At 68.7% G+C, this 56778-nt stretch carries 55 protein-coding genes, 1 pseudogene and 1 riboswitch (1 of these 57 only partly in view); of the genes and pseudogenes, 11 read left to right on the top strand and 45 right to left on the bottom strand.

The features are described 5' to 3' along the window. Positions 1-1194: the 3' portion of a carboxylesterase/lipase family protein gene (locus tag ACYVHG_RS00280; protein WP_461165431.1), read on the top strand. 423 nt of this gene lie to the left of the window's left edge; only the last 1194 of its 1617 coding nucleotides appear in the window; its start codon lies off the left edge, out of view; the stop codon is at positions 1192-1194. Here the strand turns inward: ACYVHG_RS00280 and ACYVHG_RS00275 are convergent. After that, positions 1184-2545, bottom strand: coding sequence for a dicarboxylate/amino acid:cation symporter (locus ACYVHG_RS00275; protein WP_461165430.1), 1362 nt, complete (start codon positions 2543-2545; stop codon positions 1184-1186). The genes ACYVHG_RS00280 and ACYVHG_RS00275 overlap by 11 nt on opposite strands. Positions 2546-2734: 189 nt before the next feature. Between ACYVHG_RS00275 and ACYVHG_RS00270 the strand changes: the two genes are divergently transcribed. From ACYVHG_RS00270 to zwf, 3 genes and pseudogenes are all read left to right on the top strand, one after another. Then, positions 2735-3796 carry a M48 family metallopeptidase gene (locus ACYVHG_RS00270; RefSeq protein ID WP_461165429.1) on the top strand — a complete coding sequence of 354 codons (1062 nt, stop codon included), beginning with the start codon at positions 2735-2737 and terminating at the stop codon, positions 3794-3796. A 92-nt stretch (positions 3797-3888) separates the two neighbouring features. Continuing rightward, positions 3889-4266 (top strand): annotated as a pseudogene (locus ACYVHG_RS00265) (M23 family metallopeptidase); the annotation flags it as partial. A 211-nt stretch (positions 4267-4477) separates the two neighbouring features. Beyond that, positions 4478-6025 (top strand): glucose-6-phosphate dehydrogenase, encoded by a 1548-nt coding sequence (gene zwf, locus ACYVHG_RS00260; protein WP_461165428.1) that lies wholly within the window; start codon positions 4478-4480, stop codon positions 6023-6025. Between the two features lie 42 nt (positions 6026-6067). On the opposite strand, the gene ACYVHG_RS00255 is transcribed toward zwf, so the two are convergent. From ACYVHG_RS00255 to ACYVHG_RS00240, 4 genes are read right to left on the bottom strand one after another with little or no spacing between them, the layout of a single operon-like run. Continuing rightward, entirely contained in the window at positions 6068-6961 is an 894-nt protein-coding gene (locus tag ACYVHG_RS00255; protein WP_461165427.1) for a tyrosine recombinase XerC, read from the bottom strand. Between the two features lie 49 nt (positions 6962-7010). Further along, positions 7011-7685, bottom strand: coding sequence for a methionine ABC transporter permease (locus ACYVHG_RS00250; RefSeq protein ID WP_461165426.1), 675 nt, complete (start codon positions 7683-7685; stop codon positions 7011-7013). Then, on the bottom strand, positions 7682-8728 hold the full coding sequence (locus tag ACYVHG_RS00245) for a methionine ABC transporter ATP-binding protein (RefSeq protein WP_461165425.1): 1047 nt from the start codon (positions 8726-8728) through the stop codon (positions 7682-7684). The genes ACYVHG_RS00250 and ACYVHG_RS00245 overlap by 4 nt, the downstream gene beginning before the upstream one ends. Continuing rightward, entirely contained in the window at positions 8725-9594 is an 870-nt protein-coding gene (locus ACYVHG_RS00240) for a MetQ/NlpA family ABC transporter substrate-binding protein (RefSeq protein ID WP_461165832.1), read from the bottom strand. Before ACYVHG_RS00240 ends, ACYVHG_RS00245 begins: the two co-directional genes overlap by 4 nt. A 240-nt stretch (positions 9595-9834) precedes the next feature. Between ACYVHG_RS00240 and ACYVHG_RS00235 the strand changes: the two genes are divergently transcribed. Further along, entirely contained in the window at positions 9835-10368 is a 534-nt protein-coding gene (locus ACYVHG_RS00235; RefSeq protein ID WP_461165424.1) for a YdeI/OmpD-associated family protein, read from the top strand. A gap of 5 nt (positions 10369-10373) precedes the next feature. On the opposite strand, the gene dprA is transcribed toward ACYVHG_RS00235, so the two are convergent. From dprA to lepB, 6 genes are all read right to left on the bottom strand, one after another. After that, positions 10374-11531 (bottom strand): DNA-processing protein DprA, encoded by a 1158-nt coding sequence (gene dprA, locus ACYVHG_RS00230; RefSeq protein WP_461165423.1) that lies wholly within the window; start codon positions 11529-11531, stop codon positions 10374-10376. Next, complete coding sequence (locus ACYVHG_RS00225) at positions 11528-13048, bottom strand: YifB family Mg chelatase-like AAA ATPase (RefSeq protein ID WP_461165422.1); 1521 nt, start codon at positions 13046-13048, stop codon at positions 11528-11530. The genes dprA and ACYVHG_RS00225 overlap by 4 nt, the downstream gene beginning before the upstream one ends. Beyond that, on the bottom strand, positions 13048-13416 hold the full coding sequence (locus ACYVHG_RS00220; protein WP_461165421.1) for a YraN family protein: 369 nt from the start codon (positions 13414-13416) through the stop codon (positions 13048-13050). Before ACYVHG_RS00220 ends, ACYVHG_RS00225 begins: the two co-directional genes overlap by 1 nt. Positions 13417-13529: 113 nt before the next feature. Continuing rightward, entirely contained in the window at positions 13530-13835 is a 306-nt protein-coding gene (locus ACYVHG_RS00215; RefSeq protein ID WP_461165420.1) for a DUF2469 domain-containing protein, read from the bottom strand. A 37-nt stretch (positions 13836-13872) separates the two neighbouring features. Further along, complete coding sequence (locus ACYVHG_RS00210; RefSeq protein ID WP_461165419.1) at positions 13873-14565, bottom strand: ribonuclease HII; 693 nt, start codon at positions 14563-14565, stop codon at positions 13873-13875. Between the two features lie 7 nt (positions 14566-14572). Then, positions 14573-15391, bottom strand: a complete 819-nt coding sequence (gene lepB / locus ACYVHG_RS00205) for a signal peptidase I (RefSeq protein WP_461165418.1) — start codon at positions 15389-15391, stop codon at positions 14573-14575. A gap of 188 nt (positions 15392-15579) precedes the next feature. Between lepB and ACYVHG_RS00200 the strand changes: the two genes are divergently transcribed. Then, complete coding sequence (locus ACYVHG_RS00200) at positions 15580-16377, top strand: polysaccharide deacetylase family protein (protein ID WP_461165831.1); 798 nt, start codon at positions 15580-15582, stop codon at positions 16375-16377. A gap of 83 nt (positions 16378-16460) precedes the next feature. Here the strand turns inward: ACYVHG_RS00200 and rplS are convergent, their stop codons facing one another. From rplS to rpsP, 11 genes are all read right to left on the bottom strand, one after another. Next, positions 16461-16802 carry a 50S ribosomal protein L19 gene (gene rplS / locus ACYVHG_RS00195; protein WP_013126282.1) on the bottom strand — a complete coding sequence of 114 codons (342 nt, stop codon included), beginning with the start codon at positions 16800-16802 and terminating at the stop codon, positions 16461-16463. Between the two features lie 61 nt (positions 16803-16863). Continuing rightward, complete coding sequence (locus tag ACYVHG_RS00190; protein ID WP_461165417.1) at positions 16864-17841, bottom strand: hypothetical protein; 978 nt, start codon at positions 17839-17841, stop codon at positions 16864-16866. Between the two features lie 96 nt (positions 17842-17937). Continuing rightward, positions 17938-20322, bottom strand: coding sequence for a Tex family protein (locus tag ACYVHG_RS00185; protein WP_461165416.1), 2385 nt, complete (start codon positions 20320-20322; stop codon positions 17938-17940). 9 nt (positions 20323-20331) lie between these two features. After that, the gene (locus tag ACYVHG_RS00180) at positions 20332-20724 is read right to left on the bottom strand and encodes a hypothetical protein (RefSeq protein ID WP_461165415.1); all 393 of its coding nucleotides are present in this window, start codon (positions 20722-20724) and stop codon (positions 20332-20334) included. A 10-nt stretch (positions 20725-20734) separates the two neighbouring features. After that, complete coding sequence (locus tag ACYVHG_RS00175; protein WP_461165414.1) at positions 20735-21607, bottom strand: hypothetical protein; 873 nt, start codon at positions 21605-21607, stop codon at positions 20735-20737. After that, positions 21604-21882 carry a hypothetical protein gene (locus ACYVHG_RS00170; protein ID WP_461165413.1) on the bottom strand — a complete coding sequence of 93 codons (279 nt, stop codon included), beginning with the start codon at positions 21880-21882 and terminating at the stop codon, positions 21604-21606. Before ACYVHG_RS00170 ends, ACYVHG_RS00175 begins: the two co-directional genes overlap by 4 nt. After that, entirely contained in the window at positions 21879-22187 is a 309-nt protein-coding gene (locus tag ACYVHG_RS00165) for a YbaB/EbfC family nucleoid-associated protein (protein ID WP_461165412.1), read from the bottom strand. Before ACYVHG_RS00165 ends, ACYVHG_RS00170 begins: the two co-directional genes overlap by 4 nt. A gap of 84 nt (positions 22188-22271) precedes the next feature. Then, positions 22272-22973 (bottom strand): tRNA (guanosine(37)-N1)-methyltransferase TrmD, encoded by a 702-nt coding sequence (trmD, locus tag ACYVHG_RS00160; RefSeq protein WP_461165411.1) that lies wholly within the window; start codon positions 22971-22973, stop codon positions 22272-22274. A 7-nt stretch (positions 22974-22980) separates the two neighbouring features. Continuing rightward, entirely contained in the window at positions 22981-23502 is a 522-nt protein-coding gene (gene rimM / locus ACYVHG_RS00155) for a ribosome maturation factor RimM (protein WP_461165410.1), read from the bottom strand. Between the two features lie 4 nt (positions 23503-23506). Beyond that, positions 23507-23755 carry an RNA-binding protein gene (locus tag ACYVHG_RS00150; protein WP_013126270.1) on the bottom strand — a complete coding sequence of 83 codons (249 nt, stop codon included), beginning with the start codon at positions 23753-23755 and terminating at the stop codon, positions 23507-23509. After that, on the bottom strand, positions 23756-24220 hold the full coding sequence (rpsP, locus tag ACYVHG_RS00145) for a 30S ribosomal protein S16 (RefSeq protein ID WP_461165409.1): 465 nt from the start codon (positions 24218-24220) through the stop codon (positions 23756-23758). A 587-nt stretch (positions 24221-24807) separates the two neighbouring features. Here rpsP and ACYVHG_RS00140 point away from each other — a divergent pair. After that, positions 24808-26097 carry an acyltransferase gene (locus tag ACYVHG_RS00140; protein WP_461165408.1) on the top strand — a complete coding sequence of 430 codons (1290 nt, stop codon included), beginning with the start codon at positions 24808-24810 and terminating at the stop codon, positions 26095-26097. Here ACYVHG_RS00140 and ACYVHG_RS00135 read toward each other — a convergent pair. The 6 genes from ACYVHG_RS00135 to ftsY all read right to left on the bottom strand — a co-directional run bounded on the left by ACYVHG_RS00135 (position 26007) and on the right by ftsY (position 34574). Next, on the bottom strand, positions 26007-27074 hold the full coding sequence (locus tag ACYVHG_RS00135) for an amidohydrolase family protein (protein WP_461165407.1): 1068 nt from the start codon (positions 27072-27074) through the stop codon (positions 26007-26009). The two genes, ACYVHG_RS00140 and ACYVHG_RS00135, sit on opposite strands and share 91 nt — an antisense overlap. A 94-nt stretch (positions 27075-27168) precedes the next feature. Further along, entirely contained in the window at positions 27169-28731 is a 1563-nt protein-coding gene (gene ffh / locus ACYVHG_RS00130) for a signal recognition particle protein (protein WP_461165406.1), read from the bottom strand. A 9-nt stretch (positions 28732-28740) separates the two neighbouring features. Next, on the bottom strand, positions 28741-31206 hold the full coding sequence (locus ACYVHG_RS00125) for a [protein-PII] uridylyltransferase (RefSeq protein WP_461165830.1): 2466 nt from the start codon (positions 31204-31206) through the stop codon (positions 28741-28743). 7 nt (positions 31207-31213) lie between these two features. After that, positions 31214-31552: a P-II family nitrogen regulator gene (locus ACYVHG_RS00120; protein ID WP_461165405.1), complete on the bottom strand. Its 339-nt coding sequence runs from the start codon at positions 31550-31552 to the stop codon at positions 31214-31216. Positions 31553-31599: 47 nt separating this feature from the next. Then, on the bottom strand, positions 31600-32901 hold the full coding sequence (locus tag ACYVHG_RS00115) for an ammonium transporter (RefSeq protein WP_461165829.1): 1302 nt from the start codon (positions 32899-32901) through the stop codon (positions 31600-31602). 185 nt (positions 32902-33086) lie between these two features. Further along, positions 33087-34574: a signal recognition particle-docking protein FtsY gene (gene ftsY, locus ACYVHG_RS00110; RefSeq protein WP_461165404.1), complete on the bottom strand. Its 1488-nt coding sequence runs from the start codon at positions 34572-34574 to the stop codon at positions 33087-33089. A 133-nt stretch (positions 34575-34707) separates the two neighbouring features. Further along, positions 34708-34816, top strand: a riboswitch (cobalamin riboswitch). Positions 34817-34860: 44 nt separating this feature from the next. On the opposite strand from ftsY, the gene ACYVHG_RS00105 reads away from it, so the two are divergent. Beyond that, the gene (locus tag ACYVHG_RS00105) at positions 34861-35838 is read left to right on the top strand and encodes an ABC transporter substrate-binding protein (RefSeq protein WP_461165403.1); all 978 of its coding nucleotides are present in this window, start codon (positions 34861-34863) and stop codon (positions 35836-35838) included. After that, positions 35835-36563, top strand: coding sequence for a (2Fe-2S) ferredoxin domain-containing protein (locus ACYVHG_RS00100; RefSeq protein ID WP_461165402.1), 729 nt, complete (start codon positions 35835-35837; stop codon positions 36561-36563). Before ACYVHG_RS00105 ends, ACYVHG_RS00100 begins: the two co-directional genes overlap by 4 nt. On the opposite strand, the gene nicT is transcribed toward ACYVHG_RS00100, so the two are convergent. The 13 genes from nicT to ACYVHG_RS00035 form a co-directional block, all read right to left on the bottom strand. Beyond that, complete coding sequence (gene nicT, locus ACYVHG_RS00095; protein ID WP_461165401.1) at positions 36527-37672, bottom strand: Nickel transporter NicT; 1146 nt, start codon at positions 37670-37672, stop codon at positions 36527-36529. The genes ACYVHG_RS00100 and nicT overlap by 37 nt on opposite strands. Before the next feature lie 16 nt (positions 37673-37688). Next, on the bottom strand, positions 37689-38510 hold the full coding sequence (locus tag ACYVHG_RS00090; protein ID WP_461165400.1) for an urease accessory protein UreD: 822 nt from the start codon (positions 38508-38510) through the stop codon (positions 37689-37691). Continuing rightward, positions 38507-39118 (bottom strand): urease accessory protein UreG, encoded by a 612-nt coding sequence (gene ureG / locus ACYVHG_RS00085; protein ID WP_461165399.1) that lies wholly within the window; start codon positions 39116-39118, stop codon positions 38507-38509. Before ureG ends, ACYVHG_RS00090 begins: the two co-directional genes overlap by 4 nt. Before the next feature lie 12 nt (positions 39119-39130). Continuing rightward, positions 39131-39805, bottom strand: coding sequence for an urease accessory protein UreF (locus tag ACYVHG_RS00080; RefSeq protein WP_461165398.1), 675 nt, complete (start codon positions 39803-39805; stop codon positions 39131-39133). Between the two features lie 71 nt (positions 39806-39876). Further along, entirely contained in the window at positions 39877-40362 is a 486-nt protein-coding gene (ureE, locus tag ACYVHG_RS00075; protein WP_461165397.1) for an urease accessory protein UreE, read from the bottom strand. A gap of 10 nt (positions 40363-40372) precedes the next feature. After that, positions 40373-42109, bottom strand: coding sequence for an urease subunit alpha (ureC, locus tag ACYVHG_RS00070; RefSeq protein ID WP_461165396.1), 1737 nt, complete (start codon positions 42107-42109; stop codon positions 40373-40375). Next, a complete protein-coding gene (locus ACYVHG_RS00065) occupies positions 42106-42438 on the bottom strand; it encodes an urease subunit beta (protein ID WP_461165395.1) in 333 nt (110 codons plus the stop codon). The genes ureC and ACYVHG_RS00065 overlap by 4 nt, the downstream gene beginning before the upstream one ends. Positions 42439-42444: 6 nt before the next feature. After that, positions 42445-42747, bottom strand: coding sequence for an urease subunit gamma (locus tag ACYVHG_RS00060; protein WP_461165394.1), 303 nt, complete (start codon positions 42745-42747; stop codon positions 42445-42447). A gap of 124 nt (positions 42748-42871) precedes the next feature. Then, complete coding sequence (gene atzF / locus ACYVHG_RS00055) at positions 42872-44518, bottom strand: allophanate hydrolase (protein WP_461165393.1); 1647 nt, start codon at positions 44516-44518, stop codon at positions 42872-42874. Beyond that, entirely contained in the window at positions 44515-46506 is a 1992-nt protein-coding gene (locus ACYVHG_RS00050) for a 5-oxoprolinase/urea amidolyase family protein (protein ID WP_461165392.1), read from the bottom strand. Before ACYVHG_RS00050 ends, atzF begins: the two co-directional genes overlap by 4 nt. Further along, positions 46503-47102 carry an urea amidolyase associated protein UAAP2 gene (locus ACYVHG_RS00045; protein WP_461165391.1) on the bottom strand — a complete coding sequence of 200 codons (600 nt, stop codon included), beginning with the start codon at positions 47100-47102 and terminating at the stop codon, positions 46503-46505. Before ACYVHG_RS00045 ends, ACYVHG_RS00050 begins: the two co-directional genes overlap by 4 nt. Positions 47103-47133: 31 nt before the next feature. Beyond that, complete coding sequence (locus ACYVHG_RS00040) at positions 47134-47979, bottom strand: urea amidolyase associated protein UAAP1 (protein ID WP_461165828.1); 846 nt, start codon at positions 47977-47979, stop codon at positions 47134-47136. Further along, positions 47979-49523, bottom strand: coding sequence for an amino acid permease (locus ACYVHG_RS00035; RefSeq protein WP_461165390.1), 1545 nt, complete (start codon positions 49521-49523; stop codon positions 47979-47981). The genes ACYVHG_RS00040 and ACYVHG_RS00035 overlap by 1 nt, the downstream gene beginning before the upstream one ends. A gap of 133 nt (positions 49524-49656) precedes the next feature. Between ACYVHG_RS00035 and ACYVHG_RS00030 the strand changes: the two genes are divergently transcribed. Next, positions 49657-50292, top strand: coding sequence for a TetR/AcrR family transcriptional regulator (locus ACYVHG_RS00030; RefSeq protein WP_461165389.1), 636 nt, complete (start codon positions 49657-49659; stop codon positions 50290-50292). 3 nt (positions 50293-50295) lie between these two features. On the opposite strand, the gene ACYVHG_RS00025 is transcribed toward ACYVHG_RS00030, so the two are convergent. The 4 genes from ACYVHG_RS00025 to ACYVHG_RS00010 form a co-directional block, all read right to left on the bottom strand. Then, positions 50296-50892: a DUF3558 domain-containing protein gene (locus tag ACYVHG_RS00025; protein ID WP_461165388.1), complete on the bottom strand. Its 597-nt coding sequence runs from the start codon at positions 50890-50892 to the stop codon at positions 50296-50298. Next, positions 50883-51263 carry a hypothetical protein gene (locus tag ACYVHG_RS00020; RefSeq protein WP_461165387.1) on the bottom strand — a complete coding sequence of 127 codons (381 nt, stop codon included), beginning with the start codon at positions 51261-51263 and terminating at the stop codon, positions 50883-50885. Before ACYVHG_RS00020 ends, ACYVHG_RS00025 begins: the two co-directional genes overlap by 10 nt. A 94-nt stretch (positions 51264-51357) precedes the next feature. Continuing rightward, on the bottom strand, positions 51358-52800 hold the full coding sequence (gene gndA / locus ACYVHG_RS00015; RefSeq protein ID WP_461165386.1) for an NADP-dependent phosphogluconate dehydrogenase: 1443 nt from the start codon (positions 52798-52800) through the stop codon (positions 51358-51360). Positions 52801-52956: 156 nt separating this feature from the next. Continuing rightward, positions 52957-56040: a DUF3427 domain-containing protein gene (locus ACYVHG_RS00010; protein ID WP_461165385.1), complete on the bottom strand. Its 3084-nt coding sequence runs from the start codon at positions 56038-56040 to the stop codon at positions 52957-52959. Positions 56041-56098: 58 nt separating this feature from the next. Here ACYVHG_RS00010 and ACYVHG_RS00005 point away from each other — a divergent pair, with 58 nt between their 5' ends. Beyond that, a complete protein-coding gene (locus tag ACYVHG_RS00005; RefSeq protein WP_461165384.1) occupies positions 56099-56530 on the top strand; it encodes a (deoxy)nucleoside triphosphate pyrophosphohydrolase in 432 nt (143 codons plus the stop codon). Positions 56531-56778: the final 248 nt, after the last annotated feature.

Raw genomic sequence — 56778 nt, 5'->3', positions numbered from 1 at the left:
GCCGACCCGATGTTCGATCCCACCGCGCTCGCGACCGAAGGCCTCGTGGTCGTCAGTGTCCAATGCCGTATGGGAGCCGAGGGTTTCGCTCAGCTCGACGGTGCTCCCCCGAACCGGGGCCTGCTCGACCAGATCGCCGCGCTCGAATGGATCCAGCGGAACATCGCCGCGTTCGGCGGCGACCCCGACTCGGTCACCATCTCGGGTACATCGGGGGGCGCGGGATCGGTCGCCGCACTGCTGACGATCCCGCGGGCGCGTCCACTGTTCCGCCGGGCCATCACCCATTCCGTTCCGGGGCTGCACATCACGCCGGCGCTGGCGGAGGAGGTCACCGCCGCCCTCGCCGACCGTCTCGGCGTCGCACCCACCGCGGCCGGGTTCGCGCAGGTCGCTCCCCAGCGCCTCGCCGACGAGGTCACCGCGCTGTGCGTCGACGCTCCCACGTACCTGCAGCGATGGGGACGGATGGCTCACCTGGGGATCGTGGTGTGTCCCGTGATCGACGGCGATCTCCTGCGTGAGACCCCGTGGGAAGCGCTGGTATCGGGCCGCGCCGCGGGCGTCGACCTGCTCGCCGGGTACATGCGAGACGAGTTCCGGCTGTTCAGCGTGATGATGGGCGTGCGCGGCACGTTCACCGACGAGGACGCGGCGACGGCGGTGGAGGTCTTCGCGCCGGGGGACCCCGCCGAGTTCCGCGCGGCGTATCCGGATGCGACAGCGGAGGAGACGGTGGAGATCGCCTACTCCGATGCCACCTTCCGCATGCCGTCGGTGCTTCTAGCAGAGGCGAACGCCGACTCCGGTGGCACGTCGTACCTGTTCGAGATGCAGTGGTCCACCGAGGTGTATGGCGCCTGCCACAGCATCGACGTCCCGCTCGTCTTCGGAACTCTGAGCAGCCCGACCGGTGTGATGTTCTTCGGGACGAACCCGCCGGAGGAACTCCGCGACCTGTCCCGCGAACTACTGCGCGCGTGGGCGCGGTTCTGCCGCACCGGCGACCCTGGCTGGCGCCGCTTCGAACCGAACGACCTGAGCACCCGGATCCTGGACGCTCCGTCGACGACGGCGCCGTATCCGCGGGAGAACTCGCGCCGGCTGTGGCACGGCCGTCCGCCCGCACCGTTCGCGCCGGCCCGACCGACGCCTCACCCGAGCGGGGCCGTCGGCGCGAGGTTCAAGCGGTGACCGGTGCGGGCTCGGCCGATTCGTCGGCGTAGACATCGGTGCGCGGCGCGTTGTAGGCGTCCTCGTCGAGAATGCCCTCCTGCTTGGCCACGATCGTCGGGACCAGCGCCTGGCCGGTGACGTTGAGCGCGGTGCGACCCATGTCGACGATCGGCTCGACGGCGAGCAGGAGCCCCACTCCCGCCAGCGGCAGGCCCAGCGTCGACAGGGTCAGCGTCAGCATCACCGTCGCGCCGGTGGTACCGGCGGTGGCGGCCGAACCGACGACCGAGACGACCACGATCAGCAGGTAATCGGTGATCCCGAGCGGGAGGTGGAAGAACTGGGCCACGAAGATGGCCGCGATCGCGGGGTAGATCGCGGCGCAGCCGTCCATCTTGGTGGTCGCACCCAGCGGCACGGCGAACGAGGCGTACTCCCGCGGGACTCCCAGGTTCCGCTCGGTGACCCGCTCGGTGACCGGCAGGGTGCCGATCGAGCTACGGGAGACGAATCCCAGTTGCGCGGCCGGCCAGACACCGCTGTAGAACTGCTTGATCGACAGGCCGTGCAGCTTGATGATCAGCGGGTACACCACGAACCCGACGACGGCCAGGCCGATGTAGATCGCCCCGGTGAAGACCCCGAGTGAGCCGATCGCGTCCCAGCCGTAGGTCGCGACCGCCGTGCCGATCAGCGCGGCGGTACCGATCGGCGCGAGCCGGATGATCCACCACAGGACCTTCTGGATCACCGCCAGCAGTGAGGCGTTGAAGGCGATGAACGGCGCCGCCTTCTCCCCCACCTTCAGGGCCGCGATGCCGATCGCCGCGGCGATCACCAGCACCTGCAACACGTTGAAACTCAGCGAGACCGAACCGTCGGAGGACTTCGCCTGCAGGCCCAGGAAGTTCGCCGGGACCAGACCGGTCAGGAAGGCCCACCAGGATCCGGTGCTCGACGGCGCCTTGCCGTCCCCGGTGACGGTGGTGTGCGCGCCGGGCTGGAGCACCAGGCCGAGGATGATGCCGACGATCACCGCGATGAACGCGGTGATCGCGAACCACAGCAGAGTCTTACCGGCGAGCCGGGCGGCGTGGGTGACGTTGCGCAGGTTCGCTATCGACGCGATCACCGCGGTCACGATGAGCGGCACGACGGCCACGGTGAGCAGTTTGACGTAGCTGGAACCGATCGTCTTGAGCGTCCCGACCAGCCAGTTGACGTTGCCGTCGGCGGCGGGGGCCATGTTCCGCGCCAGGAGGCCCAGGACCACGCCGGCGATCAGGCCGAGCACGATCTGAAAGCCGAAGCCGGTCAGCAGCGGAGGGATTCGGGTGGACTTCTGCGCAGGGGTGGCGGCAGAGGACATAGTCGTGTCCTTAGGGTTTCGAGGCCCGGATGCGGGCGGATACGGGTGCGGTGAGGGACGGTCAGCGGCGACAGAGCGCGCTGGCCGTCTGGACCTGGTCGACGAACCGCCGACTCGTGAGGAGGCACTGCACGCAGGTGATGTTACGCCGGGCGGCACAGCCGCCCGTCCGCCGGTAGCGTGGGCCGTATGACCGGATCGGTGACTGCCAGCCCGCGTGCCTTTCCCGGTATCAGTAGCCGCGCCTGGGAACATCCCGCCGATCGGGCCGCGCTGGTGGCGCTGCGCAACCTCCGGGGTTTCGACACCGTCCTGAAGGCGATCTCGGCGTTACTGCGCGAGCGTCAACACCGCCTGCTGTTCCTGGCGTCCGGGGTGCGGGTGGACGACCGGCAGTTTCCGCAGCTCCACGCGATGCTCACCGACTGCGTGCGGGTGCTGGACGCACCGTCGACCCCGGAACTGTTCGTGATGCAGGATGCGTCCGTCAACGCCATGACCATCGGGATGGACCGTCCGTTCATCGTGGTCAGCACCGGACTGCTGGATCTGCTCGATGAATCGGAGCAGCGCTTCGTGCTCGGTCACGAGTTGGGGCACGCGCTGTCCGGGCACGCGGTGTACCGGACGATGCTCATGCACCTGTTGCGGTTGGCGGGCAGTTTCGGCTGGGTGCCGATCGGCGGCTGGGCGCTGCGCGCGATCGTCGCAGCGCTGATGGAGTGGCAGCGAAAGTCCGAGCTGTCCGGCGATCGCGCAGGTCTGCTGTGCGTGCAGGATCCCGATGTGGCCCTGCGGGTGCACATGAAGACGGCCGGCGGAACCCGTCTGGCCGAGATGGACTCCCAGCGATTCCTGGCTCAGGCTGCCGAGTACGAGCGCACCGGTGACCTGCGTGACGGCGTGCTCAAGCTGCTGAATCTGGAACTGCAATCGCACCCGTTCTCGGTGCTGCGCGCCGCCGACCTCGATCGTTGGGTCGAACGCGGTGAGTACGGCCGGATCGTCGGCGGTGAGTACCCGCAGCGTGCCGACGACGCCGAGACGAATCCCGCGGACGAGTTCAAGAACGCGGCCCGCGACTACAAGGAGGGGTTCGACGCCTCCGCCGATCCGCTGATCGCTTCGCTGCGTGACTTCGGTTCCACGGCGGTCAACACCGTCGGTCAAGGTGTCACCGACGTGGCGACCGGGGTGAGCCGCAAGATCGACCAGTGGCGGCGCAATTCGTCCCGCCGTCACGACGACTGACCCCGCAGGGCCCCTGTGGATGACGCGTTTCTCTCCACAGGCGCGCCACTGGGGCCCTGTTTCCGACGGTGCGGTGCGGCATCGTCGTCGGTATGCGTACCGCCACTCTCGCGCTCGTGGCCGCTCTGGCCCTGATCTGCGCTGCACTGCCGGCCTATGCCCTACCCGCCGCGCGGGCGGCGGCCGATTACGGCTGGCCGTTGCACCCCCGCCCGGACGTGGGAAGGGCGTTCGCGAACCCGGAGAAGCGGTGGCAACCCGGTCACCGCGGTGCCGATCTGATCGCGGCACCCGGTCAGGCGGTGTTCGCGGCCGGAGCCGGGCGGGTCAATCACGTCGGCCGGGTCGACGACCGCGTGGTGGTGTCGGTCCTGCACCCCAACGGACTGCTCACCACCTACGAGCCGATCGACGATCCCGCGGTCCGCGAGGGCGACGAGGTCGCGCTCGGGACCGCGCTCGGCCGGGTGGCCGCGGGACACGAGGGGTGCCCGGCGGCGGCTTGTCTGCACTGGGGTCTGCGCCGCGGCGCCGGTCGCGCGGCGCAGTACTTCGATCCGCTGCTTCTGGTGGGTGCGGCGCCCGTCCGCCTGCTGCCCGATTCCGGATCCGCACTGCCCGGCGCCGGCGTCGCGGGACCGAAGCTGGGCGAGCGCCGTCGCCGGATGCGACGATGGTCCGGTGACGGACGAGAACGAGCCGGAGTCGAACGCGGCGAGCGCGAAGGCCGAACGCCTCGAGGAGGCGCAGACCATCGCCTACCCGAGTGCCTCACCGCGGCAGCGGCGCAAACGCCCCGAGCACGATCCCACGGTGGTGGTGCTGTTCGGCGCGACGGGCGATCTGTCGCGCCGCAAACTCCTGTGCGGCCTGGGTTATCTGGCGGTCTCCGGACTGGGGCCGGATATGCGCGTCATCGGCACCAGCCTGGACGAGATGACCGACGAGCAGTTCCGCGAGTTCGCACGCACCTCGATCGCGGAGGTGGGGGCCCGCAAGCTGACCGATGCGCAGTGGCAGGAGTTCGCCCCGGACCTGTCGTACGTGAACATCTCGGCCGGTCCCGAGGCGCTGGCGAAGGCGGTCGCCAAGAAGGAGGCCGAACTCGGTGCGGGCGAGGGCCGCCGGGTGCGCCGCCTGATCTACCTCAGCGTTCCGCCGAAGGCCGCGGGTTCGGTGATCGAGACCGTGTCCCGGGCCGGCCTGACCGAGGGCTCGCGGGTGATCATGGAGAAGCCCTTCGGTGAGGATCTGGAGTCGGCGCTCGCGCTGAATGCGGAGGTGCACAAGACCTTCGAGGAGAAGCAGATCTTCCGGATCGACCACTTCCTGGGCAAGGAGGCGGCGCAGAACATCCTGGCGTTCCGATTCGCCAACGGCCTGTTCGAGCCGATCTGGAACCGCAACTTCATCGATCACGTGCAGATCGACGTGCCGGAGTCACTCGGGCTGGATGCTCGGGCCGCGTTCTACGAGCCGACCGGCGCCTACAAGGACATGGTGGTCACCCACCTGTTCCAGGTGATGGCGTTCGTGGCGATGGAACCGCCCACGGCGCTGGAGCCGCGGGCGATCTCCGAGGAGAAGAACAAGGTCTTCCGGTCGCTGGAACCGATCCGCCCCGACGATGTGGTGCGCGGGCAGTACATGGGCTACCGGCAGGAGAAGGGCGTCGATCCGGAGTCCGATACCGAGACGTTCATCGCGCTCAAGGCCCGGATCGACAACTGGCGCTGGGCGGGCGTGCCGTTCTACCTGCGCACCGGCAAGCGGATGGCACAGGGCATGCGGATCATCTCGATCGCCTTCAAGGAGGCGCCGAAATCGATGTTCCCGGCCGGCTCGGGAATCGGTCAGCAGGGACCGGACCACCTGACTTTCGAACTCGCGGACGAGTCCAAGGTGTCGTTGTCGTTCTACGGCAAGCGTCCGGGCCCGGGCATGCGGCTGGAGAAGCTGGCGATGCAGTTCTCCACCGAGGACACCGATCGCGCCAAGGATGCCCTGGAGGCCTACGAGCGGCTGATCCTGGACGCGATGCACGGTGACCACACCCTGTTCACCACCGCCGAGGGCATCGAATCGCTCTGGGAGCGGTCGATCCCGCTACTCGACGATCCGCCGCCGGTGAAGCTGTACCAGCCGGGCTCCTGGGGTCCGAACTCGATCCACCAGCTCATCGCGCCCAATGCATGGCGGCTGCCGTTCGAGCGGAGCTGGCAGGACTGACGGTTCGGCCGTCATCGTCGGCCGGCCGACGGTGGCGGATGCTCAGGCGCGGGGGTGGGCCTGCTCGTGCGCGGCCCGCAGCCGGGCGACGCTGACGTGCGTGTACAGCTGGGTGGTGGCCAGTGACGAGTGGCCGAGCAGTTCCTGCACCACCCGCAGATCGGCGCCACCGTCGAGCAGGTGGGTCGCCGCAGTGTGTCGCAGGCCGTGCGGCGCCACCTCGCGGCCACCCGGGACCGATCCGGTGACCTGGTGCACGACGCTGCGGGCCTGCCGCGGATCGAGGCGTCCCCCGCGGGCGCCGAGGAACAGTGCCCGTCCCGAGCGCTCACCGGCCAACTCGGGCCGGCCCTCGTCGAGCCAGCGCGCGAGGGCGCCGGCAGCGGGGGCGCCGAAGGGCACCGTCCGCTCCTTGTCGCCCTTGCCGATCACGGTCAGCACCCGCCGCGGGTGGTCGACCGAGCCGAGGTCGAGTCCGCACAACTCACTGACCCGGATCCCGGTGGCGTACAGCAGTTCCACCAGCGCCAGGTCGCGCAGTGCGATCGGGTCCCCCTCCGCGGCTCCGGAGGCGGCGTTGCGCAGCGCCTGATCGGCGTCGTCGGCGGAGAGGACCGCCGGCAGAGTGCGGCGCGCACGAGGCGCCTTCAACCGCACCCCGGGGTCGATTTCCAAGTGGCCTCGTCTGGCCGCCCAGGCGGTGTAAGTGCGCGCCGAGGACGCCTGCCGGGCCAGGGTGGTACGGGCAGCGCCGGCGCCCGCCCGTTCCCCCAGCCAGGCTCGCAGAGTCGCCAGATCGAGACGGTCCGCCGCGACGCCGCGCTGCTCGGCGAAGGCGAGCAGCGCCGTCAGATCGGCCAGATAGGCGCGCACGGTGTGCTCGCTGCGGCCGCGTTCGAGCCGCAGGTACCTCTCGTACTCCGCCGGGACCGTCATTCTCTCACGATAGGCCTGGATCGGGGCCGGCCCGCGATCGACGTGCCGGTCAGCGGTGTTGCAGGCGGCGGCTGAGCCAGTTCCCGAAGAACTGCGCGATCTGCACCACGATGATCAGCACCACGATCACCACCAGGGTCAACTGCCAGTTGTTCTGCTGGTAGCCGTACTGGCGTGCGAAGTCACCGAGACCGCCGCCGCCCACATAACCGGCCATGGCGGACATGTCCACCACGGCGACGAACATGAACGTGTAACCCAGGGTCAGCGGTGCCAACCCTTCGGGGATGACGACGGTGGCCAGGGTCCGCAGGCGGCTCGCGCCCATCGACCGCGCCGCCTCGACCACTCCGGGATCCACGGTGACCAGGTTCTGCTCCACCACGCGGCCGATCACGAAAGTCGCCATCACCGTCATCGCGAAGGCCGCGGCCTCGACTCCGATCCGGGTGCCGATGAAGATCTTGGTCAGCGGTGCGATCGCGGTGATGAAGATGATGAACGGGATCGGTCGGATGATGTTGACCAGCACGTTCAACACCGAGAACACGGCCCGGTTGCTGAGCAGGTTGCCGGGGCGGGTGGCGTACAGCAGTGTTCCGTACACCAGACCGAGCAGCCCGCCGACGATCATCGTGATCCCCACCAGCTGAACGGTCTCGCCGATCGCGTCCACGAAGACGTCCTCGGTGCCGGGCGGGAAGATCCCCTCCAGGAAACTCATCGCTGCACCTGCTGTCCGGTCTGCGGGTCTTTGACGTGGGCCAGGGCGCCGAGTTGGTCGATGGCCGCGGCGACCGCGGCCTCGTCGCCGGTCACCGAGTAGGTCAGGGAGCCGAACGGGCGCCCTCCGACCTCGGCGACACCGCCGTAGAGAACGCGGGCGCCCGCGCCGTGCGCCGCGAAGACCTCCGCGGCGTCGAGTGCGTCGGGCTCGTCGCGCACATCGACGGTGACGACGGTGCCCGGCCGCGCGGCGTGCAGGCGGGCCAGGGTCTTCGGGGCGACGTCGTCACCGACCGCGGCGTGCACCAGGGACTCCGTGGCCGGGGAGGTGGGCGCGGCGAAGACGTCGTAGACCGGTCCGAAGTCGACCAGCCGGCCGTGGTCCAGCACGGCGACGGTGTCGCAGATCCGGCGGATCACGTCCATCTCGTGGGTGATGACCACGATGGTGGTGCCGAAGTCGCGATTGACCCGCTGCAGTAGTTCCAGCACCTCGATGGTGGTGCCCGGGTCCAGAGCGCTGGTGGCCTCGTCGGCGAGCAGGATCTTCGGATTGCGGGCGAGAGCGCGGGCGATGCCCACGCGCTGGCTCTGCCCACCGGAGAGTTTGCTGGGGTATTGATCGGCCTTGTCGCCGATGCCGACGAAGTCGAGGAGCTCGGCGACCCGCTTGTGACGCTCGGCCTTGGGCATCCCGGACAGAGTCAGCGGGTACTCGACGTTCCCGGCGACGGTCCGCGAGTTCATCAGGTTGAACCGCTGGAAGATCATGCCGACCTGCGCGCGCAACTTCTGCAGGTCACGCTCCCCGAGTCCGCCCACCTCGGTGCCGAGCACCTTGACCTGGCCGGCGGTGGTCGATTCCAGACCGTTGATGGTGCGGATCAGTGTGGACTTGCCGGCGCCGGACTGCCCGATCACGCCGGTGATCGATCCCTCGTCGACGGTGAAGCTGACACCGTCGAGCGCGGTGGTCGTGCCGAAGTCCCGGGTGGCCTCGATGAACTCGATGGCCGCCCGGGTGTCGGTGGGACCGGTCACTTGCCGTGTGCCTTGACCTGATCCTGCAGCTTGACCGTGATCTGCTGCAGTTCGGCGGCGGGCTTGTCGATGAGGATGAAGGTGTCGCCCTTGTCCTTCTTCAGCGCCTCCACGACCTTCTGCTCCTTGTAGAGCTGCGCCAGCTTGAGGTACTTGGGGTTGTCCTTGTCGGCCTCACGGACGACGAAAGCGTTGATGTACGGCTCCGAGGCGGGGTTCGCCGGGTCGTCCTTGGCGATGATCAAGTCCTTGCCGAGCTTGGCGTTCTCAGCAGGGTCGTTGTTGACCACCGCACCGTCGACACTGTCCAGGCTCAGCGCGGTCTGGTTCGCGTCCACCGTCTTGACCGTCACCTTCGACGCCGCGGGGTCGATATCGGCAGGGGTGACGAACGGGTTCTGCGCCACCTTGAACTTGACCAGGCCGGCCGAGTACAGCACGAGCAGCGCGCGGGAGAGGTTCGTCGGGTCGTCCGGGACCACGATGGTGCCACCCTGCGGGATGTCGGCGGTCGACTTGTGCTTCTTCGAGTACAGCGGCAGCGGGTAGATCGCGGTCGCACCGATCGGCACCAGCTTGGTGTTGTTCTTCTGGTTGTAGTCGGCCAGGAAGAGCAGGTGCTGGTACTCGTTGATCTGCAGATCACCGTCGTTGAGGGCGGCGTTCGGCTGCTTGTAGTCGCTGAAGTTCTTCAGGTCCACGTCGATGCCCTGGTCCTTGGCCAGGCCCTTGTAGACCTGCCAGAACTGCTGGGCGCCATCGGTCACCCCGATGGAGACGGTGTCGCTGCTCGAGTTCGAGCCGCAGGCCGCCAGGCCCGAGGCGAGGGCGACGGGTACCACCAGGGCGAGCGCGATTCGCTTCATCTTCACGGCTGTGTTCTCCAAGTCGAGGCCACCGGGGATCTCCCAGTCGGATGAACGATACCCACCTGCGGGTACGTCCGCTCCCGCCAGCCCGGTTCGCCGGATTCGCCCGCCGGACTGACCAGGCCGGACGAGGCGGTCCGCATTTCACACCGCACTGAGCGAAACCGCGCGTAGGTTTGCGAGTGAGGGTTTCATGTGAGAGCCCGCGCCGGCGGGATCGACCGAGGAGGCACGACCATGGCAACCGCAGCCGTCACCGTCCGGTTCACCGGCACCGCCGAGCGGATCGGTGATCGCACCGTTCTGCGGCTCCCCGAGCAGGCCAGCGGTGAGCTCCCGTCCCGCGGTCAGGTCGCCGCGACCGGCTCGGCCGACGGCGCTCGGTTCCGCACGGTGGTCGAGCCCGACGGTCGCCGGGGGCACTGGCTCGACCTCGACGGCATCGTCGACACCGCCGAGTTCGGTCCCGGGGACTCGGTGCGGATCGAACTCACCCCGACCAAGGACTGGCCCGAGCCGGTGCTTCCCGACGATCTGGCCGCAGCGCTGGCGGACGCCCCGGACACCGCGGATTCCTGGTCGGACATCACCCCGATGGCGCGTTGGGAGTGGGTGCGGTGGGTCGGGGCCACTCGCAGTCCGGCGACCCGGGCCAAGCGAGTGCAGGTGACGATCTCGAAGCTGCGGGACGGCAAGCGCCGGCCCTGCTGCTTCGACCTGTCCTCGTGCACCGATCCGGAATTGGCGCGCAGCGGCAAGCTGATCGAATAGCGGGTTCACCGCGGCTCACCGCCGAGGCGCCACAGCGCGCCGTCGCGGTGCACCAGTCCGCGCAACTCCAGCACGGCGAGTTGCGCCATCACCGCACGTGCCGGGAGTCCGGCGCTCACCGCGATCTCCGAGACCGACAGCGCGGACGTGGCGGGAAGCGCCTCATGAACCTGTAACGCGGCGCTGTCGAGCCCGTCGGTGGGACGGGCCGGGACCTCCCGTTCGGGGGCGGTCTCGCCGATCCGGCCGACCTCCTCGATCACCTCACTGGCACGGGAGACCAGCCGGGCACCGTCGCGGATCAGCTCGTGGCAGGTGACCGAGGTGGCCACGGTGATCGGTCCGGGTACCGCGCACACCGGCACCTGCCGCCGCTTCGCCCAGGTGGCGGTGTTCCTGGTGCCGGAGCGGAAGCCTGCCTCCACCACCACGACTCCCCCGGTCGAGGTGCCCACCACCCGGTTGCGGCTGAGGAACCGGTGCTTCGCGGGAACGGTGCCCGGCGGATACTCCGAGACCAGGGCGCCGGTCTCGCCGATCCACCGGAACAGGCCCGCGTGCCCGGCCGGGTACGGCCGGTCCAGGCCGCCGGCGAGGAAGGCCACCGTCGAGCCGCCCGCTCCGAGCGCTGCCCGGTGTGCGCACCCGTCGATGCCGTAGGCGCCACCGGAGACCACGGTGAAGCCCTCGGCGCACAGGTCACCGGTGAACTCGTCGGTGACCCGCTCGCCGTAGCTCGACGGTGCCCGCGTCCCCACCAGTGCGACCGCCCGGTCCAGGAGGTCGTCGAGGCGTCCGCCGCCGATCACCCACAGCGCGATCGGCCGCAGTTCCCGCACCTCGTCCTCGTGGCCGGCCGGTTCCGCGGGGGTGCGCCGGGCCATCGGCTGGAACCGGTAGGCGGGCCATTCGTCGTCGTCCGGTGTCACCAGCCGCCCGCCCAGGTGCGCCATGTGGTCGAGGTCGCTGTCGGAGCGGTCGGTGGCCGCGCGGGCCGCAGTCGAATCGGCCACCGCTTCGAAGCCGTCCGGGAACTCGCCGCTGCGCACCATCCGGGCAGCAGCCCGCGGACCGACGTCCTCGATCAGCGTGAACAGCAGGCCGCAGGGCGGTTCGGCCACGCGGCTCAGGTAGGCCCAGGCACGCCTGGTGTCGTCGGTCATGTGAACCCCTTGTCCCGGAACTGCAGTGCCTGGACCACCTGGTCGTAGCCCGGCCGGTCCAGCCCGAGCAGGTCTGCGACGGTCCACGCCACCCGCAGGCAGCGATCCGCGCCGCGGGCGGTGATCCGTCCCGTCCGCAGGTACACCTCCAACGGCTGCAACGCCTTCGCCGAGAGCCGGAAACGGGTGCGCAGCACGACCCCGGGTACCTCCGAGTTGGTGATCCAGCCCTGTTCGGCCCAGCGCTGCGCAGCGGTCTCCCGCGCCACCCGCACCCGCTCGCGGACCACGTCACTGGTCTCCTCCGAGGTCTGGCCCGCGTGCAGGGCACCCGTGGTCGGCGGTTCCATCCGCACCCACAGGTCGACCCGATCGAGCAGCGGCCCGGACAGCCGGCCCAGATAGCGACGCCGCACCGTCGCCGAACAGGTGCAGTCACTATCGCGGGCGGGCGCGCACGGGCACGGATTCGCGGCCATCACCAGTAGGAACCGCGACGGGTACTTCACCACCCCGTCACGCCGCGCCAGCCGGATCTGTCCCTCCTCGAGCGGCGTGCGCAGCGCCTCCAGCGATCGCGGTCCCATCTCGGCGCATTCGTCGAGGAAGAGCACCCCGCGGTGGGCCAACGAGACCGCGCCGGGACGGGCGAGCCCGCTGCCGCCGCCGACCAGGGCACTGACCGAGGAGGTCTGGTGCGGCGCCACGAACGGCGGAATCGTGATCAGGGGCCGGTCCGCCCGCAGGTTCCCGGCGATCGAGTGGATCGCGCTGACCTCCAGGGCCTCGCGGCGTCCGAGCGGCGGCAGAATCCCCGGGAGCCGGGAGGCGAGCATCGTCTTCCCGATCCCGGGCGGTCCGCTCATCATGACGTGGTGGGCACCCGCGGCGGCCACCTCCAGCGCGAGTTTCGCCTCGGGCTGGCCCACCACGTCGGCGAGGTCCGCGATCGACGGATCGGCCGGTTCAGCCTGGAGCGGGCCGGGTTCGGCGAGCACCCCCTCGCCGGCGAGCCAGGTCACCACATCCGCCAGGTGCGCGGCACCGAGCACCTCGATCCCGTCCACCAGGCCGGCCTCGCCGAGGTTGCCCAGCGGGACCACCGCCCGTGGGAATCCGGCCTCCTTCGCCGCCAGTACCGCCGAGAGCACACCGCGCACCGGCCGGACCCTGCCGTCGAGGGCCAGTTCCCCGAGTAGGACGGTGCCCTCGGCCCGGGAGTTCGGCACCCGCTCGGCGGCGAGCAGGATGGCGATCGCCAACGGCAGGTCGTACACCGAGCCGACCTTCGGCAGTGTCGCCGGCGAGAGCGCGACCGTGACGCGGGTGTCCGGGAACTTCACCCCGATGTTGACGATCGCCGCGCGGATCCGGTCGCGGGATTCCTTCAGGGCGGTATCGGGTAGCCCCACCAGGTGCACCGCGGGTAGTCCTGCGCCGATGCAGCCCTCGATCTCGACCACGGCTCCGTCGACACCGGTGATCGCGACCGAATGCACCCTGCTCAGCGTGGACATCACGCCACCCCGGCCCGGTACTCCAGGGTGACCGGGCCGCCGGGTGGGGTGAACACCGCGGCCACGTCGATCCGGACCTGCGCGAACGAGCTCTCCCGTTCGGCCAGCCAGCGGGAGGTCAGTGCCCGCAGTTGCGCGACCTTACGCGGGGTGACCGCGTCGAATCCGGTGCCGTACGCGGTCCCCGACCTGGTCTTGACCTCGACGACGGCGATCACCCCGTCCGGCGAGCGGGCGATCACGTCCAGTTCCCCGCGCAGTCCCCCGCCGCTGTAGCGCCAGTTGCGGTCGAGCACCGTCCAGCCACGGCCGGTCAGGTAGTCGCTGACCACGTCCTCCCCGGCTCGTCCCATCTCGTTGTTCCCCATGCGGCCGATCCTGCACCCGGGAACACCACAGGCACCGCCCGGAGAGCGGTGCCTGTGGAGAGAACAAGTTATGTACGCAAATTGTGGATGGACGCCCCTTCCGGGGTGCCGTTCTACTCGGGAAGCCGCAGGTCGGGCTTGTCGAGCTCCTCGATGTTGACGTCTTTGAACGTGACCACACGGGCCTGCTTGAGGAAGCGCGCCGGCCGATACATGTCCCACACCCAGGCGTCGGTCATCCGCACCTCGAAGTACACCTCGCCGTCGGCGTTACGGGGGATCAGATCGACCCCGTTGGCCAGGTAGAACCGGCGCTCGGTCTCCACCACGTAGGTGAACTGGCTCAGCACGTCCTTGTACTCGCGGTACATGGACAGCTCCATCGCGGTCTCGTACTTCTCGAGATCCTCTGCGCTCACATCGCCCTCCTCACCTCGGTGTCGTAACCTTTCCAGATTACCGCGCCACCGCGGCTGGAGTCCCGGTCGACGCGGCCAGTGCGGCCCGCACGTTCTGATACCGCATCCGGTGCTGGCCACTGGGTCCCAGTTCGGTCAATGCGGCCATGTGCGCCGCCGTCGAATAGCCCTTGTGCACGGCGAACCCGTAGCCCGGGAAGTCGGCGTCGAGCTCGGCCATCACCCGGTCGCGAGTCACCTTGGCCAGCACACTCGCCGCGGCGATGCACGACGCTGAGCCGTCGCCACCGATCACCGGCAGCGAGGGCACCGCCAGTCCGGGCACGGTGAAACCGTCGATCAGCACGTAACCGGGGCGGGCCTGCAGCCCTGCGACCGCGCGCCGCATGCCGGTGATGTTGGCCACGTGCAGGCCGATCCGGTCCACCTCGGGCGCCGGGATGGAGACCACCGACCAGCTCACCGCGTGATGGAGGATCTTCGGATAGAGCTGCTCACGAAGGTTCTCGGTGAGCTTCTTCGAATCGTCGAGCCGCGCCAGGGCCTGCGGTAGGCGGGTAGGGAGGATGCACGCGGCGATCGTCATCGGACCGGCGCAGGCGCCGCGTCCGGCCTCGTCGATCCCGGCGACCGGTCCGAGTCCGGCCCGCCCGAGCACCGTCTCCAGTGTGCTCAGCGCCTGTTTCCTCGATGCCCGCACCACCGGCCGCGGCGGCCATCGGTCGCGCATGCGGAACTCAGCCCTGCTGCGGGTTGATCGAGTCGACGCCCTGCCACCGGCTGAACGGGAAGATGACCGCGGCGACCTTGCCACGGATGTCGGCCCTGGGGATGGTGCCCTGCAGTTCGTCCTCGACGTGGTACCGGGAATCCGCCGAGGCCATGCGGTTGTCGCCCATCACGAAGACGTTCCCCTCGGGGACGGTGATCGGCCCGAAGGGCTTGCCCCAGCAGGAATCCTGATCCTTGGCGAACGCCTTGGCGTTCTCGGCCAGGTACGGTTCGACGAGCTTCTTGCCGTTGACGGTCACACCGCTCTCGGGCCGGCACCCGATCGTCTGGCCGCCGACCGCGACGACTCGCTTGACCAGGTCGTTCTCGTTGGGCGGCTGCAGGCCGACGTACGACAGCGCCTCCTGGATCCCGCGGATGACGGTGTTGTCGGAGCGGATCTTCTGCACCGGCTCGGTCCCCCAGGACGCAGTCGGCCCCTTGAAGACGATCACATCGCCCGGCTTCGGGTCACCGGTGAAGTAGCTGATCTTCTGGGTGACGATCCGGTCGCCGGTGCAGCCTGCGCAGCCGACCAGCGTCGGCTCCATCGATTCCGACGGGACGTACCACTGGCGGCCGACGAAGGTCTGAAGGCAGAAGCTCAACACCAGCGCTACCAGCAGGATCGCACCGACCTCCAGCGGCCAGTTGGTCTTCTTGCCCTTCTTCGGCCGGTCGGCGGTCTCTGCGACGGCCTCCTCGCCGGACGCGGATGCGTGCCCGGGCTCGGGCGCGGAATGGCGGCCGCCGCTGCGGCGAGGGGAGTTCTTCTGCTCGGGCACGAGTACACATTACCGAGCCGGTGGCGCCGACAGCCCCGGCATGCACGGCGGGAGGACGGCCCCGCCGGGACGGGCGGTGCGACGAGATTCACATCCGCAGCACAGGCGCAGCCGGAAGGACCGACGATACTGAGCGGGTGAATTCGTGCCGCCACCCGTTCGGCTCAACGATCGTCGGCGGCACCGCGATCGATCGACGACGTCTGCTCACCGTGATCACGGCGGGTGCGGCCACCGCCCTGGCCGGGTGTTCCCGCCCGTCCACGGAAAGCGCCGGGCCCGCACCGGCGGCCCCGTCGGCCTCCGCTCCGGCCAAGCTGTTCGGAGCACCCCCGACGGGAACGATCCGCCCCCGGATCCAGCCGGGGCCGATCACCCGGCTTCCCGGCGCCGGCGAGAACCTCGCCCTGACCGTCGACGACGGCGCCAGCCCCGACGTCGTGGGTGCGTACGTCCGGTTCGCCGAGCAGACCGGCGCGCGACTGACCTTCTTCGTCACCGGGAGCTTCCCGGCGTGGACCATCCATCGGCAGGCGCTCGGCCGCCTGGTGGAGTCCGGGCAGGTCCAACTGGGTAATCACACCTGGACGCATCCGGCGCTGACCCGGCTCGGGCCACGAGCGATCGCGCACGAGCTGCAGCAGACCAAGGACTTCCTGCTCCAGAACTTCGGTGTCGACGGGACGCCCTACTACCGGCCACCGTTCGGCTATCACAGTGCGGCCGTCGACGCGGTCGCCGCGGATCTGGGATACACCGTCCCGACGCTCTGGTACGGCTCGCTGTCGGACTCCGGGTTGATCACCGAGCAGTACCTCCTCGAATGCGCGCAGAAGTACTTCACCGCGCAGGCGATTGTGATCGGCCACGCGAATCACCCGCCGGTGACCCGCGTGTTCCCGCAGCTGACGGAGATCATCCGCGCGCGGAGGCTTCAGTTGGTCACGCTCGACGACGTGCTCACCGGGCCACCCTCGGTGCGCTGACGTTCCCCGGCGGGTACGGAACAGCCCGCCCACCGAACGGTGGACGGGCTGATCGGATCAGGTCCGTGGCGCGGACCGAGAAGTCAGCGCTTCTCCTTGATCTTGGCGGCCTTGCCGCGCAGGTCGCGCAGGTAGTACAGCTTGGCGCGACGCACGTCACCACGGGTGAGCACATCGATCTTGGCGATGTTCGGGGAGTGCACCGGGAAGGTGCGCTCCACACCCACACCGAAGGACACCTTGCGCACCGTGAAGGTCTCGCGGATCCCGCCACCCTGGCGGCGGATCACGACGCCCTTGAACACCTGGACGCGCTCCTTGCTGCCCTCGATGACCTTGACGTGCACGTCAAGGGTGTCGCCGGGGCGGAAGTCGGGCACATCGCTGCGCAGGGACTGCTGGTCAATGAAGTCGAGCGTGTTCATCGCTGGATCACCGTTTCTTGCTTCTTCTTCGCGAGCAGAGGACCCTGGCGGCCCGTCACGGCTACTGCCGCGGGGGTTCGACCGGTTCGTACTCCTGGCTTGCCGGCCGCTCCGCAGCCGGATACACCCGGGTGACGCGCAGCCCGGGCAACCTGTTGATTGTGCCAGATCGGCGGCGGTTCGGGGAAATCGTGAGACCGCGGACCATCGAACGCGGCCGCCGGGGCGGCGCCGGAGCGGGGACGACGGTGCGGTCGAGCTCCTTCTCGGTGTCCTCCCGCAGCTGCGGCAGCAGGTCGGGACGGCCCGCCATCAGGTCCTGCACCGCGATCTTCGCCCGGATCAGCGGCCGCCGTAGGCGGCGCTCCCGGCGCAGCGCCCGCGCCATCCGGCGGGACTTCTGGTCGTAGCGCCAGCGAGCCCAGGGAGCGCCCGGCCGTGACAGCCGGATCGCCCCGACCACCAGCAGCGGGAAGAAGAACAGCCCGATCAGCCCGGTCCAGATCTTGCCCTTGAGCAGCACGATCGCAGCGGTCCCCAGACTGAGGACGGCCAAGCCGATCTGCACCGCACGCTCGGGCGAGCCCTGGAACCCGACACCGTCGACCAGGTCCAGGGGCCGCAGACCGAGCAACAGCAGTCCGGTGACGGCGATCGCCACGAAGACCGCGTCGACCGAGGCCCGGCCCTCCTCCTGCCAGTACACGTCCCGCAGGTACAGGATCAGCGCGAACTCGTCCAGGATCAACGCGGCACCGAGCCCGAACACCCCGGACAGCACCGCCGCGGTGGTCTGGGTGGCGGTGTCGAAGTTCGCGATCAGCCCGACCGCAGCGCCCAGGCACAGCACCACTCCGAACACCATGTGGTGCACGTGTAGCCCACCGGGCGCCAGGTTGCCGAACCACCAGCGCACCTTGGCACGGATCAGCCGCACACTGATCCGGATGCAGACGAAACCCACGATCAGTCCCGCGAAGAAGGCGAACAGCGGCAGCCGTCCCGCCTCCACGATGTCTCGCGCGAACCAAGTGGACATGTCTCCAACCTAGTGCGCCGCCGCGGCCGATGGGACCGGCGATCCCGGACGGTGCCGGCCGCTGCGCCGGGCGGGCCCGGACGGATCCGATAAGGGCTACTTCCCGAAACCTGCCTTGCGCAGAGCATCCGCCATCGAGCCCGACGGTGCCGCCTGCCCGGCCCGGTTCCCGGGGTTGTTGCCACGCTGCCCCCCGCCGCGTTCGCCGGAGCCGCGCTGGCCGACACTGCGCCGGCCGGGACCGGACGTGCCGCCCTGCCCCCCGCCGCGCCGGCCGCCCCGCTCGGCGGAGGCGTCGTCGTTCAGTCGCAGCGACAGACCGATCCGCTGGCGGTCGACGTCGACGTCCACCACCTTGACCTTGACCACCTGGCCGGACTTGACCACCTCGTGCGGATCGGAGACGTAACGGTCCGACATCGCCGAGACGTGCACCAGTCCGTCCTGGTGCACACCCACGTCCACGAACGCACCGAACGCGGCGACATTGGTCACCACTCCCTCGAGCACCATTCCGGGCCGCAAGTCGGAGACCTTCTCCACCCCGGCGGCGAAGGTGGCGGTCGCGAACGCCGGACGGGGGTCGCGCCCCGGCTTCTCCAACTCGGCCAGGATGTCGGTCACCGTCGGGACACCGAACCGCGCGTCGGCGAGCTCCGCGGCGATCTCCGACGGACGCAGCTTCGACAACGCTGGAGAATTACCGATCAGTTCGGCGAGGGCGAGTCCGGACCGATCCAGGATGGCGCGGACCACGGGGTACGCCTCGGGGTGCACACCGGAAGCGTCCAGCGGATCGTCGCCGCCGCGGATCCGCAGGAAGCCCGCGCACTGCTCGAAGGCCTTGGGCCCGAGGCGCGGCACGTCCAGCAGGCCCTTGCGGCTGCGGAAGGCGCCGGACCTGTCCCGGTGCGTGACGATCGCAGCGGCCAACGATTCCGACACCCCGGAGACCCGGGCCAGCAGGGGCGCCGACGCGGTGTTGAGGTCGACACCGACGGCGTTCACCGCGTCCTCGACCACCGCGTCGAGGCTCTTGGCGAGGCTGGCCTGGGAGACGTCGTGCTGGTACTGGCCGACGCCGATCGACTTCGGGTCGATCTTCACCAGCTCGGCGAGCGGGTCCTGCAGCCGGCGTGCGATGGACACCGCGCCGCGCAGCGAGACGTCCATATCGGGCAACTCCTGGCTGGCGTACTCCGAAGCGGAGTAGATCGACGCCCCCGCTTCGCTGACCACGGCCTTCGCCGGTACCTTCGCGCCGGCCTTGCGGATCTCGGCGAGCAGTTCGGTGGTCAGCGCGTCGGTCTCCCGGGAGGCGGTGCCGTTACCGATCGCGACCAGCTCCACGTCATGGCGTGCGATGAGCGCGGCCAGCAGAGCCTTCGACTTGTCCCACTGGTTCTGCGGCTGGTGCGGGTAGATGATCAGCGTGTCCAGGACCTTGCCGGTGCCGTCGACCACGGCGGTCTTGACCCCGTTGCGGAAGCCCGGGTCCAGCCCGAGCGTGGGCCGGGTCCCGGCCGGCGCCGCGAGCAGCAGATCCTTGAGGTTGGTGGCGAAGACGTTCACCGCGTCGTCCTCGGCGCGCTGACGCAGCCGGGTCCGCGCGTCGACGGTGGCCGAGACCATCAGCTTGGTGCGCCAGGCCCACCGCACGACGGTGCCGAGCCACTTGTCGGCCGCGCGGCCCTCGTTACGAACTCCCAGCGTGGCGGCGACCAGCGCCTCGAACGAGTCGTCCTGGCCGGCGTCGAAGTTCAGCGAGAGCACCTCCTCCTTCTCGCCACGCAGCACCGCCAGCACGCGGTGGCTGGGCATCTGGGCGAGCGGCTCGGAGAACTCGAGGTAGTCGCGGAACTTCTGCGCCTTCTGCGGATCGGCGCCTTCCCGCACACCGGTCCGCAGGGTCGCGTCGGTCCAGAACCTCTCCCGCACCGTCCCCACCAGCTCGGCGTCCTCGGCGGCCCGCTCGACCAGGATGTGCCTGGCCCCTTCGAGTGCGGCCGCGGTGTCGGCGACGTTCTCGCTGAGGAACTCACCGGCGACGGTCTCGGGCACCAGGGTCGGGTCGCCGAGCAGCCGCACGGCCAGCGGCGTCAGCCCGTTCTCCCGCGCGATCTGCGCCTTGGTGCGCCGCTTGACCTTGTACGGCAGGTAGATGTCCTCCACCCGGGCCTTGGTCTCGGCGGCGTTGAGCGCGGCGCGGAGCTGGTCGGTCAGCTTGCCCTGCTCGTCGATGGCGGCGATCACCGCGGTCCGCCGCTCGTCGAGTTCCCGCAGATAGCCGAGGCGTTCCTCCAGGGCACGCAGTTGGGCGTCGTCGAGGCTGCCGGTGACCTCCTTGCGGTACCGGGCGATGAACGGCACCGTCGCCCCCTCGTCCAGCAGCGCCACGGTGGCGGCCACCTGGTTCTCCCCCACGCCCAGTTCCTGGGCGATGCGGGCGGATACGGACTTGATCGGCGAGCTCGAATTCACCCGGCCACCCTACCGGCGCCCACCGACGAGTTCGGCGATCACCGGTTCCGCGGCGCCGCACACCATGACCGCCTCGTAGGCGATGTCGGCCAGGCCCTGGCCGCCGTCGCGGACCAGGAAGTGCAATGCCGACATCGCCCGCGCCGCCTGGAAGGTGAGGATGTAGCCGGTGTGGTCACCGTCGGCCCGGCAGGTGTGCGCGGCCCGGTCCAGCTCGTCCACCGCGGTCGCCAGCCGGTGTGCGCTGCTGCGCCGGGAGCCGGGAGCGCGGCGCTCGTCGAGCAGGACCGCTCCGGCGTCGTCCAGACGCGGATCCGAGGCCCGGTCCAGGGCACCGGCGACGACGGTGACGGCGGCGGCGTGCCGGCGGTCCGGCGCGACGGCCGCGACCGCGTCGGTCAACTCCGGCAGGCTAGTCGAGCGGTGCATCGCCGGTGTCCCCCGATCCGTCCCAGGCGTCGGTGGTCCAGCTCGGAGCGAAGCCGCACGCACGCAGGTGCTCGCACACATCCGCAGGTGGCTCGACGCCGCCCACCACCGGTCCCGGTGCGAAGCCGTGGGCGGCGCAGAAGGTGGCGATGGACAGTTCCGGCCAGGCCTCGTTGCCGGCCGTGAGTTCCCCGTCGCGCAGCTCCACGCCGGGCCGCAGGTATCCGTCGAGTTCGGTGGTGCCGATCAATCGCCACGGCCGCCCGGCGTCGTCGGTCACGGCGGCGATCGCCATCGACACCCAGCCGCGGGCGGGACCGGTGACGGCCGAACACAGTTCCCGCAGGCGCAGTTCCAGATCGGCCGGTGCCGGTGCACCGACTTGGTATCGGACGGCGTGATGTGCACCGTCGCCGCCGATCGCGCGTCCGAGCATGCCCATCGGCGTCATCCCTGCGAGTCCGGCGCCGTGCGCGGCGGCGAGGTCGGCGGAGCGGCCCTGCGCCTGCTGCGCGGCGTCCTCGGCCTCCGCGCGGCCGCGTTGTTCGGCGAGGTCGGCGCCGGCCTCCGCGGCGGGGTCGCCGGGCGGGCGGGCCGCCCGCGCATCCAGCCGCGCGAGCGCGGTGCGGGCTGCGATGCCCGTCATCGCCTGCCGGGTATCGGCCACCAACTGCGCGTACGCGGTGTGCAGATCGGTTCGGGCGGTGTCGAGTTCGGCGGCGCGGATCAGCAGGTCCGAGGGGCCCGGCAGTCCCAGGCCGGCAGCCAGGGCGCGAGCTCGGGTGTGCGCGGCGAGGTACTGCTCGGCAGTGCCGGTCCGCTCCCGGGGTTCCTGCGGCCAGAAGTCGTGGTTCACGACGCCGCCTCGATGGCGCGAGCACCGTCGGAGTCCGCCCGGACCGTCGAGCGCGCCTGCCCACGGATCCGCATCGCGAGGCGCTCGAGCTCTCCGACCGCCTCCCGATGCAGTTCCCGAGCGATCCGGTCCGATTCGACGGGGACCGTACCGAGCGCCGCCGCGTAGCGATCGTCCGGGAACGCAAGCGCATTCACCGGTGGCAGGTCCGCGGCCAGCCGCTCCAGCCCGCGCGCCGTCCGCTCCCAGGAATCGGGGTCCACCTCGAAGCTCACGCCGACTCCCGGGCGATCCCGGCGCGGCGGCGGTAGTGATCCTCCAGCGAGGACGCCGCCCGTCCGGCGAGTTCGGTGATCAGCGGGCCGAGCCGCTGCGGTGAGTGCGCGCGGACCGCCGACGGTGTCAGTTCCACACCGACGACGTGCCCCCGCACGTCGACGGTGACCGCGACACTCCGGTCGGCTGAACGTGCGGTGACCCGTGCAGCCGCGAACTCCTCGTCCAAGCGGGCCAGTTCGGCCTCACGCAGGTGCACCGCGGCGAGCAACTCTGCGGCGGCGGTGCCGTCGAGACGGTCCATGATTCCCCCGAATCCGCGGACGCCCCCACGTCCGCTGGATTCATCATGGCGCCGAACCCCGTCCGGCGCGGCGGAACGGGTGGATCAGCCGGACCGGTCCGATGGCAGCAGATCCGGCCGGCGTTCGGCGGTGCGGCTGCGGGACTGCTCCGCGCGCCACTGCGCGACCTTGGCGTGATCGCCGGAGAGCAGGACCGGCGGCACCGTCAGGTCCCGCCACACCTCGGGCCTGGTGTACGACGGCCCCTCCAACAGACCATCGAGGCCCTCGGAGAACGAGTCGTCGTGGTGCGAACGCTGATTGCCGAGCACGCCGGGGATGAGCCGGGCGAAGGCCTCCACCATGACCAGGGTCGCCACCTCTCCCCCGATCAGCACGTAGTCGCCGATGGAGACCTCCACCACCCGCACCCGGCGGGCGGCGTCGTCGAAGACCCGCTGGTCGATGCCCTCGTACCGACCGCAGGCGAAAACGATGTGCTCCTCGCCCGACCAGTCCTGCGCCATGGCCTGGGTGAACGGCACACCGGCGGGTGTGGGCACCACCAGCAGGGCGCCGTCGGGACACACCTGGTCGAGCGCGGGACCCCACACGGTGGGTTTCATCACCATGCCGGGACCGCCGCCGTAGGGCGAGTCGTCGACGGCCTTGTGCACGTCGTGGGTCCAGTTCCGCAGGTCGTGGACACCGATCTGGAGCAGGCCCTTGTCGACGGCCTTCCCCAGTAGCGCCTGCTGCAGCGGCGCGAGGTACTCGGGGAAGATGGTCACCACGTCGATGCGCATGTCATCCCTATTCCGGGTCGAGCAGACCCTCGGGCGGGTCGACGGTGATCAGTCCCGCGGCCCGGTCGATCTCGGGCACGATCGCGGTGACGAACGGGATCAGGATCTCGCGTCCGTCCGGCGCCTTCACCGACAGCAGCTCACCGCCGGGCGGGTGCAGGACTTCTGAGACGGTGCCCACCTCGGCGCCGTCGACGGTGCGTACCGCCAGGCCCTCGAGCTCGTGGTCGTAGAACTCGTCGGGATCGTCGCTCGGTTCGATGTCGGCGGAATCGACCACGAACAGCACCCCGCGCAGCGCGTCGGCGGCGGTGCGGTCGTCGATGCCCTTCAGACGCACCAGCAGCCTCCCGGAATGCTCCCGGGAGGCTGCCACGGTGTACGTCTGAATGTTGGTATCGCGGGGGCGCCGACCGCTGAGGTCGGTGCCGTCCGCGAAACGCAGCTCGGGTGAGTCGGTACGCACTTCCACGACGATCTCGCCGCGGATGCCGTGCGACTTGGCGACCCGCCCGATCACGAGTTCCATCTGGTCAGCGAACTCGATCGGTGTCGACGACGTCGATCCGGATGCCCTTGCCACCGATGCCGGTGACCAGGGTGCGCAGGGCGGTGGCGGTGCGGCCGCTGCGGCCGATCACCTTGCCCAGATCATCCGGGTTCACGTGGACCTCGATCACCCGGCCGCGACGGCCCGTGATCAGGTCCACGCGGACGTCGTCGGGGTTCGACACGATGCCGCGCACCAGGTGCTCGACGGCATCAGCGACGACGGCGCTCATTTACTCGCCCTCGGCCGGAGCCTCGGCGGGGGCCTGCGCGGCCTCGGCCGGAGCCTCAGCAGCCTCGTCGGCCTTCTTCTCCGCCTTCTTCTTCGGGGTGGTGGCGGCAGCAGCCGGCTCGTTCTCGGCGGCGGCCAACGCGGCGTTGAACAGGTCCAGCTTGGACGGCTTCTCGGGAGCCTTCTTCAGGGTGCCCTCAGCGCCCGGCAGGCCCTTGAACTTCTGCCAGTCACCGGTGATCTTCAGCAGAGCCAGAACCGGCTCGGTCGGCTGCGCGCCGACGCCCAGCCAGTACTGCGCCCGCTCCGAGTCGATCTCGATGAGCGAGGGCTCCTCCTTCGGGTGGTACTTGCCGATCGACTCGATCGCACGGCCGTTGCGGCGGGTGCGAGAGTCGGCGATGACGACCCGGTACTGGGGGTTGCGGATCTTGCCGAGCCGCGTGAGCTTGATCTTGACAGCCAAGGTGGCGTCTCCTCGTAATGTGTAGTCACTGTGCAATTCAGCGATGCGCCTGGATGGTCGCACCCGGTTTTGCCGTCTTCATGCGTGACCGCCGGGCGGTATCTCAGCCGCTGCCGGTCAGCAGCGATCCATTCTGCCACGTGCTGGGAGCTGCGCGAAATCGCCACCTCCCCACGTGGTGGCGCACGCGGTGACATACGCAGCTCCGCACGCGGTGACATACGCAGCTCCGCACGCGGTGACATACGCAGCTCCGCACGCGGTGACATACGCAGCTCCGCATGCGGTGACATACGCAGCTCCGCACGCGGTGACATACGCAGCTCCGCATGCGGTGACATACGCAGCTCCGCACGCGGCGACACGCCGCAGCGCGGGACCCGGCGATCGAACCGATAGACTCGCTCACGATTGAAGGTGCTGCCGTGACCCGCGCCACATCCGGTGCGTCCGATGCGGCCACAAGGTTACCAACGGGTAAACTGGAACCTCCGTTGCAGCCTGAGCATCAGCACCTCAGCCCGGTGTAGCCCCCTGCCAGGCCGCGTACAGCAAGCTCGCAGGATCGGATCGCAGACTCTTCGCATATGGCTACCCATTTCGAGCGCCCCGTGACGACACCGCGCCGTGTCGTGACCGAGCCGGATCCGGCCGCTGCGGCCCGTCGGCCGCACGCCGGGTACCTGCACCAGCTCGACTTCGTGCGCACCATCACGTTCCTGCTGGTGGTCTTCATCCACACGCTCACCAACACCAACGACGAGGTCAACGGTGTAGTCACGAACGCCGTGGCGATGAATCTGCACTTCACCCGTAACGCGTTCTTCGCGCTGACCGGACTGGTACTGGCGTACGGGGTGGTCGAGCGGGGCGCCCGGCTCAGCCCGTTGCAGTTCTGGCGCCGGCGGCTACCGCTGGTGGTGATCCCGTTCGTGATCTGGGCCTTCGCCTACTGGGTCTTCGACATGGTGGTGGGCGGCCAGGCCGGGGCCATCCCCACCAGTCTCGATGAGTTCTGGGAGAACCTGAAGTGGGGTGGCCTCAACGGCTACCAGCTGTACTTCATCTTCGTCACCATCCAGATCTACCTGCTGTTCCCGCTGGTGCTGTGGTTCGCCGAGCGGACCCGCGGCTTTCACGTCCACATCCTCGTCGTCAGCGCCGCCCTCCAAGTGGGCATCTACACCGCGATCACCTACTGGAACCCGACCACCGGTTGGTGGGGCGAGAACTTCTGGCACGCCTACGCCACCTTCGTGCCGTACCAGTTCTTCATCCTGCTGGGGGTGTTCGCCGCCTTCCACCGTGAGCGGATCGAGAAGATCCTGCTGCGGCACGCACCACTGATCTTCGCGGCCGCCGTGGTGGTGGCGGTCGCCGCGCAGGTGCTCTACCGCGTGCGCCTGAACGACGAGACCGCCCCGATCGTGGCGTCGGCGGCCTTCCAGCCCGCGAACTTCCTGCTGTACGTGGTTCTGGTGGCAGCGGTGTACACGCTGGGCCTGATCCTGGCGCGCAATCGCGAACAGCTGCCGATGCTCGCCCGGTTCGCCTCCTTCGGTGCGAAGCGCTCGTTCGGCGTCTTCCTGGTGCACGTGATGGTGCTGTCGATGCTGCTGCTCCCGCGGACCGCCGACGACACGCCGTGGCTGGTCCGGATTCTGCCGTCACCGTTCGGGACCGCGGTGGCGTACGTGGTCACGCTGGCGATCACGCTCGGCATCGTCGGGCTGCTCAGCCGCGCCCCCAAGGCGCAGTGGTGGGTGGGCCGCCCGCGCCGGCGCGCTCAGGGCCGCACGAGTGCGCCACGCACCAGCACCGCCGACGGTTCCGGCAACGCCCCGGCGGCGAGCGCGCGCCGCGGGTCCTCGTCGTAGATCACCACGTCCGCGGGGGCGCCGTCCTCGATACCCTCGAATCCGAGCCACCGGCGGGCCCGCCACGAGGCGGCTCCGATCGCCTCCTGCACCGGCATCACCTCGGCCAGTGCCGCGATCTCCCGGGGAAGCGCACCGTGCACGTTGAAACCGCCGGCATCGGTACCGGCGTACATCGCGATCCCCGCCTCCCAGGCCGCGCGGAAAGTGGCGACCCGTCGGTCGTGCAGGGCCGTCATGTGCCGGTGATAGGTGGGGAACTTGTCTCGGGCGGGTGCCGCTATCGACGGGAAGTTCTCGATCTGGATCATCGTGGGAACCAGAGCGATCCCCTTGTCCGCCATGATCGCGATGGTCTCGTCGGTCAGGCCGGAGCCGTGCTCGATCGCGTCCACACCGGCGGCCAGCAGACCGGGCAGGGCGTCCTCCCCGAAGACGTGCGCGGTCACCTTCGCCCCCGCGTCGTGCGCGGCGCCGATCGCCTCGGCGAGCACGTGATCGGGCCACAGGGGCGCCAGGTCACCGGCGGCGCGGTCGATCCAGTCCCCCACCAGTTTGATCCACGGATGGCCCTCGGCGGCTCTCCGGCGCACCGCCTCCACCAGCTGCGAGGAATCGTCGAGTTGCTCTCCGAGACCACGGGTGTACCGCTTGACCAGCGCGATGTGCCGGCCCATACGGATCAGGCGCGGAAGTCCCGGCTGCCCGTCCAGTGGTGAGGTGTCGAGATCGGAGCCGGGCTCGCGGATCACGGTGACCCCGACCGCCACGTCCTGCTGGGCCAGGCTGCGTCCCTGCACCAGGTCGGGCTCGCCCTCGGAGACGATGCCCACGTGACAATGCGCGTCCACGTATCCCGGTACCGCGAACCCGGTCAGCTCCAGGCCTCCCGAGCCGCTCAGCCGGATCTCGCCGTCGGTCACCCAGAACTCATCGCCGCCGGTCAGAACCTCGCCGGTGAAGTGCAGATCGCTCACTCCGTCGACCCTACGGGGTGAATATCGCCGGTTTCGCCGCTATGAGGACGAATCCGGCTTCATAGCCCAGAAATCAGCGGTTTTCACAGGGTGGTCAGCGCTTCTTACGGAGCTGCTCCTCCAGCGCGGCCATGTCGATGCCCTCGAGTCCCGGGGGAAGCTGGTCGAGCCCCTTGGGCATGTTCGACAGGTCCATACCCGCAGGCATCCCGGGCATCGGCATCCCGGGGAAGCCGCCGCGCATCTTCGGCGGTGTCGGACCGCGGCCGGAGGACTTCTTGCCCTTCTTACCCTTCTGCTTGCGCTTGGGTATCCGCTTCGGTGCGCCGTAGCCGGCCATCTGCGACATCATCTTGCGGGCCTCGAAGAACCGGTCCACCAGCTGGTTCACATCGCTGACGGCGACGCCGGAGCCCTTCGCGATGCGCAGCCGCCGGGAGGCGTTGATGATCTTCGGATCGGCACGCTCGGCCGGGGTCATACCGCGGATGATCGCCTGAATCCGGTCGAGCTGACTGTCGTCGACGGCGGCCAGCGCGTCCTTCATCTGACCGGCGCCGGGCAGCATGCCCAGCAGGTTGCCGATCGGCCCCATCTTCCGGATCATCAGCATCTGCTCGAGGAAGTCCTCGAGGGTCAGCTCACCGGAGGTGATCTTGGCCGCGGCCTCCTCCGCCTTCTGCTGGTCCATGTGCTGCTCGGCCTGCTCGATCAGCGAGAGCACATCACCCATGCCCAGGATCCGCGAGCTCATCCGGTCCGGATGGAAGGCGTCGAAGTCGTCGAGCTTCTCACCGGTGGACGCGAACAGGATCGGCTTACCGGTGATCTCACGGACGCTCAGCGCGGCGCCGCCGCGGGCGTCGCCGTCTAGCTTGGTGAGCACCACACCGGTGAAGTCGACGCCGTCGGCGAAGGCCTGCGCGGTGGTGACGGCGTCCTGGCCGATCATCGCGTCCAGGACGAACAGCACCTCGTCGGGGTTGACGGCGTCACGGATGGCGCGGGCCTGCCCCATCAGTTCCTCGTCGATGCCGAGGCGTCCGGCGGTGTCGACGATCAGCACGTCGTGCTGGCGCGACCGCGCCTCGGCGATGCCTCCGCGAGCCACCTCGACCGGATCCGCGGCACTCACCCCGAGGGTGCCCTCACCGCCGACGGAGGTACCCGGGTGCGGCGCGAAGGTGGGCACACCGGCTCGTTCACCGACGATCTTGAGCTGGTCGACGGCGCCCGGCCGCTGCAGGTCACAGGCCACCAGCATGGGGGTGTGGCCCTGCTTCTTGAGATAGGCCGCGAGCTTGCCCGCGAGAGTGGTCTTACCCGCGCCCTGCAGGCCGGCGAGCATGATCACCGTCGGCGGGGTCTTCGCCAGGTTCAGCCGGCGGGTCTCACCGCCGAGGATCGCGACGAGCTCCTCGTTGACGATCTTGACGATCTGCTGCGCAGGGTTGAGCGCGGCCGAGACCTCGTGCCCCTTGGCGCGCTCCTTGATCCGCGCCACGAAGGCACGCACCACGGGCAGCGCGACATCGGCCTCCAGCAGCGCGAGCCTGATCTCGCGGGCCGTGGCGTCGATGTCGGCGTCGGTGAGACGGCCCTTGCCGCGCAGGTCCTTGAGCGCGCCTGTGAGCCGATCGGAGAGGGATTCGAACATTGCTTCAGACTACCGACCATCCTGCGTCTGACCTGAATCCGGTGGCGCGGGCGGCGCCGCCTCGGGCAGGACCGCGATCACGGCCTCCTCCGCGCGCTCACGTATCGACGGTGCCCCCTCGGGGACGCTGAGGCAGAACACGTCCACCGCGGTCGCTCCGAGCGTCGCCACCTTGGCCCACCGCACGTCCAGTCCGGCGTCGTCGAGCGCCCCGGCGACCCGCGCGAGCAGGCCGGCGGTGTCTCCGGACCGGACCTCCAGTACCGCGGTGCCGGGCGCGCCGTCGTACCAGCGCAGCCGGGGCGGCGCGGCGACCCGCAGCGGCGGCGCGGGCAGGGCGGCGTCGGCCTCCTGCGCGGGGGCCGTCTCGGTGCGTGCGCGCAGCTCGCCGAGCACGTCGGTGCCGCTGAGCGCCCCGAGCAGCCGCTGCCTGACGACCGCGGGATCGGGCGGGTCACCGAACGCCGGGACCACGATGAACGTGTTGACCGCGGACTCCCCGACCGACACGACGGTGGCACTGTGCACCCGCAATCCGGCCAGGGCGAGGACGGCGGCCATGCGGGCCAGCACGCCGCGCCGGTCCGGGCCGACCACGGTGACGGTGTAGGTGTGCTGCCCGAGGTCGGCCGCCGGACTGATCCGCACGTGCGTGCCTCCGTCCGCCGCCAGTGCCGCGACCTCCTCGGACACCGGATCGGGCTGCGGCACCGGCTCGCCCGCGAGCACGGCACCGGTGCGCCGCACCAGTTCTCCGATCAGCCGTGACTTCCACTCCCCCCACACCCCGGGTCCGGTCGCCAGTGAATCCGCCTCGGCGAGCGCGTGCAGCAGTTCCAGCAGCACCGGGTCGCGGCCGACCTTGTCGGCGACCAGGGTGATGGTGTCGGGGTCGTCCAGGTCACGACGAGTGGCGATGGTCGGCAGCAGCAGGTGATGCAGGACCATGCCCGCCAGCAGTGCGGTGTCGGCATCGTCGAAGCCGAGGCGGGAGGCGACCGCGTCGGCGATCTCGGCGCCGATGATGCTGTGGTCGCCCCCGCGCCCCTTGCCCAGATCGTGCAGCAGCGCCCCGAGGAGCAACAGGTCCGGCCGGGAGACGTCGGTGGCGCGATTGGCGGCGTAGGCGCAGGTCTCCATCAGGTGCCGGTCCACGGTCCAGGTGTGCACCGCGTCGCGGGGCGGCAGGTCGCGCACCGCGCCCCATTCGGGCAGCAGCCGGCCCCACAGGCCGGTGCGGTCGAGCGCCTCGATCACCGGGACCGCGCGACGACCGGCGCCGAGCAGGGCGAGGAAGTCCGCGACCACCTCGGCCGACCACGGACTGCGCGGCGCCGGAGCGACGTCGGCGAGGGTGGCCAGGGTCGACGCCGACATCGGAAGGGCCGCGCCGGCCGCAGCGGCGGCCACGCGCACCGTCAGCCCCGGGTCGCGCCCGGGGCGGGCGTCGCGGGAGAGGGCCACCTCACCGGAATGCTCGACGACGCTCTCGGCGAGGGGACGACGGACCGGTGCGCGGCGCAATCGGGACAGGCCGCGGCGCGGAAGGGCGTTGGTGGCCGTGCGAATGCCCACGTCGACGGCGTAGGCCACGGACCGGCCGCTGTCGCTGATGGTGCGGGCCAGGTCGAACCGGTCGCCGATCCGCAGTGCGGCCCCGATCTCGTCGGCATCCTGGGCGCGCAGCTGATCGCGGGCACGTCCGGAGATCCGGTGCAGTTCGGTCCGCACATCCAGGAGCCGGGCGTACGCTGCGGCCAGCTCACCGGCCGACCTGCCACCGCTGCTCGCCGACGGTGTCGGTATGCCGTCGGTGAGCTGTGCGAGCGAGAGCGCCTGCAGCAACTGCACATCGCGCATGCCGCCGCGCCCGTTCTTGAGGTCGGGTTCGGCCCGATGGGCGATCTCACCGGATCGGCGCCACCGCTCACGTGCCTGTTCGACGAGGTCGTCGACGCGGCTACGGATGTCGGCGCGCCACTGTTTGCGGACTCCGCCGATCAACAGGTTGGTGATCTCCTCGTCGCCGACGATGTGCCGGGCGTCGAGCAGGCCCAGCGCGGCGGTGAGATCGGAGGCGGCCACCCGCACGGCTTCCGGGACGGTCCGTACCGAGTGGTCGAGTTTGATGTGCGCGTCCCAAAGCGGGTACCAGATGCTCTCCGCGGCGGCGGTGACGCGCTCGACGGGGAGACCGTCGTCGTGCACGAGTAGGAGGTCGAAGTCACTGTAGGGCAACAGTTCCCGGCGACCGAGCCCACCGACGGCGACCAGCGCGATGCCACTGTCCGGACTGATCCCGGCGGCGGCGCCGTTGGTGGCGAGCCAGACCTCGGCCAGATCGGCGAGGGAGGCGCGCAGGGTGAGCGGGTCGATCCGGTGACTACCGGAGGCCCGGTCCAGGAGCCGGGCCCGCGCGGCCACCAGTTCGGTGGCCGCGCCGGTGCCCGTGCTCGCGTTGCCCGAGATCGACATCGACTCGCTACAGCGCTTCCGCGCCGCGCTCACCGGTGCGCACCCGCACCACGGATTCGACGGGGGTGACCCACACCTTGCCGTCACCGATCTTGCCGGTCCGGGCACCGTCGACGATCACGTCGACCACGCTGTCGGCGACGGCGTCGTCGACGACGACCTCGATCCGCACCTTGGGGACGAAGTCCACAGAGTACTCGGCGCCGCGGTACACCTCGGTGTGCCCCTTCTGGCGGCCGTAACCCTGGACCTCGCTGACGGTCATGCCGAGGATCCCTGCTTGCTCCAGGCCCGCCTTGACGTCCTCGAGGGTGAAGGGCTTGACGATCGCAGTGACCAGCTTCATTTCGGTTCCTTCTCAGTCGGTGGTGGTTCCAGCTTATTCCGGCCGATTCAGACCAGGTCGTAAGCAGTTTCGGCGTGCTCGGAGTTGTCGACGCCCTCGGCCTCGGCCTCCTTGTCGACGCGCCAGCCCAGGGGCTTGAGCGCCAGGGCGATCACGGCGGTCAGTACCGCGGTGAACGCCAGGGCGACGCCGGCGATCACGATCTGCACCACCAGCTGCTTGTAGTCGCCGCCGTAGAACAGGCCGGTGTCCTTGGCCAGGAAGCCCAGGGCGACGGTGCCGATCACACCGGCCACCAGGTGCACTCCGACCACGTCGAGCGAGTCGTCGAAGCCGAAGCGGGTCTTCAGGCCCACACCGAAGGCTGCGGCGATTCCGGCCACCACGCCGAGGATGAGCGCGCCCACCGGGGTGACGTTCGCGCAGGCAGGGGTGATCGCGACCAGGCCGGCGACCACACCGGACGCGGCGCCGACGGTGGTGGCGTGGCCGTCGCGGAACTTCTCCACCGCGAGCCAGCCGAGCATCGCGGCCGCGGTGGCGGCGGTGGTGTTGACCCAGGCCAGTCCGGCGGTCATGTTGGCGGTGCCCGCGGAGCCGGCGTTGAAGCCGAACCAGCCGAACCACAGCAGGGCGGCGCCGAGCATCACGAACGGGATGTTGTGCGGGCGGTACGAGTGCTTGCCGAAGCCGAGTCGCTTACCGACGATGATCGCCAGCACCAGGCCGGCGATTCCGGCGTTGATGTGCACCACGGTGCCGCCGGCGAAGTCGATGGGTGCCACGTTCGCCTCACCGTCGGTGGAGCCGAACATCATGGCCGCGATACCGCCCTCCTTACCGGAGAGCAGGCCGCCGCCCCACACCATGTGCGCCAGCGGCAGGTAGACGATGGTGGTCCACACGGCAGTGAACACCAGCCAGGTGCCGAACTTCACGCGCTCGGCGAGCGCGCCGGAGATCAGCGCCACGGTGATCACCGCGAAGGTCAGCTGGAACCCGGCGAAGACGATCGCGGGCAGCCCGCTGTCCGGTGCGTTGAGCACCGCGAGGGTGTCGGAGCCGGCCTTCTTGGTCTCGGTGAGCTGATCGAGACCGAAGTAGGTGAAGGGGTTGTCGAACAGGCCCAGGTAGTTGCCCACGCCGGAGAACGACATCGAGTAGCCCCATAGGACGTAGACCACCGACACCACGCCGAGTGAACCGATGGACATCATCATCATGTTCAGCACGCTCTTCTGGCGGGACAGGCCGCCGTAGAAGAACGCCAGCGCGGGCGTCATGAGCAGGACCAGCGCTGCGGACATCAACATCCACGCAGTGGTACCGGTATCGACTTTGCCGAACATCTCTTCGGGCACGGAAGCCAAGAGCACGGGAAACCTCCTGAAGATGCGCCCTTGCGGCGCAAGTGAGAACAGCTTCTGCTGCTCCGGTTTCCCTGTGGTCGCGCTCGTGTTGCCCGCGTGTAACCGGTCCGGGCACGGCTCGCGCTGTTGGTTACGTCAGCGTTACCGGCTGCGCACCGTCACCCTCAGCCCAGCAGTGCGTCCACGAACGCGGCTGGCTCGAACGGGGCCAGATCGTCGGCGCCCTCACCGAGCCCCACGAGCTTCACCGGAACCCCGAGCTCGTGCTGCACGGCGTACACGATGCCGCCCTTGGCGGTGCCGTCGAGTTTGGTGAGCACCACGCCGGTGATGTCCACGACCTCGGCGAAGACCTTCGCCTGCGCGAGCCCGTTCTGGCCGATGGTGGCATCGAGCACCAGCAGTACCTCGTCGACCTTGGCCTTCTTCTCGACGACCCGCTTGACCTTGTCCAGCTCGTCCATCAGGCCGGTCTTGGTGTGCAGGCGGCCGGCGGTATCGATGAGCACCACGTCGACCCCGTCCGCGGTGCCCTTGGCGACCGCGTCGAAGCCGACGGCGGCGGGGTCCGCGCCTTCCTTGCCGCGGACGACCTCGGCGCCGACCCGCTCGGCCCAGGTCTGCAACTGGTCTGCGGCGGCGGCGCGGAAGGTGTCCGCGGCGCCGAGCACCACGCGGCGGCCGTCGGCGACGAGCACACGGGCCAGCTTTCCGGTGGTCGTGGTCTTGCCGGTGCCGTTGACCCCCACCACCAGCAGCACCGAAGGTGCGCCGGCGTGCGGCAGGGCCTTGATGCTGCGGTCGTACTCGGGGTGCAATTCGTCGATCAGCACCGTGCGCAGCCGCGCGCGGGCCTCAGCGGGGCTGGCGACTCCGGTGGTGGCGATCTGCTCGCGGAGCTTCTCGACCACCGCCATCGTGGTGGGAGTGCCCAGGTCCGCCATGAGCAGCGTGTCCTCCACTTCCTCCCAGGAGTCCTCGTCGAGGTCGCCGGCGCCGAGCAGCCCGAGCAGGGATGCACCGACGGTCGACTGGGAGCGCGCCAGGCGGCCCTTGAGTCGGTCCAGGCGGCCCGCGGTCGGGGCGATCTCATCCAGCTGCCGAGCGGGGGCGGAGTCCTCGATCCGCTCGATCTCGGTCGGAGCCTGAGGCTCGATGGTCGAGATCTCCGGGTCGATCTGTTCGGCCTCGGCGAGCTGGGCGTCGGCCTGTGTCTGCTTGGCCTCGGCGGCTTCCTGACCTCGCGATTCCTGCAGATCCTTGAGCGAGATCTTGTCCTGCTTCGGGGCCGGTGCGGCCTCCGGCTCCGGCGCAGCGGTCCGGGTGTCCGGCTCCGGTGCGGTTCGGGGGTCCGGCTCCGGGGTGGGCGCGGACTCGTCCTCGGATTCGGGTTTCGGAACCTGCGGGGTCGGCGGGACCAGCGGCACGGCCCGGGGCTCGGGTACGGGCTCGGGTTCGCGGGCCCCCTCGCTGAACGTGAAACCGCCACCGGCCTGGTAGCCACCCGATTTGTCCAGGCTCTTCGGCTCCGGCGTCTCGTCCTTGAGCGAGACCTTGCGGCGCTTGTTCAGGTAGTAGCCGGTTACCAGGGCCACCAGCACCAGCACGATGGCGACGGCGGCGACGAGGATCGCGATCTGCGTAGTACTCACGCCTCGACTGTAGTCAACGAGGGAACGCCGGCTGCCACTCGCTCGCTGCACGAATGTCGGTCTCAGCGGCGCGGGACCGGCGTGTCGCGGGGGGTCGCGCCGCTGAGACCGACATTCGTGCGGCTTCGCCTGATAGCGTCCGGTCCGAGTCGGTCAGGGAACCCGGTGGGAATCCGGGACTGGCGCGCAACGGTGAGGGGCGAGTGCCCCGAGTCCGATACCGCCGGCTCGCAGTTGTCCATCACCGCTCCCGCGCACGGGGCGGCCGACGAATCGAGACCGGACCATGCGGCCGAGTGCCCCCCTGTCGATCCTGCTGCTCATCTCAGCGACGCTGGTCGCCGGCTGTAGCCAGTCACCGCCGGTTCCCCCGGCGGTCAACCCCTCGGCCTCCTTCCCGGTAACGGTGACCACCTGTGACTTCTCCTCCGAGATCCGCAGTAGACCTGAGCGGATCGTGACGCTGAACCAGGGCGCGACTGAGGTCGCGCTCGCGCTGGGCGTCGCCGACCGGATGGCGGGCACGGCGTATCTCGACGATGCCGTGACGCCCCGGATGCAGGACGCGTACGCGAAGATCCCCGTGCTGGCCGCCAAGTACCCGACCCGGGAGAAGCTGCTGTCCGTGCGGCCGGATCTGGTGTACGCCTCCTACACCTCGGCGTTCACCGACCGGGCCGTCGGAGAGCGGTCCCAACTGCAGGGACAGGGCATCGCCACGCTCCTCGCGCCCGCCGGTTGCTCGAAGAAGCCCGATCGGGCGTCCTGGGACCTGATCTGGGACGAGTTGAGCGCGGCAGGTAGAGCGTTGGGGGCCGAAACGGCTGCATCCGCGCTGATCAAGGCACAGAAGGAGGAGCTCGCGCGGGATTCGATGAAGAACGCCGCGCGCGGCCAGCGCATCCTCTGGTGGGATTTCGGCAACGGCTCCGGATTGAACGTGGGAGCCGGCACCGGAACGCCGCAACTGCTCATCGAGTCGGTCGGCGGGGTCAACGTGTTCGCGCACCTGCCCGGGAACTGGACGGAGGTCTCGCTGGAGAACGTGGTCGGGACCGCGCCGGATGTGATCGTGGTGGCCGACACCGTCGGCCGCCCCGCACAGGCCCGCATCGATCAGGCACGCAGGGATCCGGCGATGAGCCAGCTCCGAGCGGTTCGCGAGAACCGGTTCGTGGTGGTCCCGTTCTCGGAGACCACCTCGGGTGTCCGGCTGCTCGACGGAGCCCGCCGGGTCGGCGAGGCCGTGAGGGCGCTGCCGTGACCGCGATCCTGGTCGGGATGTCCGCCGGGGTGGATCCCGAACAGCTCCGTCGGCTCGCCGATACCGCCGACGCAGAGCCGGCCTTCGTCCAGGTCCACGACCCCGCACTGGTCGACGTGCTCACCGCGGTCGCCGATCGCGGCGCAGCCGACGTGCTGCTGATCGGAGCCGGGTGGGCGCAACCGGGTGCGAAGCGGTCCTGGCTCCGACGGGTGGCAGCGCACTGGCTGCGCGAGTACGACGACGCCCCCACGGTGCGTCTGGCGCCGCGGTTGCTGGCCGAGCCGGACCCGGCGCAGCTCGCCGAGGCCATCGCTGCCGGGGGTTCGCCGATGTCGCCGGATACCGCACCCTTGTCCTCACCCGCGTGGGAGGAGGTCCCTCAGCACCGTCACCAGGTGTTGATCTGCCGTGGTCCGCGATGCTCGGCGCGCGGGGCCTCGTCATTGACCGAGGCCTTCGGTGACGAACTGCGCCGAGCCGGGCTCGGCGACGACGAGGTGCTGGTCACCGTGACGGGATGCCAGTTCCCGTGCAATCACGCGCCGGTGGTCACAGTGCAGCCCGACGACACCTGGTACGGCGGTATGACCGCGCAGGACGTTCCGGGCGTGGTCGGCTCGCATCTGCTCGGCGAGGAGCCGATCGCACAGTTGCGCCTTCCGCGACAGCGCTCCGGTGCGCTCACTCAGCGCGACGCCCAGCGCTCCTCGATCCGGCCGTAACGCCAGATCAGCAGGGCCGCCGCCCAGACCAGCACGAACAGCCCGACGATCACGAAGCCGGCGTAATCCAGGTCGATCGCTGCCACCCAGCGCAACGGCCCGGACTCGGCCTGTACCCGTTCGGCGAGCACGCCGAGCAGTTCGACGGTGCCGATCGCCAGGGCGACCGCGACGGACAGCGAGGTGATGGTGATGTTGTAGTAGACCTTGCGCACCGGTTTGGCGAAAGCCCAGCCGTACGCGGCGTTCATGAAGACACCGTCGATCGTGTCCAGCAGCGACATCCCCGCCGCGAACAGGACCGGCAGCACCAGGATGCAGTAGAAGGGCAGCGTGAAAGCGGCCATCCCGCCCGCGAGCACCAGCAGCCCGACCTCTGTGGCGGTGTCGAATCCCAACCCGAACAGCACACCCACCGGGTAGATGTGCCAGGGTCGGCGGACAGATCCGGCGACGCCGCGCAGTAGTCGGCTCATCAGGCCGCGCTGGTTGAGCCGGTCTTCGAGTTCCTGCTCGTCGTACCGCCCCGTGCGCATGTCCCGGAACACCCGCAGGATGCCGATCAGCACCACCAGGTTGATGATCCCGAGGATCCACAGGAACACTCCGGACACCGACGTTCCGATCACGCCGAGCACCGCCTGCATGGTCGAGTCCTGGTCTTCGACGGGGCCGGCGAGAGCACGTACCCCCAGGGCGAGCAACGCGGCCAGGCCGAAGACGACCGTCGAATGCCCCAGGGAGAACCAGTATCCGACGGACAGGGGCCTGCGCGGGTTCACCGCCCCGGTCAGGCCGGTCGCGGTCGCCGCTTGCCGGTCGGCGAGGAGCTTGCGGGTGGTGTTGTCGATCGCGGCGATGTGATCGGCGTCGAAGGCGTGCCGGAGTCCGAAGGTGTACGCGAGCAGGCCGATCCCGATCGTGAACTCGCCGCCGTTGCCGATCCGGTAGTGCCCGGGCGCGACCAGCAGGACCAGTGCGCCGAATCCGACGAGGTGCAGCACCACCACGGTGGCGGTCATGCCGATCAGCGATCTCCGGTCCCCCGGGTGCAGAGCGGCCCACGCTGCTCGCAGCCGTGCGGACCGGCTCGGCACGGTGGTGGCCATCGCATCCTCCACAGGATCAGTACTTCCGCAGGTTCATCGGCGCCTGCCCGCTCCACCGCGAGCGCAGGAGAGCGATCACGGCGTCGAACATCTCGGTGAGTTCGGCGGTGTCGTCTCCCAGGCAACGCACCACGAACCCGGGGCCGGCCAGCGCTGTCAGTCCACTACGGACACCGGCCGCGCGCTCGGTGAGGGCGTGTACTTCGTCGAGCAGATCCCCGTCGCACCGGTGGTCCACCGCGGTGAGCGAACCGAAGTGGGTGTGGCCGTCGAGGAATCCGATGCCCGACGGGTCGGCTCGACCCGGTTCGACGAGTACGTTGTCCACCGCGAGCAGGTCACCGTCGCGGTGGATCTCGGTGCGCATGCGCAGTTCGTCGTAGCGGAAGCGGGCACCGTCGGGCGACCACCCCGGGGTGACGATCTCCGCCATGACCAGCGTGGCGCTCGCGTCCAGGTGCACGGTACAGCTCTGCCGGAAGGTGGCCTCGCGGTAGAGGATCAGGGCGTCGGGAACGTACTCGAGACGACTGTCCGGGCCGAGCTGCAGGCGCATGTGTTGCGCGGCGGCACCGTCGGGCGTGCGGTAGACCTTGGTCGCCGACTGCGTGGTGAGCACCGCCTGCGCGCCGGCCTCGAGCTCGACGTCGATCGAGTAGGTGTCTCCCCGCAGGCATCCGCCGCCGGGGTTGACGATGTGGTAGGTCACCTGGCCGGAGTCGTCGAGGTACATCGGCCGGAGGGTCTGCAGGGTGCCCGCGTGCCGCTGCGCCACGGCGACGGTGCGCCGCCCTCGCGGAGCGAGGGTCAGGGCGAGTTCTCCGGTGAATCCGCTCACGCGAGGTCGAGCATGAGGACATCGCGCCGGATCCACTCCAGGACGCCCTCGAGTCCTTCGTCGGTCTTGAGATTGGTCATGCAGAACGGTCGATCGCCGCGGAAGACCTTGGAGTCGGCCGCCATCACCGACAGGTCGGCGCCCACATAGGGGGCGAGGTCGGTCTTGTTGATCACGAACAGATCCGATTTGATCATGCCCTGACCGGCCTTGCGGGGAATCTCCTCGCCCTGTGCGACGTCGATGAGGTAGATGGAGAAGTCCACCAGTTCCGGGCTGAAGGTGGCGGAGAGGTTGTCGCCGCCGCTCTCGATGAAGACGATCTGCAGGTCGGGGTGCTGCTGGATGAGCCGCGCCACGGCGGCCTCGTTCATCGAGGTGTCCTCCCGGATGGCGGTGTGCGGGCAGCCGCCGGTCTCGATGCCGACGATCCGGTCGTCGCCGAGGACACTGTTGCGGGCCAGGATCTTCGCGTCCTCGGTGGTGTAGATGTCGTTGGTGATCGCGGCCATCGACACCTCTCCGGCGAGGTGCCGGGTGATTCGTTCCACCAGCTGCGTCTTGCCCGCGCCCACCGGGCCGCCCACACCGATCCGAATCGTCGTCATCGTTGATCCCTCCTAGCTCATGAACATTCGCGCCCGCTGGCGCTGGTGCCGCATCTGCGCGATCTCCAAGCCGGGTGAGACCGCCCCTAGATCGTGCTCGTCGAGTGTCATCGCCGTCGCGGCGGCCCCCAGGACCACCTCGTGCATCGCGCGTTGTACCCGCTGGCCGGCGGTCTGCCCGATCGGGATGGCGCGGACGGCGTTCTGCGTCAGCGAGGTGACCGCGGCGAACAGGTGCGCCTCGATCGCCGTCGCGACCGGCGCTCGCACACCGTGCGCGCACATGGCGAAGGCGATGGCCGGATGACCGTGGCAGCGGCCCTCGTCGATCGCCGTCAGGTAGTCGCGCAGCGGCGCCTGCGGTGCCACGACGGTGCCGGTCTCGGCGGTGCGACGGCCCATCGTCGCCGCTGCGGTGCGGATCTGCTCGGGCAGAGTCAGCGCCGCTATCGTCCGGTCCAGTGCCCACACCGCCTGGAGGTCGCCGTCGTCGAGTGCCCGGTAGGTGAGGCGAACGGCGAGAGCGTCGGTGTAGGCGAGTTGTCGCTCGAGGTAGGCGCGCAACCACACGGCGAAGCTGTGCTCGTCGGTGATCACGTCCTCGAACAGGTACGACTCCATGCCGAAGGAGTGGCTGAACGCTCCCGTCGGCAGGGCGGAGTCGCTCAGCTGCAGCAGCGGCAGCAAATACGCCCCCTCTCCAATTGAACACTGTTCCGGTACGCCACGACCTGCGCTTTCACCGGACGTAACAGTGTTCAATGCGTGTGCTCCGCGTGCCGGAAGGGTGTGGGCAGCACCCGGTCCTGCCGGCTGTAGGGGATCGCGTGATGGTCCAGGTAGTCGACGACGGTGTGGTCGAACTGGACCACCATGACCTCCGCCCCGTACTCGGAGTCGGCGTCGAAGAACTGGGCCTGCAAATGCCGGTTGCCGAGTCCGTGTGCGGTACGGCCCATCTCGGTGATCGTGCGCGGGGCTATCACCAGGACGTCGGTGGCGAGCACCTGGACAGCGATGATGTTCCGCCCGTCGCGGTGCAGGATGTCGCCGTCGCGGAGGTCACCGTCGGGTCCGGCCGGTGCGGTCAGCCGCAGTCCGATCTCGCGGTCGTGGTCGGTCCGCACCCGCTGGATGCGCTTGACCAGATCGGCTCCGGCCAGCGGCACCCGCTCCAGGTGCAGCCGTTCGAGCTCGGCGGTGTCGAGATCGGCGAGATTGCCGGTGATGGCTTCGATGATCAATTCGGGTCCCTCAGAACAGGAAGTAGCGCTGGGTCATGGGAAGCGTCGACGCCGGCTCGGACCGCACCGGGGTTCCGTCCACGGCGACGGTGTAGGTCTCCGGGTCGACGGTGATCTCCGGCGTCGCGCCGTTGTGCGGCAGGTCCTGCTTGCGCAGGGTGCGGATCCCCCGGACCGGGGCGGTGCGCTTACGCAGGCCCAGCTGCGCGGCGACACCGGATTCCATTGCCGCAGTGGATAGGAACGTGATCGCTGCGTCGTGCACGGCGTGGCCCATGGAACCGAACTGCGGGCGCATGGTCCGCGGTTGCGGTGTGGGGATCGAGGCATTGGCGTCGCCCATGAGGGCGGTCGCGATCTGCCCGCCCTTGATCACCATGTCGGGCTTCACCCCGAAGAAGGCGGGTTGCCAGAGCACCAGATCGGCGAACTTGCCCTCCTCGACACTTCCGACGTACTCGGCGATGCCCTGGGCGAGTGCGGGATTGATCGTGTACTTGGCGATGTACCGCTTGATCCTGGCGTTGTCGGCGTGCTCCGCGTCGGCGTCGAGCGGACCGCGCTGACGTTTCATCGAATCGGCGAGTTGCCAGGTGCGGGTGATCACTTCGCCGACTCGGCCCATCGCCTGCGAGTCCGAGGAGGTGATGGAGATGATGCCCATGTCGTGCAGGACGCCTTCGGCCGCGATCGTCTCGGGCCGGATCCGGGAATCGGCGAAGGCCACGTCCTCGGGGATGTCGGCGCTGAGGTGGTGGCACACCATGAGCATGTCGAGATGTTCGACGATGGTGTTCTGTGTGAACGGCAACGTCGGATTCGTCGATGCGGGAAGAACGTTCGGGTGTCCGGCGATGGCGATGATGTCGGGTGCGTGTCCGCCGCCGGCGCCCTCGGTGTGGAAGGTGTGGATCACCCGGCCGTCGATCGCGGCGACCGTGTCCTCGAGGAAGCCGCACTCGTTGAGCGTGTCGGTGTGGATCGCGACCTGCACGTCGTACTCGTCGGCCACGGTGAGCGAGTTGTCGATCGAGGCGGTGGTCGATCCCCAGTCCTCGTGCACCTTCAGGCCGACAGCACCGGCCCGGATCTGTTCCGCGAGCGGCTCGGTCGCCCCGGCATGTCCCTTTCCGAGCAGACCGATGTTCATCGGGACGTCGTCGAGCGCCTGCAGCATTCGCGCGATGTGCCACGGCCCGGGGGTGACGGTGGTGGCGTTGGTACCCGCAGCGGGCCCGGTACCGCCGCCGATCATGGTGGTGACACCGGAATTGAGAGCGGTGTCGATCTGCTGGGCGCTGATGAAGTGGATGTGCGTGTCGATTCCGCCCGCGGTGAGGATGCGCCCCTCCCCCGCGATGATCTCCGTCGCCGCACCGATGGTGATGGAGACGCCGTCGGAGATCTGCGGGTTGCCGGCCTTACCGATCCGCATGATGTGCCCGTCACGCAGCGCGACGTCGGCCTTGATGATCCCGGTGTGGTCGATGATCAGGGCGTTCGTGATCACCGTATCGGGGACGCACATCGCCGGATCGTCGGAATCGGCACCGTCCCGGGTGAGCACGCCGTTCTCGCCCATACCGTCACGGATCACCTTGCCGCCGCCGAAGACCACCTCCTCCCCGTACACGGTGAGATCGCGTTCGACCATTGCGAACAGGTCGGTGTCGGCGAGGCGGACGGCATCGCCGACGGTGGGGCCGAACAGGTCGGTGTACTCGCGGCGGCTCAGTTCGAAGCTCATCGGTGCTCCCCGTTCTCCAGCGGGCCGAGGGGGCCGTTGACGCGGTTCGCGAGGCCGTGCACCTCACGGCTGCCCGCCAGGGCGACCAGTCGCACCGTCTTCCCGTCCCCCGGTTCGAATCGGACGGCCGTCCCGGAGGGGATGTCCAGACGGTGCCCGTGCGCCGCGTCGCGGTCGAACTCCAGGGCGGCGTTGGACTCGGCGAAGTGGAAGTGCGAGCCGACCTGGACCGGGCGGTCTCCGGTGTTGACCACACGGACGGTGCGCGTGGGCCGGCCGACGTTGCAGACGATCGGGGTGGATGCGAGACGGAGCTCTCCGGGGATCATGGGCGCCTACCTGATCGGATGGTGGACGGTGACGAGTTTGGTGCCGTCCGGGAAGGTGGCCTCGACCTGCACGTCGTGGATCATCTCGGGGACGCCGTCCTGGACGTCGTCGCGCGTGAGGATGGTGGCGCCGTAGGCCATGAGGTCGGCCACGGTGCGGCCATCGCGCGCGCCCTCGACCAGCTCGTAGGTGATGATCGCGACGGCCTCGGGGTAGTTCAGTTTGAGGCCGCGGGCCTGGCGACGGCGCGCCAGATCCGCGGCGACCACGATGAGCAGTTTGTCCTGCTCGCGGGGCAAGAGGTGCATAGGGAATCACTCAAATGCTCGGTACCTGTGACAGTCAAGCCGGTTCGTCAGGCGCAACAGCCTCGAAACACGATGTTAACGATCGGGTGGCGCCGGCGGAGCCCTTCGATCGGTTCCGCTCCGGTCACCGGTCGAGCCAGTGGTCCACGTCGAGCTCCCGGGCGTCCCCCAGTGCCGAGGAGTGGCAGCTGAACCCCACCACGGTGCGGCCGTCGTCGAGGTGCACGGAACCGAGCGTCATGGGTGCGGGCAATCGGGACAGGAAGGTTCCCAGCGCAGCGGGAGCGAGCCGCCACAGCTCGCCGCGGATCGCACGCCCACCTCGCGGGTCGTGGATCAGGCCCGGCTTCGGCGGTGCTGTCGCCAGCTCCGCGAGCCGGTACTGCGGCGCGGTCCGGATCTCCCCGGCCCACTGTGCCCCCTGCGAGGTCAACTCGTGGTCGAGCGGCTGGCCGCGCAGGTGCGCGCCGAACACGGCCAGGTCGATCGCGCCGGCCAGGTCGAGGTTCCACGCCGGCACCGGAGCGGCGCCCGCGATCCGCGCGGCCAGGTCGAAGGCGACGCCGTCGTGCCCCCCGGGCGCGAGGACTGTGACTCCGAACTGCGCGCCGTCGGCGGTCTGGCCCGCGGGTACCGCCACCGCGCACAGGTCGAGCAGGTTGCAGAAGTTCGTGTACGTGCCGAGCTCCGAGTTCACCCCGATCGGGTCTGCGGCCACCTCGGCGAGCGTGGGGTGCCGCGGGACGGTGGGCACCACGAGACCCGCGAAACCTTCGAACAGGGCCGCCGCGCGGCCGGCTATGACCCGCAGCTGCGCCTGGTCGGTGGCCAGACGGTGCGCGGGAATCTGCTCTGCGGCGCGCACGATCGCGGTCACCGTCGGGTCCAGGCCCGCGTCGTGCCCGGCGGCGGTGATGAAATCCCCCACGGCGCTGTACCGCTCGGCGACCAGGGCGCCGTCGTAGAGCAGCTTCGCCGCGTCCAGTAGCTCCGAGACGTCGACCGGTTTGACCCGCAGGCCTGCGGCCTCGGCGCGGGCGATGGCACCGTCGAAGGCCTCGCGCCAGGCGATCGGTAGTGCCGGTAGTTCGGCGGGGATCGCGATCGCGGCGTCGGGTGCGGCGGCCAGCGGTGTGTCGGCCGGCCACCGTCGGGTGCCGGTGGCGCCCATGATCGTCATCGCTCGGCCGGCGGTGGTCACGTCGCGGGCGAAGACGGTGACGCAGTCGTAGGACGCGCACGCGGGCACCACACCGTCGGTGCTCACCGCGCCGATCGTCGGTTTGATGCCGACGATGCCCTGGAGGCCGGCGGGAACGCGGCCCGAACCGGCGGTGTCGGTGCCGATCGCGATATCGGCGTAGTCCAGGGCGACGGCGACGGCCGAGCCCGAGCTCGACCCTCCGGAGATGTGGTCGGGTCTGCGGGCGTCCCGCACGGCGCCGTACGGGCTCCGCGTCCCGACGAGGCCGGTGGCGAACTGGTCGAGGTTCGTCTTGCCGATCACCACCGCGCCCGCCGCGCGCAGCGCCGCGACAGCGGCGGCATCGTTCGCGGGGTGGTACGTGTATCCCGGGCAGGCTGCGGTGGTGGGCAATCCGGCGACGTCCACGTTGTCCTTGACGGCGAGGACGATTCCCGCGAGTGGTCCGCCTTCGGTGACCGACCGGTCGTACTCCGCGGTGACGTCCGCCTCCGGGCGCAGTGCGAGGAAGACCTCGGGGCGGTCGTCGGCGGCGATCCTCCGGTAGATGTCGGCGATGCGGGTCATGCTGCGCTCCTGGTGAACTCGCCGGCGGCAGCCCATCGGCCACGCTCCTCGTCGCGGGCGATCTCCATCGCGGACTGCACCCGCGAGATGTCGTCGGCCTCGCGGGCGAGGAAGGCGCGGTGCGAGGAGAGCGAGAAGGATCCGGGGGTGATGTCGACGGTGCCGCGCCCCGCCGCGGTATCGGCGCGCAGGTCGGCGAGTTCCTCAGTACTAACCGGGTACCAGCTGATCCGGTCGAAGTGCCGCAGCAGCCAGGGGTGTTCGAGCTCGAAGCCGCCCGCCGCCAGCGGATGCCGGTGGTTCCACACCTGGGTGGTGCGGCCGACGAACTGATACCCGCCGGGGCCCTCCATCCCGTAGATGCACAGGTAGGCCCCGCCGATGCCGACCGCGTTCTCCGGTGTCCAGGTCCGGGCCGGGTTGTACTTGGTGGTCACCAGACGGTGGCGCGGGTCCAGTGGCACCGCGACGGGGGCACCGAGATAGACGTCGCCCAGGCCCAGCACGAGGTAGGAGGCGTCGAAGACGATTCGTCGTACGTCCTCCACGGATTCCAGTCCGTTCATGCGGCGGATGAACTCGATGTTCCACGGGCACCACGGCGCATCACCGCGAACACCGAGGATGTATCGCTCGATCGCCTCGCGGGTGCTGGGATCGTCCCAGGAGAGCGGCAGTGAGACGGTCCGACTGGGCACGATCATGTCGTCGGCGGCGGGGAGCTGTGATTCCGCCTCCCGGATCCAGTCGAGCGCGGTGGGCTGGCGCAGCTGCGTGGGATCGAACTTCACCTGCAGGCTGCGCACACCGGCGGTCAGGTCGATCAGGCCCCGAGGCGATTCCGCGCGCAACCGCTGCTCCAGTGCGTGGACGCGGGCGCGCGATTCCAGGTCGAGTGTCATGGCGCCGTACTCGATCAGGACGTTGTCGTCGCCGGATCGCCGGTAGGTGACGGTGGTCTCGCCGTCGGCGGTGGTCGCCCGTGCCAGGACACCGTCGTCGAGGTCGGCCCCGGCGGACAGCACCACCGGCAGGTTGGCCCGGCGCGCGGTACCGAACCCGCCGGGCGATGCCGCGGCGTCAGCGCGCACCGGGACGAAGCGCACACCGTCTCCGGGGCGCAATTGGCCCAGCTTCCATCGGTCGGCGGTGGTCACCGTGACCGGACAGACGAAGCCGCCCAGGCTGGGACCGTCGGGGCCGAGCAGGATGGGAGTGTCGCCGGTGAAGTCCAGCGCGCCCACCGAGTACGCGTTGTCGTGGATGTTCGACGGGTGCAGGCCGGCCTCGCCACCGTCGGCGCGGGCCCATTCGGGTTTGGGGCCGATGAGCCGCACCCCGGTGCGGTCGGAATTGAAGTGCACCTCGTACGTGGTGGCGTAGAGGGTTGCGATATCGGCTTCGGTGAAGTACTCGGGAGCCGAGTGCGGACCGACGGTCACGGCCAGCTGCCACTGGGTGGTGAACGCGGGCACCTCGTCGTCGAGGATGCGACGCGGCGCTGCCACTGCGGAGGTGCCGATCGGCAGTTCGTCACCGGCGGCGAGCGTTCTACCGTCGTGACCGCCGAACCGTCCGAGGGTGAACGTCGCTGCGCTGCCGAGGTAGTCGGGAACGACGACGGCGCCGCGAACGGCGACGTAGACCCGCATCCCGAGCGACGAGGTGGCGCCGACCGCGAGCTCCTGCCCCGGGTGCAGGTCGACGGGCGTCCAGGTCGGTACGGGTGTCCCGTCCACCGTGACGGTGACCGGTGCGCCGGTGATCGCGATCGTGGTGCGCTCGTCGACGGTGGCCACGAGGCCGCCCAGAGTGCACTCGAGTCCCGGTGCGCCCTGGTCGTTTCCGACCGCCAGGTTCGCCAAGCGGAAGGAGAGATCGTCCATCGGGCCCGACGGCGGGACTCCGATCGACCAGTACCCGGAGCGGCCCGGCCAGTCCTGCACGGTGGTCATGGGGCCGGGGCGGACGACGGTGAGGGTGGTCATGCGGCGGCCTCCGAGATCTCCAGCTCCACCGCGGTGGGGTCGAACCCGTTACAGGGGTTGTTGATCTGTGGGCAGTTGGAGATCAGCACCAGGGTGTCGATCTCGGCGCGCAGCACGAGTTTCCGGCCCGGCGCGGAGAGACCGTCGACGATGCCGAGCGTTCCATCGGGGTCGATGGGGACGTACATGTAGAAGTTGACGTTGCCCACCAGGTCCCGCTTTCCGAGGCCGTGCCGACTGCCCTCGATGAGGAAGTTCTCGACGCAGGCGTGCTGGTGCTTGGTGTGATGGCCGTAGCGCAGCGTGTTGGACTCCTGCGAGCAGGCACCGCCGAGGGTGTCGTGGTGACCCACCTCGTCGGCGACGATGGTCATCATCGGGCGTGACTCCTGGTCACGGATGACGGTTCCCGCGCCGAGGAAGATGTTGCCCTGACCGAGGACGGTCTGCTGGGCGCTGTACCGGATGCTGTGGTCGTGCGCACCGTAGAACAGGGTGTCGACGGCCTGGTTCCCGTACAGGTCGGTCATGGTGAGGGTGTGGCCGGCGGGCACGATGCCCGACCAGGGCGCACGTGGGGTGACGGTGGCGATCATGATTCGTCCTTGTGGTCCGTTCGGGCGGTGGTCACAGCGCGGCGCGGTGGGCGTCCTCGGAGTTCGCCACGGCACGCTGGTATTCGGGGTCGGTGCCGGTATCGGCGACGAGCGCGGCGAGGTCGTCGTCGGCGCGCCAGGCCAGGACTTCGAGCAGGCCGGTGTCGAAGGTCGGCGACGGGTCGAGCGGGTGCGCCGTGTTCGCGATGGCGACGATGCACGGCAGGTGGAGCACCAGCTCCACCGCGCATTCCGCGCCTGCGCTCCCGGTGGAGGCGAGGGCACCGTCGGCCTCCACGGTGACGCCGTGGAAGAACGAGACGGACGGGGCGACGTCGGTGGGCGTCAGTCCGTGCTTCGCTGCGGCGAGTACGAGCAGCTCGCGGCCGGCCGGGCTCCCCGAGTGCGCCTCCCCCGCACCGTACTTGGCGGTGTTCGAGGCGAGGGTGGTCGTGCCGCACAGGGCGTCGTGGTGTCCGGAGTCGTCGGCGACGACGGTAGCGAGCACGCGCCCCTGGTCGGAGAGCAGGGGATGTCCGGCGGCGATGTACGCCTGCCAGGGCACTTTGACGGTGTCGGCGACACTGAGTCGCTCCCACGGGGCGTCGGCCCGCCATATCAGGATGTTCGCGCAGGCGGTTCCGGTGGTGTCCGTGAGACGCAGTCGCGTGCCGCGGGCCAGGACCTTGGCGGTGTAGCGACCGCCGGGGACGGTCTCGGCCCAGGTGAGGGCGTCGGCGTGCACGCCGGCCGGGGGATGCGGCCAGGCGCCGGCGGGCACCGTCGGCATCCCCTCGACGCGAGTGTCGGCCTGGGCGCGGGCGTGCTCGCGGGCGCCCCGGGTGGTGGCGGTGTTCTCGGCGATGGCGGTCACGATCAGTTGCCTTTCGTGGTGGGGAGATCGGGGAGGACGGGGGTCACGGGGCGGGGATGAGGGCGGCGCGGGAAGCAGGCGATGCCGGCGATCACGGCGACCGCGACGGTGATCGGACCCGCCCATTGCAGGAGTACGGATTGCCCTGCCGGGTCGTAGATCTCGGCGCGTGGCCAGGCCAGGTTGATCACCATCGCGCCGCCGTAGAGGACTGCAGCCAGGTTGACCGGCACACCCCAGCGACCGAGCCCGAAGACCGGCTCACCCTCGGAGTCCCGGATGCTCGTACCGTGTGGCCACCCGCGCACGCGCTGGTAGAGCATCGGCGCGGTCACCGACAGGTAGGCGAGGTAGATCAACACGATGCAGACACTGGCGAGGGTCGCGAAGATCGCGGGGTTGCCCACGTTCACCAGCAGCACGGCGACGCACAGCACGCCGATCAGGACTGCCGGAGCGACCGGCGTCTGGGTGCGCAGGTTCACGCGGGACAGCTGCCCCGAGAACGGGAGTCGGTGATCGCGGGCCATGGAGAAGATGAGCCGGCTGCAAGCGGTCTGGATGGCGAGAGTGCAGATGAAGACGGCCACGGCCACATCGACCAGGAGCACCTTGCCCCAGAAGGAACCGAGGACGGACTGGAGGACGTAGGGCAGACCGCCGGTGGCGAGCTCATCCCCCAGGGTCGGTGCGGCCATCAACGCGGTGAGCAGCATGAGTCCGCCGCCGATCGCCGAAGAGGTGAGCGCGAAACGGATGGTGCGCGGGGCGACCTTGCGGGGGTTCACGGTCTCCTCGGCGAGTTCGCCGGCCGAGCCGAAGCCGACCATCACGTAGGCCGCCATGAGACCGGAGACGATGAAGGCGCCGAGGTAGCCACCGGATCCGGTGGAGGCGGCCTGTGAGGTGTCGAAGACGACCTGGGGCCCGCGCTGGGCGTGCATGGCGAGAGCACCGATGACGGCGACCACGCCGACCAACTCGCAGGTGACTCCGATGGCGTTGATGCGGCTCATCCAGTGCACGCCGATGCAATTGATGGTGGTGGTGATGATCAGGAGGACAGTGCCGAGCAGGACGGCGTTCGCGGCGCCGCTGGGGCTGGTGAGTGAGGCGTCGTCGCCGATGATCTGGAAGCCCGACCAGACGGTGGGGAGCACCACTTGGAGTGCGATGGCGGCGGCCGAGGCGGTGACGATCTGCGCGAGGATCATGAACCAGCCACCGAACCAGCCGACCACCTCACCGCCCAGGCGCCGCGACCACTGGTAGATCGCGCCGGAGATCGGATAGCGCGCGGCCATCTCGGCGAAGCACAGCGCCACCAGGAACTGCCCCAGGTAGACAATGGGCCAGGTCCAGAAGAAGGCGGCGCCTCCGAGCGAATAGCCGAGGCCGAACAGCTGGAAGATGGTGGTGAGGATGGACACGAAGGAGAACCCGGCGGCGAAGGACGCGAACGTCCCGAGCGAGCGGCGCAGCTGCGGCTGGTAGCCGAGCTGGGCCAGATCATCCGAATCATGGTGTCGGGGTTGGGTGGTTGTCATGGCGGCTTCCCGGTCAGAGCTCTATCTGTCAGTTGACAGAAAACACCTCTCCCGGGTCACTCGGATTGCCCCGCTGTTGCAAATGGGAAAACCGGGGCTACGAACATGTTTCGCGGCGGGTAGCCTGACCGCTGTGACGGAGGCGAACCGTGCGGCGGAAACGGCAGGTAGACGGGGTAGGCCGCGGGCGAACGATCCCCGCCGGCCCGGTGCCACTGCGGTTGAGGAGATCCTCGACGCTGCTGCCGAGTTGTTCAGCCGAGGCGGTTACGCGGCCACATCCACCCGGCAGATCGCCGAAGCCGTGGGCATTCGCCAGGCGTCTCTGTACCACTACTTCCCCACCAAGGGTGAGATCCTGACCGCTCTGCTGGAGGCCACGGTGCAGGCTCCGCTGCAGATCGCCCGCTCGGTGGTCGAGGAGGAGGGCCCGGCCCTCGATCGGTTGTTGCGTCTCGCCAGATCGGACACCGGCCACCTGCTCTCGGCGCGCTACAACCTGGGTGCGCTGTACCACCTGCCTGAGCTCGCGGCCGACGAGTTCGCCGAGTTCCGCGCCGACCGCGCGGAGCTGGCCGAGCACTATCGGACGCTGGCGGCTGCGGCTACCGGGAGCGACGACGATCCCCGCACGCTGCTGCCGTTTCGCCTCGTCGAGTCCGTGATCGGCCTGCGATCCGACGGTGCCCTCGGTCCCGGCTCGGGCAGGGACAACGACTCCGCCGTGGACGCGATCTGCGATGCGATCCGGCGGGTGCTCGCCCGGTAGCCGTTACGGGGCCTTGGAGATCGCCAGTGTGGCCCAGGCGATCGCCTTCTCACACTCCGGCACGAGATCGGCGGACGGCTTGCCAGGGGACGTGACGCGGAAACTTGAATGCACCATGGCATTGCGTGACATGAATGATGCTAGACACCCGTCGCCCAGCTCAGTAGCCACAATGACAATCCGGCCGTTGACTACCCGATCCGGCTGCCAAGGGCGCGCGCTCTGTTTCGCCTTGTAGTCGCTGGTCGACTTCTCGTTTCCGACGATCTGACTGAACCGACCAGAACCATTCGGCGATTGCCAATGACAGCCGCGGTAGTTCGGCGATTCCGATATCGCAGCGTCGCTCAGCGTCTGCGAAGCTACCCCTAGGGACCTCAGTTCTGCGTCGGAGTATGCGGTACACGGTTCGAAACTCGTTCCATCATTGCGTTCGTTGGTGCGTCCAGCGAAGCGGGGAACGAACGGCAACGACCTCTCCTCACTGGCTGAGCGGTTGATAGAACCATCTGGAGCGGTTATTGCCTGACCTGCCACATGTGAGGTACAGCTCGAAGCGAGAAGGGCAAGGCAGACGATTGCGAAGACTCTCAGTCCCATCGCACCTCGCCGATCCCGTCTACGTTCTGCAGTTCGGTGTCTTCGAGGTCTTTTGCGATCTGCCGCAACGACTGTGCGATCATCGTGGCCTGCTCCGCCTGCCAAGAGACGCTTCGCACCAAGGACAAATCGTGGTCGTGGACCGCAACCCCAAGATTGTGAGTTGCCGCTCGACCTTCCGTGGTGTCGCCGAGAAAGTTGCGTCGCCCAACGTCACCAAGCGAATCCACAATCGCGTTCAGCCTCTCAGCGTGCCGCTCGTGGGCGCGGGCCAGTTCCTCGATCGGGCCACCGTCGAGAACCATGTTCGGCCGGTCCGCGATGCGCTCCCGCGCCTGCTCACGGATCCGCTCCTCATCCGGATACCCCACGAATCCCCCCGATCGTTGTCACGCCCGCAGCAGCACGTCCTCATCCATTGGACGCACCGGCCCCACGATCGGTTCCGCCCTTGGCCCGCGGAGCTCAGTCTGTCTTGACTTCGCTCCGGTCGCCGGACCACAGGGTGTGGAAGGTGCCGGGCTTGTCGACGCGCTTGTAGGTGTGTGCCCCGAAGAAGTCGCGCTGGCCCTGGACGAGCGCGGCGGGAAGCCGGTCGACGTTGAGCGAGTCGAAGTAGCTCAGGGCGGTGGCGAACCCGGGCACCGGCACAGCGGCCTGGGTGGCGGTGATGACCACCCGGCGCCAGGCGTCCTGTCCGTCACGGATGGCCTGTGCGAAGTACGGCGCCTCCAGGAGCGTCGCAAGGTTCGGGTTGGCCTCGTAGGCGTCAGCGAGGACGTTGAGGAACTGGGCGCGGATGATGCAGCCGCCGCGCCAGATCTTGGCGACGGCCCCCTTCTCGATGTCCCAGCCGTACTTCTCCGCCCCGGCGATGATCGCGTCGAAGCCTTGGGCGTAGGCCACGATCTTCGAGGCGTAAAGAGCCTTCGCGACATCGTCGACGAAGGAATCGTCGACCCGCAGTGCGGAGGGCCACTCGATGCCCAGGGCCCGGACCGCGTCGCGCTGGGCCCGCTTGGACGAGACGGCGCGACCGAACACGGCCTCGGCGACGCCGCCGACCGGAACGCCCAGGTCGAGGGCAGTCTGCACTGTCCAGACTCCGGTTCCCTTGCTACCGGCCTGGTCGACGACGATGTCGACGAAAGGCTTGCCGGTCTCGGCGTCCACGTGCTTGAGGATCTCCGCCGTGATCTCGATGAGATAGCTCGCGAGCGGGCCGGTGTTCCACGCAGCGAAGATCTCGGCGATCTGCGCGGGTTGATAGCCGGAGACGTTACGCAGCAGATCGTAAGCCTCGCCGATGAGTTCCATGTCGGCGTACTCGATACCGTTGTGAATCATCTTGACGAAGTGGCCGGCGCCGTCAGTGCCCACGTGGGTCACGCACGCCTCCCCTTCGGCGACCGCTGCGATCGACGCGAGAATCGGGCCGAGGGTCTCGTACGACTCGGCGGTGCCGCCGGGCATGATCGACGGTCCCCTGAGCGCGCCCTCCTCGCCGCCCGAGATGCCGGCGCCGACGAAGTGGATGCCCGTCGGCGCGATCTTCGCCTCGCGGGCGATGGTGTCGTGGAAGTTGGCGTTGCCGCCGTCGACGATGATGTCGCCCGGCTCGAACCGCTCGGCGAGCTGATCGATCACAGCATCGGTGCCCGCGCCGGCCTGCACCATGATGATCGCGGTGCGCGGCTTCGCGAGGCTGGCGACGAACTCGTCGATCGTGTCGCTGGCAACGAAGTTCGCCTCGGGGTGGTTGCTGGCCACTTCGTGGGTCTTCTCCGGCGAGCGGTTGTAGATCGCGACGGTGTTGCCCTCACGGGACGCCAGGTTGCGGGCCAGGTTGGAGCCCATCACCGCCATCCCCACCACTCCGATGTTCGCCTTGCCATCGTTGCTGCTCATCGCTTGTTCGTCCCGCTTCCTCGTGGTGGTTCACACTCAGCCCCTACGTTACGTCCCCATGCCCGACGGTGCCCCCACCTCACCCACTGAACGCAGTCCGGCCGTACCGCAATGCGGCGTCTGCGGTCAGCCCTCTCCGAGCCTCGGATTCCACGATCACAGCGCGGCCGTCGCGACACCAAAAGACTCAGCAGACATTGGCCGATCAAGCCGCCAAGTGATCGCCATAGGCCGCTCACCGGAGTGGCCCATGTACTTCGCGGGCCCCAGAAATTCATAGGGCACCGTCCCATACTCGCCATTCTTCGCTACGCGAACAAATAGCAACACTCGACTATCGCCGTTAATGTACCGTCGCCCGGTCTCAGAGATCTCCGAAGTTGTTGACTGAGACTCCCAATGGAATTCGGTTCGACTAATTGGATAATCGCGATACATGGTCGTGGGCGAGAATGAGCCTTCGGTCTTCACGAGGGTCACAAACATCGCGTCGATGTTCCGCTCCGGGATGTACTTGACGCCTTCTCGGAACGTGGCTGGCACTGCTTCCAGTGAGGCGTGACCGAGACCCGCGAGAACCTCTTCGCGCGTGTACCGTGCATGGATTCGCAAAGGGATGTCACTACAAGCCCCGTTAAGGGGGAAACTCTGTTGTCGGGATCGCTCGAATCCGACCTCCATAATCTCAAGGAATTCGCGCGATGCCGCATACTCTTGCCGCAACGCATCCAACCCATCGTCAACACTCGCGAACTTCGGCTTACCGCCGTCCGGCCAGATTGAGAAAAACAGCATCTTAGCGAGCAGTTGTCCAGTCTCACTCATATCGTCAAATCGGGTCGCGCTCAAAATTATCTGCTTGTAACCACTGACACGCACCTCGTCGTCGACGTGAGCAAATACCTGACTGCGTCGGAGGATCTCGGTCTCACGGGGACCAGGCGGAAATCCCAGATCAACACCAGCTTCACGACGGAGCGCCGTCCATGATCGGTCGCCCTTAATCACCGACGCAAGCTCGATTCCAGTCACCTCTAGAAAGCCTGCGAGAGTGTCCTCGCCCGCGGAGCGGACTTCGGCGACGAGCTGCGGTCTACGCAGGTTGAGCTGGCGCTTCACATTCTCGAGGATGAAAGACTGTGTCTGGCGGTCTAGCTCTATGCGGCATCCAGACGGCAGGTAAGGGAAGTCCATCTCGACTTCCTTCACGAGCTTGCCCCGCGGGATGCCCGTGAGCGCGCGGAGCCGCTTGTCCCAGCGGAACTCCTCGCGCTGATGACCTACGAAGTCCATCACGGTGAGAACAGCCTTGTCAGATGTCCTACGCAGACCGCGGCCAAGCTGCTGTAGGAAGATCGTCGCGCTCTCGGTAGGACGGAGCATGAGGACCGTGTCGATCTCCTTGATGTCGAGACCCTCGTTGAACACATCAACTGAGAAGATTGCGTTGATGCGGCGGTCACAGAGGTCAGAGAGCGCCTGCCTCCGCGCATCGTTTCCGGTTTGACCCGACACCACAGCTGACGGGATTCCAGCCTCGCTGAACTTGTCGGCCATGTATCGCGCGTGCTCAATCGAAACACAGAACCCCAGCGCGCGCATCTGACCAGGGTCCGCAAGCTTGTCCTGAACAGCCTGCAACACCATCCGAACTCGCGCGTCGTTGCCCGTGTACAGCTGACCGAGTGCGGTCTGGTCGTACTTCCCGGCCTTCCACGCGATCGCGGACAGGTCCGTGCCGTCGGCAATGCCGAAGTAGTGGAAGGGACACAGGAGCTCGGCACCAAGCGCATCCCAGAGGCGCAGCTCAGTGGCGATCCTACCCCCAAAATACTCGCGCACATCGAGGCCGTCAGCGCGTTCCGGGGTCGCAGTCAGACCAACTAACTCTCGAGGTGCGAAGTGATCGACCAGGCGCCGGTAAGTTGGCGCTGCCCCATGGTGAAACTCATCGACCACGATCACCTCGAAGTGACCTGCCTCGAATGTGTCAAGGACCTCCTGCCTCAGAGATTGCACGCTGGCGAACACGTGATCCCATCGCTCAGGCCTCTCCCCGTTGACCAGAAGCTCACCAAATGCACCGTCGGCGAGAACCTCACGGAATGTGCGCTGTGCCTGAACCAGGATTTCGCGCGTATGCGCCACAAACAACAAGCGTGGACGCTCGGCGCCCGCTGGAATCAGGCGTCGGTAGTCCAGGGCAGCGAGTACGGTCTTGCCGGTGCCTGTCGCTGCCACTACCAGGTTCCGATGACGATCGTGTACTTCGCGCTCGGCCTGCAACTCGTCCAGCATCGTCTGCTGATAAGGATACGGACGCACCTCCAAACCCGACACGTTGATCGTCACATTGCCCGAGTTTGTGGCGCCGGAAGCCTCACGCAAAGCGCGATCGAGCCGCTCGCCGTCCCGATCGGGGATGTACTCCTCGAATCCGGGGTCTTCGCTCCAATAGGACTCGAACGTCGCCCGGAACTTGTTCAACAAGCTGGGAGTCGCGACCCTAGACAGGCGCACGTTCCACTCGACACCATCGATCAGCGCGACGTTTGAGAGGTTGGACGACCCGATGTATGCGGTGTCGAATCCCGAGTCTCGGTGGAACATCCACGCCTTTGCGTGCAGTCGCGTACGCAGAGCGTCGTACTGCACTCGCACCTCAGCGCCGTACTTCTCTGCCAGTCGATCGAGTGTCTTGCGTTCGGTGGAACCGAGGTACGTGGTTGTGATGACGCGGAACGGCTTGCCAGCATCCATTAGCTCCTGCAACTCGGTCTCTAACAGCCGCACGCCACTCCACTTGATGAACGCGCACAGCAGGTCGACACGATCGGCAGAGGCAAGTTCTGCTTTCAGTTCGTGACCAATGGAGGGCTCTCCCCTGCCGCTGTTCGTTAGCAGGGCGATCTCAGAGAGCGGAGTCTCCGGCCGAGTCGACGTCCGATCGACAACACCGGGAGCAGGCAGTCGATAGAGGCGCGCAAGCTGGACGGCCGGGTCAAGAATCGGGCTATCGGATTCGCCGGCCAGGGACAGCAGACTGTTCGCGAGCATGATCCGCTGCGACTCGTCCTTCTCCCCCGCGATTGCCCGCTCCACGATGCTCGCCACGTGCCGCGCGAGCACGTGCGGCTGGTCGGCCTTCTCGACCGCTCGCGTATCGCTTTGCAAGCCCGTCGCTTTGATCCGATCGCGGAGCTCCACTGTGTGGAGCGACTCGTAGATCCCCTCTTCCATGGCGACAGTCTGGCACCCTGCTCTGACAAGATCGGGCAAAGGTGCCAGAATCGCCGTCATGCACTCTGACGCTCCGCGGCTGGTCGTCGGTGCGATCATCGTGGACGACCTGGAACAGCCAACCATGGTTTTCGCGGCGCGGCGCACAAGCCCCCCGACGCTCGCCGGCCTCTGGGAGTTCCCCGGTGGCAAGACCGAAGAAGGTGAGACGCCGGAGGCTGCGCTCGTCCGCGAGATCCAAGAGGAGCTCGGTGCGACCGTCTCTGTCGGTCCCGAAGTACCCCATGCATCAGGCGCATGGCCGATCTCGGAGAAGTACGAGATGCGGCTCTACTTCGCTGCAGTCGCGCACGGACGGCTCACATCGGGTGACTCCCATGACGAGTTGTGCTGGATTGCTCCCAGCGATCTTGGATCCATCGCTTGGTTGCCCTCAGATGCAGGCGCGATCGAGACCATCCAAGAACGCATTTCGACCTGGACTGCTTAGACCCGCAGGACAAGGGGCCCATGGATACCGCGGGCGCCGGGTGAGCTGCGGCGCGTATTTCATGTCGCGGATGTTGCTCGCATAGATCGAGAAGTACTCGTCAACCTCATCGTGCCCTATGCATGAATCGCCCCACCTATCGCGAATCGCCGTGATGCACAGTCCGTCTTGGCTCCAGTCGAACCGGAGCTTGACCCGGTTTCCCGGACAGTTGACGTGACGGCTTCAGGCTACCGATGAGGCGGCCT

This window comes from Tsukamurella serpentis (genome assembly GCF_054780975.1).
Note: the sequence above shows the minus strand (reverse complement) of the source record. Positions and strands in the feature narration are given on the sequence as shown.

Excerpts from the sequence above, each read along its gene's own strand:
- ACYVHG_RS00275 (WP_461165430.1), bottom strand. The coding sequence starts at position 2,545 with ATGTCCTCTGCCGCCACCCCTGCGCAGAAGTCCACCCGAATCCCTCCG.
- ACYVHG_RS00270 (WP_461165429.1), top strand. The coding sequence starts at position 2,735 with ATGACCGGATCGGTGACTGCCAGCCCGCGTGCCTTTCCCGGTATCAGT.
- ACYVHG_RS00255 (WP_461165427.1), bottom strand. The coding sequence starts at position 6,961 with ATGACGGTCCCGGCGGAGTACGAGAGGTACCTGCGGCTCGAACGCGGC.
- ACYVHG_RS00250 (WP_461165426.1), bottom strand. The coding sequence starts at position 7,685 with ATGAGTTTCCTGGAGGGGATCTTCCCGCCCGGCACCGAGGACGTCTTC.
- ACYVHG_RS00240 (WP_461165832.1), bottom strand. The coding sequence starts at position 9,594 with ATGAAGCGAATCGCGCTCGCCCTGGTGGTACCCGTCGCCCTCGCCTCG.
- ACYVHG_RS00235 (WP_461165424.1), top strand. The coding sequence starts at position 9,835 with ATGGCAACCGCAGCCGTCACCGTCCGGTTCACCGGCACCGCCGAGCGG.
- dprA (WP_461165423.1), bottom strand. The coding sequence starts at position 11,531 with ATGACCGACGACACCAGGCGTGCCTGGGCCTACCTGAGCCGCGTGGCC.
- ACYVHG_RS00225 (WP_461165422.1), bottom strand. The coding sequence starts at position 13,048 with ATGTCCACGCTGAGCAGGGTGCATTCGGTCGCGATCACCGGTGTCGAC.
- ACYVHG_RS00220 (WP_461165421.1), bottom strand. The coding sequence starts at position 13,416 with ATGGGGAACAACGAGATGGGACGAGCCGGGGAGGACGTGGTCAGCGAC.
- ACYVHG_RS00210 (WP_461165419.1), bottom strand. The coding sequence starts at position 14,565 with ATGCGCGACCGATGGCCGCCGCGGCCGGTGGTGCGGGCATCGAGGAAA.
- rplS (WP_013126282.1), bottom strand. The coding sequence starts at position 16,802 with ATGAACACGCTCGACTTCATTGACCAGCAGTCCCTGCGCAGCGATGTG.
- ACYVHG_RS00190 (WP_461165417.1), bottom strand. The coding sequence starts at position 17,841 with ATGTCCACTTGGTTCGCGCGAGACATCGTGGAGGCGGGACGGCTGCCG.
- ACYVHG_RS00165 (WP_461165412.1), bottom strand. The coding sequence starts at position 22,187 with ATGGACCGTCTCGACGGCACCGCCGCCGCAGAGTTGCTCGCCGCGGTG.
- trmD (WP_461165411.1), bottom strand. The coding sequence starts at position 22,973 with ATGCGCATCGACGTGGTGACCATCTTCCCCGAGTACCTCGCGCCGCTG.
- rimM (WP_461165410.1), bottom strand. The coding sequence starts at position 23,502 with ATGGAACTCGTGATCGGGCGGGTCGCCAAGTCGCACGGCATCCGCGGC.
- ACYVHG_RS00150 (WP_013126270.1), bottom strand. The coding sequence starts at position 23,755 with ATGAGCGCCGTCGTCGCTGATGCCGTCGAGCACCTGGTGCGCGGCATC.
- ACYVHG_RS00140 (WP_461165408.1), top strand. The coding sequence starts at position 24,808 with ATGGCTACCCATTTCGAGCGCCCCGTGACGACACCGCGCCGTGTCGTG.
- ffh (WP_461165406.1), bottom strand. The coding sequence starts at position 28,731 with ATGTTCGAATCCCTCTCCGATCGGCTCACAGGCGCGCTCAAGGACCTG.
- ACYVHG_RS00125 (WP_461165830.1), bottom strand. The coding sequence starts at position 31,206 with ATGTCGATCTCGGGCAACGCGAGCACGGGCACCGGCGCGGCCACCGAA.
- ACYVHG_RS00120 (WP_461165405.1), bottom strand. The coding sequence starts at position 31,552 with ATGAAGCTGGTCACTGCGATCGTCAAGCCCTTCACCCTCGAGGACGTC.
- ACYVHG_RS00115 (WP_461165829.1), bottom strand. The coding sequence starts at position 32,901 with ATGTTCGGCAAAGTCGATACCGGTACCACTGCGTGGATGTTGATGTCC.
- ACYVHG_RS00105 (WP_461165403.1), top strand. The coding sequence starts at position 34,861 with ATGCGGCCGAGTGCCCCCCTGTCGATCCTGCTGCTCATCTCAGCGACG.
- nicT (WP_461165401.1), bottom strand. The coding sequence starts at position 37,672 with ATGGCCACCACCGTGCCGAGCCGGTCCGCACGGCTGCGAGCAGCGTGG.
- ureG (WP_461165399.1), bottom strand. The coding sequence starts at position 39,118 with ATGACGACGATTCGGATCGGTGTGGGCGGCCCGGTGGGCGCGGGCAAG.
- ureC (WP_461165396.1), bottom strand. The coding sequence starts at position 42,109 with ATGAGCTTCGAACTGAGCCGCCGCGAGTACACCGACCTGTTCGGCCCC.
- ACYVHG_RS00065 (WP_461165395.1), bottom strand. The coding sequence starts at position 42,438 with ATGATCCCCGGAGAGCTCCGTCTCGCATCCACCCCGATCGTCTGCAAC.
- ACYVHG_RS00060 (WP_461165394.1), bottom strand. The coding sequence starts at position 42,747 with ATGCACCTCTTGCCCCGCGAGCAGGACAAACTGCTCATCGTGGTCGCC.
- atzF (WP_461165393.1), bottom strand. The coding sequence starts at position 44,518 with ATGACCCGCATCGCCGACATCTACCGGAGGATCGCCGCCGACGACCGC.
- ACYVHG_RS00050 (WP_461165392.1), bottom strand. The coding sequence starts at position 46,506 with ATGACCACCCTCACCGTCGTCCGCCCCGGCCCCATGACCACCGTGCAG.
- ACYVHG_RS00045 (WP_461165391.1), bottom strand. The coding sequence starts at position 47,102 with ATGATCGCCACCGTCACCCCACGTGCGCCCTGGTCGGGCATCGTGCCC.
- ACYVHG_RS00035 (WP_461165390.1), bottom strand. The coding sequence starts at position 49,523 with ATGACAACCACCCAACCCCGACACCATGATTCGGATGATCTGGCCCAG.
- ACYVHG_RS00025 (WP_461165388.1), bottom strand. The coding sequence starts at position 50,892 with ATGGGACTGAGAGTCTTCGCAATCGTCTGCCTTGCCCTTCTCGCTTCG.
- gndA (WP_461165386.1), bottom strand. The coding sequence starts at position 52,800 with ATGAGCAGCAACGATGGCAAGGCGAACATCGGAGTGGTGGGGATGGCG.
- ACYVHG_RS00010 (WP_461165385.1), bottom strand. The coding sequence starts at position 56,040 with ATGGAAGAGGGGATCTACGAGTCGCTCCACACAGTGGAGCTCCGCGAT.
- ACYVHG_RS00005 (WP_461165384.1), top strand. The coding sequence starts at position 56,099 with ATGCACTCTGACGCTCCGCGGCTGGTCGTCGGTGCGATCATCGTGGAC.